51 protein-coding genes, 6 tRNA genes and 1 pseudogene (1 of these 58 only partly in view) are annotated in these 56,031 nt (G+C 66.7%); 35 read left to right on the forward strand and 23 right to left on the reverse strand.

All coding sequences use genetic code 11. The annotated features are described in order from the left end of the window. From AC5YGJ_RS08975 to AC5YGJ_RS09005, 7 genes are all read left to right on the forward strand, one after another. A partial coding sequence (locus AC5YGJ_RS08975) for a hypothetical protein (protein ID WP_496186310.1) occupies positions 1-445 on the forward strand: 445 nt, incomplete at its 5' end. Then, the gene (locus AC5YGJ_RS08980; protein WP_496186311.1) at positions 442-954 is read left to right on the forward strand and encodes a hypothetical protein; all 513 of its coding nucleotides are present in this window, start codon (positions 442-444) and stop codon (positions 952-954) included. The genes AC5YGJ_RS08975 and AC5YGJ_RS08980, both read left to right, overlap by 4 nt. Before the next feature lie 11 nt (positions 955-965). Beyond that, positions 966-2,849: a TIGR02594 family protein gene (locus tag AC5YGJ_RS08985; protein ID WP_496186312.1), complete on the forward strand. Its 1,884-nt coding sequence runs from the start codon at positions 966-968 to the stop codon at positions 2,847-2,849. A gap of 16 nt (positions 2,850-2,865) precedes the next feature. Further along, positions 2,866-3,567 carry a M949_RS01915 family surface polysaccharide biosynthesis protein gene (locus tag AC5YGJ_RS08990; RefSeq protein ID WP_496186313.1) on the forward strand — a complete coding sequence of 234 codons (702 nt, stop codon included), beginning with the start codon at positions 2,866-2,868 and terminating at the stop codon, positions 3,565-3,567. After that, positions 3,564-4,133 carry a hypothetical protein gene (locus AC5YGJ_RS08995; protein ID WP_496186314.1) on the forward strand — a complete coding sequence of 190 codons (570 nt, stop codon included), beginning with the start codon at positions 3,564-3,566 and terminating at the stop codon, positions 4,131-4,133. Before AC5YGJ_RS08990 ends, AC5YGJ_RS08995 begins: the two co-directional genes overlap by 4 nt. Positions 4,134-4,223: 90 nt before the next feature. Continuing rightward, a complete protein-coding gene (locus AC5YGJ_RS09000; protein WP_496186315.1) occupies positions 4,224-4,805 on the forward strand; it encodes a hypothetical protein in 582 nt (193 codons plus the stop codon). Between the two features lie 172 nt (positions 4,806-4,977). After that, complete coding sequence (locus AC5YGJ_RS09005) at positions 4,978-5,283, forward strand: hypothetical protein (RefSeq protein ID WP_496186316.1); 306 nt, start codon at positions 4,978-4,980, stop codon at positions 5,281-5,283. 94 nt (positions 5,284-5,377) lie between these two features. Here the strand turns inward: AC5YGJ_RS09005 and AC5YGJ_RS09010 are convergent, their stop codons facing one another. From AC5YGJ_RS09010 to AC5YGJ_RS09045, 8 genes are all read right to left on the reverse strand, one after another. After that, positions 5,378-6,247, reverse strand: a complete 870-nt coding sequence (locus AC5YGJ_RS09010; protein WP_496186317.1) for a hypothetical protein — start codon at positions 6,245-6,247, stop codon at positions 5,378-5,380. Between the two features lie 123 nt (positions 6,248-6,370). Next, entirely contained in the window at positions 6,371-8,071 is a 1,701-nt protein-coding gene (gene dld / locus AC5YGJ_RS09015) for a D-lactate dehydrogenase (RefSeq protein WP_496186318.1), read from the reverse strand. Then, positions 8,068-9,207 (reverse strand): FMN-dependent L-lactate dehydrogenase LldD, encoded by a 1,140-nt coding sequence (gene lldD / locus AC5YGJ_RS09020; RefSeq protein ID WP_496186319.1) that lies wholly within the window; start codon positions 9,205-9,207, stop codon positions 8,068-8,070. The genes dld and lldD overlap by 4 nt, the downstream gene beginning before the upstream one ends. A 4-nt stretch (positions 9,208-9,211) precedes the next feature. Then, positions 9,212-9,976 (reverse strand): transcriptional regulator LldR, encoded by a 765-nt coding sequence (gene lldR, locus AC5YGJ_RS09025; RefSeq protein WP_496186320.1) that lies wholly within the window; start codon positions 9,974-9,976, stop codon positions 9,212-9,214. A gap of 53 nt (positions 9,977-10,029) precedes the next feature. Continuing rightward, entirely contained in the window at positions 10,030-11,688 is a 1,659-nt protein-coding gene (lldP, locus tag AC5YGJ_RS09030) for an L-lactate permease (protein ID WP_249843703.1), read from the reverse strand. Between the two features lie 224 nt (positions 11,689-11,912). Next, on the reverse strand, positions 11,913-12,365 hold the full coding sequence (locus tag AC5YGJ_RS09035; RefSeq protein ID WP_249843702.1) for an MgtC/SapB family protein: 453 nt from the start codon (positions 12,363-12,365) through the stop codon (positions 11,913-11,915). Between the two features lie 121 nt (positions 12,366-12,486). Continuing rightward, positions 12,487-13,245 carry an SDR family NAD(P)-dependent oxidoreductase gene (locus AC5YGJ_RS09040; protein WP_309339787.1) on the reverse strand — a complete coding sequence of 253 codons (759 nt, stop codon included), beginning with the start codon at positions 13,243-13,245 and terminating at the stop codon, positions 12,487-12,489. 57 nt (positions 13,246-13,302) lie between these two features. Then, complete coding sequence (locus AC5YGJ_RS09045) at positions 13,303-13,599, reverse strand: hypothetical protein (RefSeq protein ID WP_496186321.1); 297 nt, start codon at positions 13,597-13,599, stop codon at positions 13,303-13,305. 83 nt (positions 13,600-13,682) lie between these two features. On the opposite strand from AC5YGJ_RS09045, the gene AC5YGJ_RS09050 reads away from it, so the two are divergent. Further along, a complete protein-coding gene (locus AC5YGJ_RS09050; RefSeq protein WP_496186322.1) occupies positions 13,683-14,636 on the forward strand; it encodes a helix-turn-helix transcriptional regulator in 954 nt (317 codons plus the stop codon). Positions 14,637-14,784: 148 nt separating this feature from the next. On the opposite strand, the gene AC5YGJ_RS09055 is transcribed toward AC5YGJ_RS09050, so the two are convergent. The 3 genes from AC5YGJ_RS09055 to AC5YGJ_RS09065 form a co-directional block, all read right to left on the reverse strand. Beyond that, on the reverse strand, positions 14,785-16,695 hold the full coding sequence (locus tag AC5YGJ_RS09055; RefSeq protein WP_309339785.1) for a CocE/NonD family hydrolase: 1,911 nt from the start codon (positions 16,693-16,695) through the stop codon (positions 14,785-14,787). A 214-nt stretch (positions 16,696-16,909) separates the two neighbouring features. Beyond that, positions 16,910-17,296 carry a DUF4440 domain-containing protein gene (locus tag AC5YGJ_RS09060; protein WP_309339784.1) on the reverse strand — a complete coding sequence of 129 codons (387 nt, stop codon included), beginning with the start codon at positions 17,294-17,296 and terminating at the stop codon, positions 16,910-16,912. Continuing rightward, entirely contained in the window at positions 17,296-18,654 is a 1,359-nt protein-coding gene (locus AC5YGJ_RS09065) for an MFS transporter (RefSeq protein WP_496186323.1), read from the reverse strand. Before AC5YGJ_RS09065 ends, AC5YGJ_RS09060 begins: the two co-directional genes overlap by 1 nt. 106 nt (positions 18,655-18,760) lie before the next feature. Between AC5YGJ_RS09065 and AC5YGJ_RS09070 the strand changes: the two genes are divergently transcribed. Further along, a complete protein-coding gene (locus AC5YGJ_RS09070; protein WP_249843695.1) occupies positions 18,761-19,666 on the forward strand; it encodes a LysR family transcriptional regulator in 906 nt (301 codons plus the stop codon). Between the two features lie 86 nt (positions 19,667-19,752). On the opposite strand, the gene AC5YGJ_RS09075 is transcribed toward AC5YGJ_RS09070, so the two are convergent. Next, complete coding sequence (locus AC5YGJ_RS09075) at positions 19,753-22,548, reverse strand: beta-glucosidase family protein (RefSeq protein ID WP_496186324.1); 2,796 nt, start codon at positions 22,546-22,548, stop codon at positions 19,753-19,755. Between the two features lie 337 nt (positions 22,549-22,885). Between AC5YGJ_RS09075 and AC5YGJ_RS09080 the strand changes: the two genes are divergently transcribed. Both AC5YGJ_RS09080 and AC5YGJ_RS09085 read left to right on the forward strand, forming a co-directional pair. Continuing rightward, positions 22,886-23,320 (forward strand): VOC family protein, encoded by a 435-nt coding sequence (locus AC5YGJ_RS09080; RefSeq protein ID WP_496186325.1) that lies wholly within the window; start codon positions 22,886-22,888, stop codon positions 23,318-23,320. Between the two features lie 286 nt (positions 23,321-23,606). Beyond that, positions 23,607-24,311: a helix-turn-helix domain-containing protein gene (locus tag AC5YGJ_RS09085; RefSeq protein ID WP_496186326.1), complete on the forward strand. Its 705-nt coding sequence runs from the start codon at positions 23,607-23,609 to the stop codon at positions 24,309-24,311. A 9-nt stretch (positions 24,312-24,320) separates the two neighbouring features. Here AC5YGJ_RS09085 and AC5YGJ_RS09090 read toward each other — a convergent pair whose 3' ends face one another. Continuing rightward, positions 24,321-25,199: a sterol desaturase family protein gene (locus AC5YGJ_RS09090; RefSeq protein ID WP_249843691.1), complete on the reverse strand. Its 879-nt coding sequence runs from the start codon at positions 25,197-25,199 to the stop codon at positions 24,321-24,323. A 141-nt stretch (positions 25,200-25,340) separates the two neighbouring features. Between AC5YGJ_RS09090 and AC5YGJ_RS09095 the strand changes: the two genes are divergently transcribed. From AC5YGJ_RS09095 to AC5YGJ_RS09125, 7 genes are all read left to right on the forward strand, one after another. Continuing rightward, positions 25,341-26,291 (forward strand): LysR family transcriptional regulator, encoded by a 951-nt coding sequence (locus AC5YGJ_RS09095; RefSeq protein WP_409460160.1) that lies wholly within the window; start codon positions 25,341-25,343, stop codon positions 26,289-26,291. Between the two features lie 92 nt (positions 26,292-26,383). After that, positions 26,384-27,034 carry a DsbA family oxidoreductase gene (locus AC5YGJ_RS09100; RefSeq protein ID WP_249843689.1) on the forward strand — a complete coding sequence of 217 codons (651 nt, stop codon included), beginning with the start codon at positions 26,384-26,386 and terminating at the stop codon, positions 27,032-27,034. A 35-nt stretch (positions 27,035-27,069) separates the two neighbouring features. Then, positions 27,070-28,077 carry a cyclase family protein gene (locus AC5YGJ_RS09105; RefSeq protein WP_409460162.1) on the forward strand — a complete coding sequence of 336 codons (1,008 nt, stop codon included), beginning with the start codon at positions 27,070-27,072 and terminating at the stop codon, positions 28,075-28,077. A 218-nt stretch (positions 28,078-28,295) separates the two neighbouring features. After that, positions 28,296-28,910, forward strand: a complete 615-nt coding sequence (gene imuA / locus AC5YGJ_RS09110) for a translesion DNA synthesis-associated protein ImuA (protein ID WP_249843687.1) — start codon at positions 28,296-28,298, stop codon at positions 28,908-28,910. Positions 28,911-28,919: 9 nt separating this feature from the next. Then, a complete protein-coding gene (locus tag AC5YGJ_RS09115; protein WP_496186327.1) occupies positions 28,920-30,329 on the forward strand; it encodes a Y-family DNA polymerase in 1,410 nt (469 codons plus the stop codon). A gap of 6 nt (positions 30,330-30,335) precedes the next feature. Further along, on the forward strand, positions 30,336-33,446 hold the full coding sequence (locus AC5YGJ_RS09120; protein WP_409460164.1) for an error-prone DNA polymerase: 3,111 nt from the start codon (positions 30,336-30,338) through the stop codon (positions 33,444-33,446). Positions 33,447-33,545: 99 nt separating this feature from the next. Next, positions 33,546-34,052: a hypothetical protein gene (locus AC5YGJ_RS09125; protein ID WP_309339765.1), complete on the forward strand. Its 507-nt coding sequence runs from the start codon at positions 33,546-33,548 to the stop codon at positions 34,050-34,052. A gap of 135 nt (positions 34,053-34,187) precedes the next feature. Here the strand turns inward: AC5YGJ_RS09125 and ptsJ are convergent, their stop codons facing one another. Further along, positions 34,188-35,474 (reverse strand): MocR-like B6 salvage transcription factor PtsJ, encoded by a 1,287-nt coding sequence (gene ptsJ, locus AC5YGJ_RS09130; RefSeq protein ID WP_496186328.1) that lies wholly within the window; start codon positions 35,472-35,474, stop codon positions 34,188-34,190. A gap of 74 nt (positions 35,475-35,548) precedes the next feature. Here ptsJ and AC5YGJ_RS09135 point away from each other — a divergent pair, with 74 nt between their 5' ends. From AC5YGJ_RS09135 to AC5YGJ_RS09175, 9 genes are all read left to right on the forward strand, one after another. Continuing rightward, positions 35,549-36,322: a YggS family pyridoxal phosphate-dependent enzyme gene (locus AC5YGJ_RS09135; RefSeq protein WP_249843683.1), complete on the forward strand. Its 774-nt coding sequence runs from the start codon at positions 35,549-35,551 to the stop codon at positions 36,320-36,322. Further along, a complete protein-coding gene (locus AC5YGJ_RS09140) occupies positions 36,319-37,020 on the forward strand; it encodes a glutamine amidotransferase (RefSeq protein WP_409460167.1) in 702 nt (233 codons plus the stop codon). The genes AC5YGJ_RS09135 and AC5YGJ_RS09140 overlap by 4 nt, the downstream gene beginning before the upstream one ends. Further along, complete coding sequence (locus tag AC5YGJ_RS09145) at positions 37,017-37,241, forward strand: hypothetical protein (RefSeq protein WP_249843681.1); 225 nt, start codon at positions 37,017-37,019, stop codon at positions 37,239-37,241. Before AC5YGJ_RS09140 ends, AC5YGJ_RS09145 begins: the two co-directional genes overlap by 4 nt. 86 nt (positions 37,242-37,327) lie before the next feature. Then, a complete protein-coding gene (locus AC5YGJ_RS09150) occupies positions 37,328-37,582 on the forward strand; it encodes a hypothetical protein (RefSeq protein WP_496186329.1) in 255 nt (84 codons plus the stop codon). A gap of 85 nt (positions 37,583-37,667) precedes the next feature. Then, complete coding sequence (locus AC5YGJ_RS09155) at positions 37,668-38,177, forward strand: RNA polymerase sigma factor (protein WP_496186330.1); 510 nt, start codon at positions 37,668-37,670, stop codon at positions 38,175-38,177. Beyond that, the gene (locus tag AC5YGJ_RS09160) at positions 38,174-39,100 is read left to right on the forward strand and encodes a FecR family protein (RefSeq protein WP_496186331.1); all 927 of its coding nucleotides are present in this window, start codon (positions 38,174-38,176) and stop codon (positions 39,098-39,100) included. Before AC5YGJ_RS09155 ends, AC5YGJ_RS09160 begins: the two co-directional genes overlap by 4 nt. A gap of 64 nt (positions 39,101-39,164) precedes the next feature. Continuing rightward, positions 39,165-41,636, forward strand: coding sequence for a TonB-dependent receptor (locus tag AC5YGJ_RS09165; protein WP_496186332.1), 2,472 nt, complete (start codon positions 39,165-39,167; stop codon positions 41,634-41,636). Then, positions 41,623-42,423 carry a ChaN family lipoprotein gene (locus tag AC5YGJ_RS09170; RefSeq protein ID WP_496186333.1) on the forward strand — a complete coding sequence of 267 codons (801 nt, stop codon included), beginning with the start codon at positions 41,623-41,625 and terminating at the stop codon, positions 42,421-42,423. The genes AC5YGJ_RS09165 and AC5YGJ_RS09170 overlap by 14 nt, the downstream gene beginning before the upstream one ends. Beyond that, on the forward strand, positions 42,416-43,129 hold the full coding sequence (locus tag AC5YGJ_RS09175; RefSeq protein WP_496186334.1) for an energy transducer TonB family protein: 714 nt from the start codon (positions 42,416-42,418) through the stop codon (positions 43,127-43,129). Before AC5YGJ_RS09170 ends, AC5YGJ_RS09175 begins: the two co-directional genes overlap by 8 nt. A gap of 211 nt (positions 43,130-43,340) precedes the next feature. On the opposite strand, the gene AC5YGJ_RS09180 is transcribed toward AC5YGJ_RS09175, so the two are convergent. The 7 genes and pseudogenes from AC5YGJ_RS09180 to AC5YGJ_RS09210 all read right to left on the reverse strand — a co-directional run bounded on the left by AC5YGJ_RS09180 (position 43,341) and on the right by AC5YGJ_RS09210 (position 52,785). Next, positions 43,341-44,243 (reverse strand): cation diffusion facilitator family transporter, encoded by a 903-nt coding sequence (locus tag AC5YGJ_RS09180; protein WP_249843674.1) that lies wholly within the window; start codon positions 44,241-44,243, stop codon positions 43,341-43,343. A gap of 28 nt (positions 44,244-44,271) precedes the next feature. Next, complete coding sequence (locus AC5YGJ_RS09185) at positions 44,272-46,560, reverse strand: Orn/Lys/Arg family decarboxylase (protein ID WP_496186335.1); 2,289 nt, start codon at positions 46,558-46,560, stop codon at positions 44,272-44,274. 20 nt (positions 46,561-46,580) lie between these two features. Beyond that, positions 46,581-47,933: an arginine/agmatine antiporter gene (adiC, locus tag AC5YGJ_RS09190; RefSeq protein WP_107233177.1), complete on the reverse strand. Its 1,353-nt coding sequence runs from the start codon at positions 47,931-47,933 to the stop codon at positions 46,581-46,583. A gap of 77 nt (positions 47,934-48,010) precedes the next feature. After that, positions 48,011-49,440, reverse strand: a pseudogene (locus tag AC5YGJ_RS09195) (DcaP family trimeric outer membrane transporter). A 513-nt stretch (positions 49,441-49,953) separates the two neighbouring features. Next, positions 49,954-50,796: a thiol:disulfide interchange protein DsbG gene (dsbG, locus tag AC5YGJ_RS09200; protein WP_249843671.1), complete on the reverse strand. Its 843-nt coding sequence runs from the start codon at positions 50,794-50,796 to the stop codon at positions 49,954-49,956. Positions 50,797-50,826: 30 nt separating this feature from the next. Next, positions 50,827-51,630: a redoxin family protein gene (locus AC5YGJ_RS09205; RefSeq protein ID WP_496186336.1), complete on the reverse strand. Its 804-nt coding sequence runs from the start codon at positions 51,628-51,630 to the stop codon at positions 50,827-50,829. A gap of 87 nt (positions 51,631-51,717) precedes the next feature. Then, positions 51,718-52,785, reverse strand: coding sequence for a GlxA family transcriptional regulator (locus AC5YGJ_RS09210; protein ID WP_249843669.1), 1,068 nt, complete (start codon positions 52,783-52,785; stop codon positions 51,718-51,720). 185 nt (positions 52,786-52,970) lie between these two features. Here AC5YGJ_RS09210 and AC5YGJ_RS09215 point away from each other — a divergent pair, with 185 nt between their 5' ends. The 7 genes from AC5YGJ_RS09215 (at position 52,971) to AC5YGJ_RS09245 (ending at position 54,306) form a co-directional block, all read left to right on the forward strand. After that, positions 52,971-53,369, forward strand: a complete 399-nt coding sequence (locus AC5YGJ_RS09215) for a heavy metal-responsive transcriptional regulator (RefSeq protein WP_249843668.1) — start codon at positions 52,971-52,973, stop codon at positions 53,367-53,369. Between the two features lie 103 nt (positions 53,370-53,472). Further along, positions 53,473-53,548 (forward strand) — tRNA-Ala (locus AC5YGJ_RS09220). Positions 53,549-53,601: 53 nt separating this feature from the next. Continuing rightward, a tRNA-Glu gene (locus tag AC5YGJ_RS09225) sits at positions 53,602-53,677 on the forward strand. A gap of 184 nt (positions 53,678-53,861) precedes the next feature. Further along, a tRNA-Ala gene (locus AC5YGJ_RS09230) sits at positions 53,862-53,937 on the forward strand. 49 nt (positions 53,938-53,986) lie between these two features. Further along, a tRNA-Glu gene (locus tag AC5YGJ_RS09235) sits at positions 53,987-54,062 on the forward strand. A 46-nt stretch (positions 54,063-54,108) separates the two neighbouring features. After that, positions 54,109-54,184 (forward strand) — tRNA-Ala (locus AC5YGJ_RS09240). Positions 54,185-54,230: 46 nt separating this feature from the next. Continuing rightward, positions 54,231-54,306: transfer RNA gene (locus tag AC5YGJ_RS09245), tRNA-Glu, on the forward strand. 70 nt (positions 54,307-54,376) lie between these two features. On the opposite strand, the gene AC5YGJ_RS09250 is transcribed toward AC5YGJ_RS09245, so the two are convergent. Continuing rightward, entirely contained in the window at positions 54,377-54,793 is a 417-nt protein-coding gene (locus AC5YGJ_RS09250; RefSeq protein ID WP_249843667.1) for a GNAT family N-acetyltransferase, read from the reverse strand. Between the two features lie 76 nt (positions 54,794-54,869). Here AC5YGJ_RS09250 and AC5YGJ_RS09255 point away from each other — a divergent pair, with 76 nt between their 5' ends. Beyond that, positions 54,870-55,826: an SOS response-associated peptidase family protein gene (locus tag AC5YGJ_RS09255; protein ID WP_309339747.1), complete on the forward strand. Its 957-nt coding sequence runs from the start codon at positions 54,870-54,872 to the stop codon at positions 55,824-55,826. Between the two features lie 45 nt (positions 55,827-55,871). Here the strand turns inward: AC5YGJ_RS09255 and AC5YGJ_RS09260 are convergent, their stop codons facing one another. After that, on the reverse strand, positions 55,872-56,031 hold the 3' portion of the coding sequence (locus tag AC5YGJ_RS09260; protein ID WP_010484956.1) for a hypothetical protein. It continues 38 nt past the right edge of the window; 160 of the gene's 198 nt are visible here — the last part of the coding sequence; its start codon lies beyond the right edge, outside the window — the gene reads right to left on this strand; it ends in the stop codon at positions 55,872-55,874.

Below are 56,031 nucleotides of genomic sequence, written 5' to 3' on the forward strand. Positions count from 1 at the left end.
GGGTGAGCATCCGTTCATGGGGGGCGGCAGTGATGCACCGGCCATGCCAGTACTTCCCAGTGGGCTGTTCTCGTTCAAGGAAAGCCTTCGCTTCGCACTGGAAGGCGCCGATGTGCTGACCACCGAAATGGGATGGAAGGACAAGGCCTACCGCATTTTCAACAACGAAGGTGCACAGGTCGCCAGCGGAACCATCGGTGAGGACGGTCGCTTGCCGCGCGTCATGGCCGATGGCCTGGGCCGGCCGCTGACCTTGGAGGTGGGCGACGACACCTGGGAAATGCTGGTATCGGCGCCGGGCAACCCACCCGAGAATGACGGCGACACGCCCGACAGCGACGGCAACGACCCCTTCCTCGGGAGCCTGGACGCGGCCGATGCGACCGGCGCCCTGACGTCCGAACAGATCCTGGAACTGCTCAACGAACCCCCGTCATCAACATGATCATCCGATACTTCCTGCTGCTGCTCGCATTGTGCATAGCCTCCTTCGCCAATGCGCAGCAGTATTCGACCGGCAGCACTGACATCAACACCGCGCAAGGTACGTTGCGCGTGAATTCTGGGTATGTCAGTCATTTCAATGCCCACAGCTTCCATGTTTACACCTTCCAGTACCGCCCGAATGCCAACGGAGCCGTGTGGAACCAGCTTCCGCTGCTTCCACGCAACGATGCGCCGCCGGTGGATTTCTTGGTGAGGGCGACAGCTACGGCTGACTTCCCGCTCCGCGACGCGCGTGTGCGGCTCGAAGCGGGCAAGGTAGTCCTCTACATCGCTGAGTTGTCCTTCAAGGACACACCATACGACGACGACGCCGCCGTCGAGATGAAACGCTACCTGCTCAAGCAGCAGCCCGACGAGGAGCGCTGGGTACTGGTGCTCGATTCCACCCGCCGTCTGCCCCAGGGAGTTGATGTCGCACAGGCCCTGAGCACTCTGACGCCCCGATAGGACGACACGGAATGCCTACCTACATCAGCGCGGTTTTCAACAAGGATACGCGTACTGCGGAGTTCACCGCCGACAACGGTGACAAGCTCATCCGCAGTGGCGGCTCGCTGGCTTGGCTGCTCAACAACCCCGGCAACCTGCGTCCAGGCGGAAAGTACGCCAAGATGATCGGCCAGGCCGATACGAAGAGCGGCAAGTTCGCCATTTTTCCTACGGCTGAGGATGGCCGCGCCGAGAAGCGCGCACTGCTGCGCCGCAAGTACAACGACATGACGTTGTACAACGCCATGCATACCTATGCGCCGGAATCGGAAAACGACACAGCGGCCTATCTGGCATACGTGCGCAAGCGATCTGGTGCCAGCGACCAGACGGTCATCAAGGACATGACCGATGAGCAGTTCAACGGCATGATCGCTGCGATGGAGCAATATGAGGGCTTCAATGCAAAGCCTGAGACACGCAGGGAACGGATCGTGCACGCCACGCAGGTTACCTTGTCTGACGGCGCCCGACCGATGCCGGCAACGCCCGTGATCGTGCGTAGCAGCAACACGGGCGAGAAGAAGGTCACCACCAATGAGCACGGCGCGCTGCCGACATTCATCACGCGCCAGCCAGGAGAAGTGATAGAGCTCTTCCTTGAGGAATCAGGCAAGATTGGAAGCCGAATCGGCCAGTTTGCGCTTCAGCAGGCCTCAGCGTCCCTGGTATTTGCGCGCAACATGATGACGGTCGGTGGGAATTCGCAACCACACACTCCAACGCAACCCAGCAAGGAGAAACGCACACCGCTGCGCTACGTGGTGCAGCCGGGCGACACTCTCGCCTCGATCGCCAGCAGGTTCAAGACCTCGGTTGACGATCTGGTGAGCAACAACCATATCCGCAACCGCAACCGCATCTATCCCGGTCATGTGGTTTGGATCTACGGAAAGGCGCCGGCTGACTCAGCCAACGACGGCGCCCCGGCGACTCCGACAAGGTCACGTCAAGCCAGCTACAGCGTTCGCTCCGGCGACACACTGAGCCGAATTGCAGACCGCCATCACACCAGCGTCGATGCGCTGATGGCCGCCAATCCGTCGATCAGCAATGCCAATCGAATCAGCCCTGGCCAGAGAATCACGCTGCCCGTTGGGGTCGAAGCCGTGCGTCCGTCGGCGGCCGGGTCTTCCGGGCCAGCGGGCAACAGCGGAAACCCGCATACGTCTGGTCGGCCCTCGCTGGTGAAGCCTTCGCCGGAAACACCTGCTGCTGCCGTGCGGCCGCCGGCGTCAGTACAGGCACGGGATACCCGAAGTCGCGAGGGCGAAGGCCACCCAATCGCAATCATTCCCTTTTCGCAGAAGCGCGCACCTTGGGTGGAGCACGCCTATGCACAGGCGCGCAAATGGGCAGGCAAGAAAGAGGCTGAGATCAGCCGCACCATCAACTTCCATTCCGAACTCGGCTACGGGAAGCAGTTCACTACGCTGGCCGGAAGCTCCAACGCTTGGTGCGCATCGTTCGTGAACTGGTGCCTTCGCGCAGCAGGATACGCTATATCATCTCCACACCCGTACCGCGCGCGTTCGTTCGCCGCCGACACCACGCGCTTCAGCCAGATCGACGAACCGGTGTTCGGCGCGGTAGCCCTGGTCGGTACGTCGCACGTAGGGTTCGTCTATGCCATGGATCGCGGTCGGCCTGTGCTGCTGGGTGGCAACCAGAGCGACCAGATCAATTTTGTCCGCTTCAACCCTGCAACGCTGCGTTACTACGTGCCGAAAAGCTATCTGCCATTCGCGCAGAAGGAACTCAAGGAAACCAAACTCGATGAACTGGCAGCCACGGACCTCAACGCGGCACTCGGCATTGTCGTGGCCAAAAAGGCTGGCGACAATACGCGCTGATCAGCTGCGATTTGCCGTGCTGGCCGCGCTTGCACTCGGTGCAGTCGGCTGCGGTGCGCCGTCCTCACCCGTTGCAGATGCAGCAGACGATGCCGCAACGAATGCACACGCACTTCCCGGGCAGATTGAGGCCGAGCCCGCTGGTCGACTGAAGGTGTTGCCCGCCCTGGCAGATGCGGAACTGAAAGACCTCTACTCGGGCACGCTACTGAAGCAAGTGGTGTTCAATGACATCGACGGGCCGGGCCTGCTGCTTCTTTCGCGCAGCGAGCAGACAGTGCCGGCGCAGGGCGATGAAGAGGCGATGGATCAGATCACGTTGCGTGCGGAGCTGTTCCGGCGCGCCGGACAAGCGGCCCCTTGGGCCTCGCGATGGAGCGTGGAAGATCCGGTTCAATGCGAAGGTCTGGATCTCGAGGCCGGCTACTTCCTGGACCAAGTGACTGCAACGGACCTGGACAAGAATGGCCGCGCCGAGTTGACGCTGGCCAGCCACAGCTTCTGCGGCGGCGGCGTCGATCCGCAGCAGCTGCGCATTGGGCTTCGCCAGGGTGAGCAGTATTACGAAGTACGTGGTGAATCGCTGGTAGAGGTGGAAGGCGATGAACCCTTCGGCGGCGACCGGCAGGACGATCCTGCGCTGGCTTCGGCTGCGCCAGTGCTGCGTGCACACGTAGACAAGGTATGGGAGACGATCAAGCGCGGAAGTTCACCGTGACGTCGTCACGATGCCAGCGCCCGCATCAGGCTCTCCTGCTGCTGGTGCTCTCGGCGGCAGCGGACGCCGCCATCGCGCGGACTCCGCTGCCCAGCCCACTGCAACGCGCATGCGCAACCGCCATCGACGACAGAATCGAACTGTTGCCTGTGGAGGGAAAGCGCGTCAGCGCATGTCCACCGGGGAATGACGAGGGCTGCCCATACAGCGGCCAGGAGGGAAAGACCTCCTTGGATGACACGCCTGATCTCAACAACGACGGGCGCGAGGACGCGATCCTCACCTACTTCGGAAGCAGCCATGGCGATATCGATGTCACCGATAAACTGATCCTTGCCCAGTGTGCGGATGGAACCTATATCCGCCTATTGGAAGGCAGCTTCACGACATTGACGGCGCCTGTCGCACCGCATGCTGCCTGGCCAGCACTGGACGCGACACGGGACTGCCCGACTGGGCAGAATGGCACTGTCCGTACCAGGAGGATCCAGCTGCAGTTCGACCCGGCGACGATGCGCTATCGCGGTCCAGCTGGCATTGACCTGATCCAGGCCTGCAGTGAATAGCGACAGATGCGACGCGGATCCGATAGGCCGCATGCCAGGACAATGCTGGTTTGACTCGCAACGTGCAGACGATGCCTGTGCGGATACGCCATGATGCTCTCACGCTATCTGCCTTTCTCTCTTCTCGCCATGGTGAGTTCTCCTGTCACCGCGCATACCGGATTGGCTGTTCATGCTCCTCATGGAATAACGGTCACAGCCGATAGCGGGATTGCTGCCCGCTATTCGCGGACCCGGTGCTTGAATTTCCAGAAGCAGCGGAGAAGATTGGGGTTTATCTGTTCATCTTACAGCCCGCAATTCGTCGCCGATTTCGGAATATCGACCATACCTGCCACGCCGGGCGCTCCGCAGAAGTATCGGGTTGCAACAGGCATGTCCAGCTATGAAATGAAGCCCACCGCGATCAACGGGCGCACGCTCTTCACTGCTGAAGTGGATTGCGACAACGGAGACGCAGCACAGTACCGTGCCACGTCCACATGCCATATCGCGTTCATGCCATTGGCCGACGCGCACTTCTACTACAGCAGCTCCCTCCTCAGGAACGAGGTCACTTCCACATCAGGCATTGATCCGGCGACGGTCCTGCGTCTTTACACACAGGTTACTCAGGCCCCTCCTGCGCCACCATACCCGGATAAACATATACTGAAAGCCGCTGGCGACTGAACTGCTCCGCCTGCCAGGTACGGGGACGCCATCACGGAAAAGGGGTCACGGCCAGGACGCGCCAACCTCGTCAGTGGCTGTGCTCCCGAGCCCCCCTCCTTTGATCCAACGCATGCCGTCGCCACAGGCAGGGTGCTATGGTGGCGCCATCCTGTTCCCTGGAGCCGCTCCGATGACCCGATTCTCCTCTGCCCGTCTGGCCATTGGCGCCCTCGCCACGCCCCTGCTGCTGGCGGCCTGCGTCAGCACGCCAGGCCCAGAAGTGAAGGGTACCGGCCGCTGCGACGCCAGCCAGCTGGGCTGGGCGATCGGCCAGCCGGCCAACGAACCCAACATCCGCCGTCTCTCCAGTGAGAGTGGTGCCGGCCTGGTCAACCCGATCGGCCCCAGCACCATCACCACCAAGGACATCCGCCAGGACCGTCTGCGGGTGTACGTGGACAAGGACAACATCATCACCGCCACCCGCTGTGAGTAATCACCGCCGTGGGCTTCTGTAGAGCCGAGCACACGCTCGGCTGCTCTCCGGTCAGTCGCACGGAATGCCAGTCGAGCAAGCTCGACTCTACATCTCAGGGTTCGGTGTATCCGGCGCAATCCGGCAGCGCCAGGTCGGCGCGGAACATCCCATCGCTGAAGCGGAAAAGACGCGTATAACTGCACGCCGGGTCCTGCTCGGTGCGCAGGTCCTTTTTCTTCAGCGGGCCCTTCGCCAGCGAATCCTCGAAGCGTGAGACGCCAGCCGGAAACCGTGTTGCGACGGTCTGATAGCGCAGCACCGGCATGCCCTCTGCGGCCACGTCCAACCCCAGCTTGGCCGAGAAGCCATACTCATCGTGGCAGGCCCCTGCGCGCTGCTTGATGTCCTGCTCGCTGAAGCAGGCACGGATCATCGCGTTGCCCAGCCACGGTACGGTCAGCACGTCATCATCGACTTGGATGCCGTCCTGAAGGTGGCGCACCCGTGCCAACTGCAGGGTGGACGCATCGGCGCCACCGCCGGAGTACATGGTGCTGAATTTGACGATGCCACCGACCAGCACGTTCTGCCGTGCGCGCTGCTGTGGATCCTGCACGAGCGCATCGGCACCCACCCCAGGCGCCAGCCGCACGATCCAGGGCCACAGCGACAGCTCGCTCTCCGCTGGCACCTCGATGCTCACGTGGTAGACGGGCAGCGACGGCTGGCCCGGCACCCGCTCCTGCACCTCAAGCGTCGTGGGCCGGTCACCATCGTTGGCCACCGGCTGCACGCGCACGCACCATACGCCGTCGCTGGTGCAGCTGCGCATGCCGGTGGCATCGAGCACCTGGCCCAGTGGCTCCATCACGTTGCCGGCGGCATCGCGCTGCTGCGGCAGGATCGAAGCCTGGGCCAGCGCCAGCAGCGGAGTAGCCAGCAGAACCGCGCACAAGGCCGTGCGGGCGACAGCGATGGGCATCAGAGGGCTCCTGCATGTGGAACCCCGATGGTAACCGCTCCCCGTAGAGTCGAGCTTGCTCGACTGCATGCAATCCAGCAAACGAGGCCGTCGAGCAAGCTCGACGCTACCCGGATCGGTTGTCTAGCTGCAGTCGCAGCCACCCCACCCCTTCTCCTTCGATGTCTGGCCAATGCCAGGGTTGAAGGTATTGCTCGGGTCCAGCTGCTTGTAAAACCCCGCCAGCGCCGGCTTGGCCGGATACAGGTGGCCGACGTTGTGCTCGGCCGGATACTCTGCGCCGCGCTGGTCCAGCAAGGCCCACATCGCGTGCTCGATGGCCATCGGGTCTTCACCCTTGCGCGCGATGTAGTCCTGGTGGAACACGTGACACAGGAAATGGCCGTAGTACAGCTTGTGCAGCAGGCGGTTGTCGATGTCGTCCGGCAGCTGCTCGAACCAGTCGGCATCATCGCGGCGCAGCGCGATGTCCAGTGCCACGATGTCCTGCACCTGCTCGCGGTGCACCTCGCGGTAGCGCACGGCGGCACCGGCCACGGCGAAGCGATGCAGGAACGCCTTGCGGCCCTCCTCCGGCGTGCAGTGGAAATAGCCACCTTCATGGCCTGCGAAGAACTCGCGCAACCAGGCCTCGGTCTGCGCTGCGTCCTGCGCGGACACCTTCAGCAGCAGGTGATGTTCATAGCGCTGACGGAACTCGCTCATGCGCACGGGCAGGTGCGAGGGCAGCAGGCCCGTCAGCCCCTGCATCACCCGGTCGGTCACGCCACGCTGGCCCAGCCGTTCGAACCAGCCATCGACGCGGCTCTTCAGCGCGAACGCGGCCGGCACACGCGCGGTGCCGAGGTGATTGATCAGCAGGAAGCTGTCCTTGCCGTAGCGTTCGCCGATGTCATACGCATCGCGGTGGATGTATTCGCCGGCAATCGGCAGGCGCTCGAAGCCGGTCAGCAGCTGGCGACGGATCGCGGTCAGGCTGTCGGTACGGTTGCTGCCAATGTAGAAGACTTCGGCGGCCTCCTTCTCGAAAGTGTCCAGGCGCACCGCGAACACCGCCAGTTTGCCGGCCGAACCGGCGGCTTCGAAGTGACGGCTGGGGTCGGCGTTGAATCGTGCCGGGGTATCGGCATCGACCCGACGCACTTCCTCGGCGTAGCGCGGATCGGAGGCGGCCCGGCCGTCGCCGTCACCCACGTCCATCGCCGTGTAGTCGCCGGCCTGCAGCCGCTGCAGGATCTGTTCGGGCGTATCGCCCAGGGCGATGCCCAGGTGGTTCACCAGCTGCAGTGTGCCCTGCGCATCGACCTGCGCGTACAGTGCCAGCTCGGTGTACGCCGGACCACGGCGCACCAGCGCGCCACCGGAGTTGTTGCAGATACCGCCCAGCACCGACGCACCGATGCACGACGAACCGATCACCGAATGCGGCTCGCGGCCGAGCGGTGCCAGTGTCTGCTCCAGCCGGTCCAGCGTCGCGCCGGGCAGGCACAGCACCTGGCGCCCTTCGTTCAACAGCTGGATGCCGGTCAGGCGCAACGTGCTGACCAGCACGATCGGACGGCCATAGTCGTTGCCATCCGGGGTCGAGCCGCCGGTCAGTCCGGTGTTGGCCGCCTGCAGGATGATCGCCGCCCCACCCTGCACCGCGGCCTGCAGGACGTGCCACAGTTCCAGCAACGTTCCCGGCCGCACCACCGCCAGTACTGGACCGTCGCCGAAGCGGTAGCCACGGCGGAAACGGCGGGTGGCCTTGTCACCGGTCAGTACATGGCGGCGGCCGACAGCATCGCGCAACCGCGCCAGCACGGTCTGCGGGTCGCTCACGGCAGGTTGACCAGCGAGTCGCGGCCGATGTCGGCGATGCGGCGGGCACCGGTCAGCGTCATCGCCACCCGCATTTCCTTGGCGATCAGGTCCAGCAGATTGGCCACGCCGGCCTCGCCCTGTGCGGCGAGCGCGTAGACGAAGGCACGGCCCAGCAGCACGGTGTCGGCGCCCAACGCCAGCATGCGCACTACGTCCAGACCGGTGCGGATACCGGAGTCGGCCAGGATCTTCAGGTCGCCCTGCACCGCATCGGCGATCGCCGGAAGTGCGCGCGCGGTGGACAGCACGCCATCGAGCTGGCGACCGCCATGGTTGGAGACCACGATGCCATCGGCACCGAACTTGACCGCATCACGTGCATCATCCGGGTCGAGGATGCCCTTGATCACCATCGGGCCCTTCCAGAACTCGCGGATCCACTCCAGGTCCTTCCACGAAATGGACGGATCGAAGTTGCTGCCCAGCCAGCCGATGTAGTCCGCCAGCCCGGTCGGGTTGCCACGGTAGGTGGAGATGTTGCCGAGGTCGTGCGGGCGACCCAGCAGGCCGACATCCCAGGCCCAGCACGGATGGGTGATGGCCTGGCCGATGCGGCGCAGCGCTGCGTTCGGGCCACTCATGCCGGAATGCGCGTCACGATAGCGCGCGCCCGGCACCGGCATGTCCACGGTGAACACCAGCGTGGTCACGCCGGCGGCCTGCGCGCGCTCCAGCGCGTTGCGCATGAAGCCGCGGTCACGCAGCACGTACAGCTGGAACCACATCGGCCGCTGGATCGCCGGCGCCACCTCCTCGATCGGGCACACCGACACGGTGGACAGGGTGAACGGAATGCCACGGCTGTCGGCCGCGCGCGCCGCCTGCACCTCGCCGCGCCGGGCGTACATGCCGGTCAGGCCGACCGGTGCCAACGCCACCGGCATCGCCAGTTTTTCGCCGAACAGTTCGGTTTCCAGGCTCAGGTCGGACATGTTGCGCAGGACGCGCTGGCGCAGCGCGATGTCGGACAGGTCGGAAACGTTGCGCTTCAGCGTGTGCTCGGCATATGCGCCGCCATCGATGTAGTGGAACAGGAACGGCGGCAGCCGGCGTTGCGCGGCAGCACGGTAATCGGTGGAGGCGGAGATGATCATGGGGTCAACCGTGTGGGGAAGGTAGACGCGAGGCCCGCGCACGCCGGGCTTCGTTGTCATCGAGGGTGCGCAGCGTGGTGTGCACGAACTCGAGGTGGGCATGCGCGGCGGCGCGCGCGCGTTCGGGGTCGCCGGCCAGCACCGCATCCATCATCTCGCGGTGCTGGTCGGACAGCGGCGAGAAGGTCCTGGCCGAGGTATAGAGCTTCTCGCGGCTCTGCGAAATGTTGGTCTGCAGCAACTCGAACAGGCCACGCATCACCTGCAGCAGCACCAGGTTGTGCGAGGCTTCGGCGATGGACAGGTGGAAGGCCGCGTCAGCCTCGGCCTCGCCGGAGGGATCGTCCTTGCCATGCGCATCCATCATGGTCTGGAAGGCCTGTGCGATGCGCGTGCGATCCTCGTCGGTAGCACGCAGCGCCGCGTGCCAGGCGGTGGCGCCTTCCAGCGCATGGCGGATCTCCAGCACATCGAAGCGGTATTCCGGATCACCCTGGAACAGCGGCAGGTACGGCGCCAGCGGTTCGTCCAGCGCCTGCCGTGCCCGCGCCGCCGGTTCGGCCACATAGGTGCCGCCGCCCACGCGCGCGCTCAGCAGGCCCTGGCTGGCCAGCTGCGCGATGGCCTCGCGCAGCGCGGTGCGCGAGACCCCCAGCTTCACCGCCAGGGTGCGCTCGGCCGGCAACCGGTCGCCCGGCTGCAGCCGTTGTTCCTGCACCAGGCCGCGCAGCTGCGCGGCCACCTTGTCCGAAATGCGTTGCGTGCTCATGGCGCCATTGTGGCCTGAAGCGAGCGATGAGGGGTCAGACAGCCGGGCATGGCTCAGGGGATCATCCAGGTCAGCCAGTAGGCCTGGGCCAGGGTGATCAGGCCGACCATCGTAGTGAAAATCAGGCTGTGCTTGACCGTGAAGCGGAACAGGTCCGACTCCTTGCCGGCCAGGCCGACCGCAGCGCAAGCGATGGCGATCGACTGCGGCGAGATCATCTTGCCGGTCACCCCGCCGGTGGTATTGGCCGCCACCAGCAGCACATCGGACACGCCGATCTGCTGCGCGGTGGTGGCCTGCAGCGCCGAGAACAGCGCATTGGACGAGGTGTCCGAGCCGGTCAGGAACACGCCCAGCCAGCCCAGGAACGGCGAGAAGAACGGGAACGCATCGCCGGTGTGCGCCAGCGCCAGGGCCAGTGTGGCCGACAGCCCCGAGTAATTGGCGATGAAGGCGAACGCCAGCACCATGCCGATCGAATAGATCGGCATGCGCAGCTCGCGCACGGTCTCGCCGAAGGTCTGCAGCGCCGAGCGGGCCGGCATGCGCAGGGCGATGATGGCGATCACCGCAGCCAGGATGATCGAGGTACCGGTGGCCGAGAACCAGTCGAACTTGTAGATGGCTTCATAGCTCAGCGGCGCCGGCACGATCGGCGGCATCTTCTGCACCATCTGGTCCAGGCCGGGCACAGGGATCTTCAGCACCCAGCCTTCCAGCGGGCCGCCAGCCGCGAACAGCGTCTTGAACGGCTTGATGCTCCACAGGGTGACCATCGCGGTGAGAATCAGGAACGGCGACCACGCCTTGGCGATCTGTCCGACGCTGTAGCGCGGCGCTTCCAATGCCTGTGCGGCCGCTTCGGCACTGGTTCCGGTGTCGAAGCGGAAGATCCGCACCGGCTTCCAGCGGCGCAGGAACAGCGTCAGGCACACCAGCGACGCCAGCGAGGCGGTGATATCCGGCAGTTCCGGGCCGATGAAATTAGAGGTCAGGTACTGGGCGATGGCGAACGAGCCACCGGCCACCAGCACCGCCGGCCAGGTCTCCTTGATGCCGCGCCAGCCATCCATGATCGCCATGATCCAGAACAGCACGATGATCGTAAGGAACGGCAGCTGGCGGCCGGCCATCTGCCCGATCTCGAACGCATCCAGGCCCGTGACCTGCCCGGCCACGATGATCGGAATGCCCATCGCACCAAAGGCCACGGGCGCGGTGTTGACGATCAGGCACAGGCCGGCCGCATACAGCGGCTTGAAGCCCAGCCCGACCAGCAGTGCCGCGGTGATCGCCACCGGTGCGCCGAAACCGGCCGCACCTTCCAGGAAGGCACCGAAGGCAAAGCCGACCATCAGCATCTGCAGGCGCTGATCTTCGGTGACCGACAGGATCGAGGCGCGGATGATGTCGAACTGCCCGGTCTTGACCGAGACCTTGTACAGGAACACCGCGCCGATGATGATCCAGGCGATCGGCCACAGCCCGTAGACGAAACCGAAGCCGGCCGCGCCCAGCGCCTGGGTCAGCGGCATGCGGTAGAACAGCAGCGCCACGCCGAGGGCGATGGCCACGGTGATCGTGCCGGCCAGCCAGCCCTTCATGCGCAGCACGGCCAGGGCGACAAAGAAGAAGGCGATCGGCAGCAGCGCGATCAGGCTCGACAACCACAGGTTGCCGGCGGGGTCGTACAGGTGTTGCCAGGGCTGCATGAAGGCTCTCGACTGGGGGCGGGATGTGTTCCACCCCGAAGGGAGGATCGCCGCGGCCCGTCATAATTGGTATTACCATTAATGACGATGATCGGACCGCTTGCAGCGAATTGAACCGCCATTCTGACGGAGCGCCTATTAGACCATAGCGCTAGATGCCATATTGGTCTGACCATTAAGGCCGCCATGGTAGTGCCGGCCGCTGGCCGGCAACTCGAGATTCCTTACGAGATCCGTTTCTCCACCCGCCGCATCACCGCCAGCACCAGCACGCACAGCACACTGACGCCAATCGCAATCACGTACTTGCCGATGCCCACGGCGATGCCGATGGCCGCGGCCATGATCAGCGAACTGGCGGTGGTCAGCCCGCTGACCTGGTCTTCGCGTGAGCCGCGCAGGATGGTGCCGGCCGCAACGAAGCCGACACAGGCCACTACCGCCTCGATCAGGCGTACCGGGTCGACCTGCAGCAGGTCGCGGTAGCGCTCCTGCTGGAAGTGCTCGGCCACCGAATCGCCCAGCCCGACGATCAGCGCCGCGGCACCGGCGATCAGCATGTGCGTGCGCAGGCCGGCAGCGTGCTTGCCCATCTCGCGTTCGATGCCGAGCACGCCGCCGAACAGCATCGCCGTTGCCACGCGCAGCAGGATCGAGAAGTCCTGGGACAGTTCCATGCGACCTCCGGAAGTTTCCGGAAGACTTGCGCGATCGGCGTCGGACGGTGGTGAAGATGGCACCACGGTCCGTTCACCCGGTAGCGCCGGGTCATCGCCGACGCCACCGCAGCTCAACGCATCACTGCGCCAGGTAGCCACCATCGATGGCGTAGTAGGTTCCGGTCGCGAAGGAGGCCTCGTCGCTGGCCAGCCAGGCCACCAGTGCCGCCACCTCCTCGGCAGTGCCCAGCCGCTTCAGCGCGTGGCGCGCCTCCAGCGTTGCGCGCACCTTCGCGTCCATCTTCTCCAACAGCGGCGTACTGATGAAGCCCGGACCGACCGCGTTGACCCGGATACCGTCGGCCGCGTGCTCCCACGCCGCGGTCTGGGTCAGGCCGACCACCCCGTGCTTGGCCGCCACGTAGGCGGTGGAACCGGCATAGCCGACCTGGCCCAGGATCGAGGCCATGTTGATGATGCTGCCGCCACTGCCGGCCGTGCGCATCGCCTGGATCTGCGCCCGCTGGCACAGGAACACGCTGGTCAGGTTCACATCGATCACCCGCTGCCAGCCATCCACCGGGTAGTCGCCGCTGCTGGCGGCCGGCCCACTGATGCCGGCGTTGTTGACCGCAATATGCACACCGCCGAGTTCCTTCACCGTGCGCTGCACGGCGGCCTCCACCGCCGCATCATCGGTGACGTCCAGCGCCACACCGATCGCCTGTGTGCCGCGCGCCTGCAGCTGCGCGACGGTGGCGTCCACTGCGTCCTGTTTCAGGTCCCAGACCGAAATGCGGGCGCCGGACGCGGCCAGCGTATGCGCCACCGCCAGGCCGATACCGGATACACCGCCGGTCACGATCGCGGTCTTGCCACCGAGCTGGTAATCGATCATCTACGTTCTCCATCGTTGGGGGATAGCGATGCGGCGCGCAGCCGCCAATCCACCACGCTACGCCGGCCGCTGTGACGAGCCAGCTGACATCGTGTCCGCATCCGATCGTTCCAGCCGTGCAACCTCAACCTGGGTTGATGTATGGATATACGTACGGATATGCAGGCAAAACGCCTGCGTATGCTCAACGGCGAATTCACTTTGGCCGTAATCATCAATCGGTTTGACCATATTGGAATCAAAAGCGCGCAAATCACGGCGACAATGGGAAACGTTTCCAGTTTCTTCGACACACACTTCCCCTCTGGCGCTTTCCCAGCCCTCCACAGTGCCGTCGCCGCCGCGCGGCTGCACGCACAAGCACCGGCGCAGCACCCGCAGTGCAGCGCCCCGGGCAAGGCACCGCCAGTGTCCACCTCCAGAGCACGTGCCGAGCGATGTCCCGATACTTCACCTTTGCCGATTACCGCCGTTTCGGCCAACGCCACGGCTTCGACTACCGCGCCGACCCTGAACACCTGCGCGATGACCAGTGGGCCGGTCGCGGCGAGGTCAACGAACAGTTCCTGCGCGGTGGCATGAGCCTTATCGCGTCGGACGTCCATAACCGGTTCCCGTATGTGGCTACCGCGCAGCAGAGCCCGGGGCTGGTGATCCGCGTGATGCTGCAGGGCCAGGTCGACGTGCGTGTCCCACAACGCGCAGGATTCACCCTGCGCGCTGGCACCGCGATGACCGCACACCATCGCGAGCAGATCGAGATGACCGGTGCGCATCCGGGTGAAACGCGCATGCGCGGGGTCAGCGTGATGGTGCCCAACCAGCTCGATCCGGACCTGTTCCAGCTGCCGCAGCTGGAGAGTGCGCTCAACGCGCATCTGGAATGCCGCCACTGGGCCATTCCGCACACCTTGCTACCCGTGCTGGGACAGCTGTTCGACAGCCCGTGGCAGGACGGCATCGACGCACTGTGGCGCGAAGGCGTGGCGCTGCAGCTGCTTGCAGTCGGGCTGCAGGCCGAGGATCTGCAGACCGAGCAGGTACGTACGCTGCGTGCCGGGCAGCGCGAGCGCCTGGAGCGCGTACGCGCCTACCTGCACGATGACCCCAGCCATGCCCACAGCCTGGTCGAACTGGCGCGGCTGGCGTGCATGAGCCCGAGTTCGCTGCGCCGCCACTTCGCGCAGCAGTATGGAAGCTCGGTGTTCGATTACCTGCACGAGCAGCGCATGCGCCATGCCGAGCAGGGCCTGCGCGAAGATGGCTGGACCGTCGAGCAGGCGGCCGCGGCCAGTGGCTACCGCCATCCCAGCAATTTCGCCGCCGCCTTCCGCAAGCGCTTCGGGCTGGTGCCCAGCCGCTGGCGCACTGGTCCTTCGAAGGTCGGGTAAAGCGATATCCCTATGGGTGGGTGTCGACTTTGGTGGACACGCTTTCGCCGCTGACGGCCAGCGGCCGGCACTACCGCCCCCTCCGGCGTTACCGGCGTCGCGATATCACCGGTAGCGCCGGGCCATGCCCGGCGTCACCGTAGGCCCCTCAATACACCGGCAGATCGATGTAACTGGCCTGCGCCGCGCTGTGCCAGACCCGCTGCATGGCCTTCTGGTAATCGCCCGGCTTGGCCAGGTAGATGTTCGGCACATAGGTCTGCGGGTTGCGGTCGTACAGCGGGAACAGGCTGGACTGCACCTGCACCATCACCCGGTGCCCCTTCTGGAAGGTGTGGTTGGCGTTGGGCAGGTCGAAGCGGTACGGCAGCACCTGGTTGGCGGCCAGCGGCTTGGGATCACTGAAGCTCTCGCGGTAGCGGCCGCGGAAGATCGCCAGCGACACCGGCAGCTCATAGCCACCCATCTCCGGTGTGGATGCTTCCTGGTCCGGATACACGTCGATCAGCTTCACCACCCAATCGCTGTCGGTGCCACTGGTCGAGGCCTGCAGGTGCACCACCGGCGCGCCACCGATGCGCAGTGGCGCGGTCAACGGTTCGGTGATGAAGGTCAGCACGTCAGGTCGGCCATCGACGAAGCGCTGATCCTTGACCAGCCAGGTCGTCCACATGTCACGGTCGCCAAAACGCACCGGGCGCGGCACGAACGGCACCGGCTTGGCCGGGTCGGACACGTATTCATCGAAGTCGTCCTCGCCCGCTGCCGGCGCCTGGAACGCCAACTTGCCGCCGGCACGCAGGTACAGCGGTTTGCTGCTGGCCGCACAGCCCTTGTCGCAGCTGCGCGGCCAACCCTTCAAGCGGTCCCAGTGGTTTTCGCCGGTGTTGTAGATCAGCACCGGCGGCGTATCGGCCTTCGGCGCACCGTCCACCAGGTACTGGTCGAAGAACGGCTTGAGCACATCACGACGGAACTGCAGCGCGGTATCGCCATCGAACTTGAGCGCGCCCAGTTCACTGGCACTGTAGTTCACCTGGCTGTGCCGCCACGGGCCCATCACCAGGTAATTGCGGTTGTTGCCACTGTCGCGCCCTTCCATCGCCTGGTAGGCGTGGTTGGCACCCCACATGTCCTCCTGGTCCCACAGGCCCTGCAGCCACAGGGTCGGCACCTTCAGCGGCGTCTTCGCCATCACTGCATCCAGCGCCTGGCCCTGCCAGAAGGCGTCGTATGCAGGGTGCTCGACCAGCTTCTTCCACCAGGTCAGCTGGTCCACGCCGGTAAAGCGCGCATAGTCGCCGGCCGACCCGATGCGCAGGAAGGTGCTGTAGTCGTCGTAGCCGAGGCTGGGCAGCGGCGTGCCCTTACCGCGCTTCTCGGTCTGCATCGCGAAGTAATTGAAGTTGACCTGGCGGAACGCACCGTAGTTGAGCCAGTCGTCACCCATCCAGCCGTCGACCATCGGGCTCTGCGGCGCGGCCACCTTCAGCGCCGGATGCGGATCGGTCAGCGCCATCACCACGGTGAAGCCTTCATACGACGAACCGAGCATGCCGACCTTGCCGTTGCTCTCCGGCACGTGCTTCACCAGCCAGTCGATGGTGTCCCAGGCGTCGGTGGAATGGTCGACCGGGGTGTTGTTCAATGGCCCGCGCAGGGGCCGGGTCATCACGTAATCGCCCTCGGAGCCGTACTTGCCACGAATGTCCTGGAACACGCGGATGTAGCCGCCATCGACGAACACTTCATCGCCCTGCGGCAGCAGGTCGCGCATGCGCGGCGAGTCGCTGCGGTTGGCACGGCCGGCAGCGTCGTAGGGCGTACGGGTCAGCAGGATCGGAGCGTTGCGGGCGCCCTTGGGCACCACGATCACCGTGTACAGCTTGGTGCCATCACGCATGGGCACCATCACCACGCGCTTGTCATAGTCGCGGCCGACATCGGGGGCGACGAAGGGCTTGCCGCTGACGTCCGGGGTCATCGGCGGTGTATCGGCGGCCAGCACGGTGCTGGACAGGCAAAGGGCGATGGCTAGAGCAACGGCACGCACACGCATGGACAACCCCTTCCGGCAGGAAAGGCCCCAGCGTACTCCTGCACTGGGCCGTGAAGTGTGTGCGGGCTTTGCATTCTGCGGTGGATGCAGGCAGGACTGATGGCACATGTGCTGCCCGCTGCCGCTGCGGAAACCGGTAACCGAATGCCGGCCAGCGGACGGCACTACCGACCGGTGCTCCCCGCGCAGCGCCGGGCCACCTCCGGCGGATCCGTCAGGCCGTTTGAACCTCATGCAGCGCCAGCCAGCACCAGCGCCCCTGTTCCTGACGCAGTACCGCCAGCGACTCCCGCCATGTGCGGTTGCCGCCATCGATCAAATGGCCTTCGCGATAGCGCAGCACCGCCAACGTTGATGGCGCCTCCACTGCCTGCACGGCCTCGATGGCAATCTGCAACCCCGGTCGCGCGCCATGGGCACCGGCGAACAATGCCTGCACCGCATCTCGGTCCAGCCGACGGCCGGCGATGCCGACCATGCTGAAGTCCGCACAGAAGTGCGTCATCAGATCATCGAGCGCATCGGAGCCGACGTCGGCACGGAACCAGGCCTGCAGTTTGTCGTGCAGGTGGTGGATTTCATGTTCTGCAGTGGTATCCATCAGGTGTTCTCGGGTTGCGAAAAGGGGACAGAATGCGGGCGGCGCAGCAGCGCCATCGGCAGCAGCGTCAATGCGGCGGCCAGACCCAGCGCCACGCGGGTGGCGCGTGCCGGCAACCACTGCATGGCCAGCGCCAGCAGCAGCGCGATGGCCGCAGTGCCAAGGCAGAAGCTGAGCTGGCGGTTGAGGTTCCACAACGCACTGGCGTCGCCCAGTGCCTCACCCTCGACACCCTGGAACGCCAGTGTCTGTGCGGTGCTGCTGCACAAGCTGCCGCCGGCGCCCATCAATGCGAACAACAGTGCAGCCAAGGCGAAGGCCGGCTGTGGCAGCAGCGCCATCAACAGCAGGCCGCTGGCCTGAAGCAGCATGCCGGCGCGCAGTACCGTGGCCGGGCCGAAGCGGGACAACAGGTGCTTGCTGGCCGTGATCGCGATGGCCGAGGCCATCGCCCACGGCAGCATCAGCGCGCCGATGCGTGCGGCACTGTATCCGGCCTGGTGCAACTGCAGGGTGCTGGCCAGCTGGCTGCCGATGAACACGCCGGGCACCGCCAGATACACCAGCATCGCCAGTCGCAGCTCGTGATGGGACAGCAGCGACCAGCGCAGCAACGGATGCGCCTGCCGCCGGGCATGCCGCAGGTGAACCGCCGCCAGCAGCAGTGCGATCAGCAGCAGCACGGCACCGGCGCCCCGATGGTCGCGCTCGCCCAACCAGGTGAGTGCCAGCAGCAGCGCGCCCAGCGCCAGCATTGCGGTGGACAGCGCATAGGCCTGCAGGCGCGGAGCACTGCGCTCACCATCGGCCGGCATCCAGGCCAGCACCAGACCCATGGCCATCACCGCCAACGGCAGGCTGGCCCAAAGTACGCCGCGCCAGGACAGCCACTGCACCAGCAGGCCACCCAGTGCCGGCGCCAGGGCTGGCACCAGCAGTGCCACCAGCAGGATGCGTCGGGTCAGCGCGCCACGTTGCTCGGGCGTGCAGTGTCGATAGGCGGTGGCCTGTGCAACCGGAATCAGCAGGCCACCGGCCAGCCCCTGCAGCAAGCGCCAACCCAGCAGCCAGCCAATGCCCGGCGCAGCGCCGGCCAGCATGGCGGCGACGGCGAACACCAGCAGCGCCACCAGCAGCAGGCGCCGCTCGCCGCAGCGTGCGGCCAGCCAGGGCGCCAGTGGAATCACCACGCTCAGGCCGAGCATGTAGGCGGTGCCGACCCACGCCAGGCAGCCGATGTCGGCGTGCAGTTCAGCGGCCAGCGCCGGATAGGCCACCGTGGCGATGAACATGTTGACCAGATCCAGGGCAAACACCAGCAGGAAGATCGCCTCATGGCGCAGGCGGGGGGACGGCATCGGCGGCGCTCCATCAGGGAAGCGCCCAGCATGCCGGCCGGGCCTTGTTGAAAAAACACGACGACGGCTGCAACACTGTCAAATCTTATTTGACAATTAATCGCCCATGGTCAGCCTCGATCGCTTCGATACCTTCCGCGCCGTGGTCGAGGCCGGCAGCTTGACCGCAGCCGCCGATCGCCTGGGCCTGAGCCGCGCGGTGGTCAGCTTCAACCTCAAGCGGCTGGAGCAGGAGCTGGGCGTGACCCTGCTGCTGCGCAGTACCCGCCACTTGGCGCTGACCGAGGCCGGCGAGCAGTTCCTGCAGCACTGTGTGCAGGCGCTGGACGCTGCACAGGCCGCCATCGATGCCGCGCGCCGCGACCAGCATCAGCTGCAGGGCGTGCTGCGCCTGACCACCACGCCGGAGTACGCGCAGCTGCGCCTGATTCCGGCACTGGAGGCGTTTCGCATGCGGCATCCGGCATTGCAGCTGCACCTGTCGACCTCGCCGGCGCCGGCCGACCTGATACCCGAGCGCTTCGACCTGGCGATCCGTCTCGGCCGCCTGCCCGACTCGGCGCTGCACGCCATCGAACTGGAAAGGCATCCGTTGTGTGCGGTGGCCGCGCCCGTGCTGCTGGCCCGGCTGCCCACCGCGGATGCGGCCGATGACCCGGTGCAGCTGGGCACCCTGCCCCGCCTGGGCTATCCGCGACTGGCCGATGTGCCGGTGGTTGCCCCCGATGGCAGCGACGCGCTGTTCGCCACCAATCCGGGCAATGCAGTGGTGCGCGTGGACGGCGCCAGCAGCCTGCGTGCTTTCGCCGTGGCCGGCGCCGGCGTCACCGTGCTGCCGCGCTGGCTGATCGAGGACGACCTTGCCCAGGACCGATTGCGAGCGGTGCTGCGCCAGCACCGCTTCCCGCAGCAAAGCGTCTACGCGGTGTACCCGCACAGCACGCAGCCGTCACCGAAGGTTCGCCAGCTGATCGATTTCCTGCGCGGGTGGTTTGGCAGCGCGCCGGTGTGAATTCCGCGCTCGCCGGGCATGGCCCGGCGAGCGCGGCGGCCCCCCACATACAAACACGGCCCCTTGCGGGGCCGTGTCTTCATGCATCAGCGCAGCACCTGCTCCACCAGCTGTACGTCCACCGTCTGCAACGGTTCGGCAGCATTGCGCGACAGCTGCACCTGATAGGTGCCGCCGTCGATCCTCCACTGGCGGGCCTGTGCATCGTAGTGAGCCAGGGTCTTCGGCTCGGCTTCGATACGGATGCGGCGCTGTTCGCCCGGCTGCAGGTTCACCTTGTCGTAGCCGATCAGGCGGATCGGCGTGGTGCTGCCGGCCGGCAGCTTCAGGTACAGCTGGGCCACGTCGGCACCGGCGCGCTTGCCGGTGTTGCGGATGTCCACGCTGGCGACCAGGCGCGAGCCTTCCACGCTCACCCTGAGGTTTTCATAGGCGAACGAGGTGTAGGACAGGCCGTGACCGAACGCGAACGTCGGGGTCAGGCCCTTGGCCGCCATCCACTTGTAGCCGACGTTGGCACCTTCGATATCGAAATCGAACACATCACCGAACGGCTTGGCCGGCTTGAAGCCAAGGCCGTCGATGTGCGGGCGCGGCAGCTGCGATTCGTCCGCCACCCAGGTCACCGGCAGGCGGCCGGATGGGTTCACCTGACCGGTCAGCAGCGCGGCAATGCCTTCGCCACCACGGATGCCCGGGTACCACGCCTGCAGCATCGCCGGCACCTGCGCCAGCCACGGCGTGCGCACCGGGCCGTTGGTTTCCAGTACCAGCACGGTCTTCGGGTTGGCCTTGGCCACCGCCCAGATCAGCGCATCCTGGTTGTCCGGCAGCTGCATGTCCGGCAGATCCACCGATTCGGCAGCCCACTGGGTGGCGAACACGATGGCCACGTCGGCCTGCGCGGCGGCCTTGGCCGCGGCGGCGGCGTTGGTGCCGTCCACATACGTGATGGTCGCATCCGGACGCGCCGCACGCAGTGATTCCAGCGGCGAGGACGGGTGGAAGATCACCGGGCCCGGCCAGGTGGTCGGCAGCACGCCCGGCACCGCATTGGTGCCCTTGGCGGTCACGCCCACCATCGACGAACCACCGCCACCGATCACGCCCTTGTCGGCGTGGCCACCGATGATGACGATGCGCTTCACCGTGTCGGCCAGTGGCAACAGGTTGCCTTCATTGCGCAGCAGCACGCTGCCTTCTTCCACCGTGCGCTGGGCGACGGCGAAACCAGCCTCGGCATCGACCTTCTGGTGCTGCGGCGGGTTGTCGAAGTTGCCGTGCAGGAACATCGTGCGCAGGATGCGCGCCACCATGTCGTTCAGGCGCGCCTGCGGCACCACGCCACCGTGCACGGCCAGGCGCAGCGGCTCATCGAAGAACACCGCCGCATCGAACACTTCACCGGCCGACTGCTGGTCCAAGCCGGCCAGCGCCGCCTTCGAACCACTGTGCACGCCACCCCAGTCTGACATCACGAAACCGGGGAACTTCCATTCCTGCTTCAGCACCTGGTTCATCAGGTAGCCGTTCTCGCAGCCGTAGGTGCCGTTGATCTTGTTGTACGAGCACATCGCCACGCCCGGGCGGCCGGCTTCGAGCGCGATCTCGAAGGCCAGCAGGTCCGACTCGTGCATGGCCTGTTCGCCGATGCGCACGTCGTGGAAGTTGCGGCGGGTCTCCATGTCGTTCAGCGCGAAGTGCTTCATTGAGGAGATCACGTGCTGGCTCTGCACGCCCTGGATCAACGCGCCCACCATCGAGCCGGCCAGCAGCGGATCTTCACCGGCGTACTCGAAATTGCGGCCATTGCGCGGGTCGCGCTGCAGGTTCACGCTGCCCGACAACAGGATGTTGAAGCGCTGCTGCCACGCCTCGCGGCCCATGGTCGCGCCACCGGCGAAGGCGACTTCGCGGTTCCAGCTGGAGGCGGTGGACGGTCCCGACGGCATCGCGGTAGCGAAGTCACCCGGGCGGATGCCACCGGGATTGGTCACGCCGACGCCTGCATCGGCTGACTGCTGCGACGGAATGCCCAGGCGCGCCACGCCCGGCACGAAACCGGCCGAACCCACCGCGCCTTCCGGCAGCGGGCCACCGTCCTTGCCCAGCCCGAAGTAGCTGTGCAGCATCTGGAATTTTTCGTCCTCGGTCATCGCCTTCAGCAGCAGCGCGGCGCGCGCGTCGGCGTTGAGGGTGGTGTCCATCCACGGTGCGTCGCCGTGCCTGTCGGCAGCGTAGGCCAGGGTCAGCAGGGTGGCATGCAGGCTGCTGCCTTCCACCTTGAACGGTGCGCTGCTGGCAGCCTGGAAGCCATCGCTGAAGTAGCTGGCATCGGCTTCCAGTGCCACCCGCGCCGGATCGAAGCCTGCGGCCTTTGCCGAGTCACCGGCCACCGCGCCGAGCAGCACCGCCGGTGCACCCAGCCGCGAACGGGTGACCAGCGCCGGCAGCTGCGCGGCACCTGCGCCGGCGTCGGTATAGACCGCGACGGTGTGGCGGCCATCGTCCAGGCGCAGATAGTTCAGGCCCGGTTGGTCGGGGCCGGATTCAGCGGCGATCGGCAGCCGCGTCAGCACGGCCTGGCCGCGCTGGGTCTGGCCATCGTCCTTGCCGGCGGCGATGAAGCGGTATTCATAGCCCAGGCCATCGGCCAGCACCTGCAGCGGATCGACCTGGCCGATGCCGCGCTGCACCTGACGCACGCTCACCGCGTCCACCTTCAGGCGCTTCAGCTGCGCGGCCAGGGCCGGCATCGCCTCGGCGTTGGGCGCCTGTTCCAGGGTCAGCACGGTGAACGCGGCAGGGTCGGCCCAGGCCGGAGCGGCCAGTGCAGCAGACAGGGCCAGGGACAGTGCAAGCGGCTTTGTAAACGTTTTCATCGGCAGGCGTAATTCCGTTGCCAAGGCAATCGGTCCAGGGAAAGTGCCGCCGAAGGGTGCAGCGTTCATGCCGCGCAGGGGTTGCCAGGCAACGTCCCGCAGGCCGAAGGGCGGGCCGGTCTGCGCGCGGGACCCTCCTCCCGGCGTGACAACCTGCCTGCCCGGGCCGCGCAGGGCGACCCAATCATGTGAAGATTGTGCGAGGGCGTTCACACCTGTCAACAGGACCTAAGTCACAGGGGCAACCGGGCCGGTGGTTATCAGGCCATCACCGGCGGTCATCAGCAGGCCTCGCAGGGCTGCTGATAATGGAGATCCCTGGCCACGAACCGAGCCCATGACCGTCCACCGCGACTTCGACCATCTCTGGCGCGACCGCTGCGATACGTCCAGCCAGCGCGCGCCGCGCGTGCTGATCCGGGTGTTCGTGGCCCCCGGTGAGCTGGAGCGCAGCGTGGCCTTCTACGAACAGTTGCAGGGCCTGGTGGCCGACGCTGGATTCCCGTTTCCCGACGCCGGGCTGCGCCTGGCGATGGTCGGTGCGTTCCTGCTGATCGAAGGCAGCGCGGCGGCGCTGGCACCGTTCACCTCGACCACCGGCACACTGCTGGTCGACGATGTTCGGCCCTATCACGACAAGCTGGTCGCGGCCGGCGCCGAAATCATCTTCCCGCTGCAGGTAGTGCCGACCGGCGCGGCGTTCAACGCCGTGCACCCGGATGGCACGGTGGTCGAATACGTGCATCACCGGCCGGATCCGCACGGGCGGTGAGGTGACGGCCGGGCGGCGCCCGGCACCCGCAGAGGCAACGGCCAAAGCAACAGCAGAAGCAAAAGCTGGGCTCCTGTGGGTAGGCGGGGTGGGTCCGGTTGCGGGGGACGCCGTAAATCCATCCATGGAGGCTCGGTCGCGCCATCCATGGCGCTCACGCCCCCGCAACCGGACCCACCCCGCCTTCGACAATTCCCCGCACGGCCTGCTGTAGAGCCGAGCCCATGCTCGGCTGCTTTTCGTTCAACTCTCGGAATATTCGATTTCGATGGAGATTCATCCACGCATGGCGTGGATCTACAATCCCGCCATGTCCTCCCCCGCCCTGCCCTGGAATGGCACGCTGCTGCTGGATGCCCACGTGGCCGTGTTGCAGGGTCATGCCGGCGGCAGCGCTGCACATGCGCACTACGCCCATCAACTGCTGTTGAGTGAGGACGCGCCCTGGCAGGTCGAAATCGACGGTGTGCGTCAGCAGGGCCAGCGGCTGTGGCTGCCCTCGTTCCAGCCGCACGCGATCCTGTCGGCGCCGCAAACGGGTTGCACAGTGTTTCTCGAACCGGCGCATGCCGACCTTGAACAGATCCAGCAGCATCTGCACACGCTGCCCGGTACCGCGGCGCAACTGCACGACTGGTTGCCGGGACTGAGCCGCGCACAGCCACTCGACCGCCGGGTGCAGGCGGCGCTTGCCCGCATCAGCCAGCACCTGCCGGGCCCGGTGCCGGCCGCCGATATCGCCGAGGCGGCGCATCTGTCGACCAGCCAGCTGCACCGGCGTTTCCAGTCCGATCTGGCGGTGACCCTGCGCGGCTGGGTGCTGTGGCAGCGCCTGCGCATCGCGCTGGCACATCACCTGCGCGGGCACAGCCTCACCGACAGTGCGCATGCGGCCGGCTTCGCCGACCTGGCCCATCTGTCGCGCAGCCTGCGCCGCATGTTCGGCATCGGTGCGGCACAGCTGCAGGGCCTGCAGCTGCACGCGGCCTGACACGCTCGATCACTCCCGCCTGTGCAGGCCTTCGGGTAGTTCCGGCACGTCACCCTGCGGCAGCTCGCGGAACGGCGCCAGCAGCTGCCCCGGATAATCGCGCGGGTAGTCCGGCTGGCTGCCGATGCCGAGGTCCTGCTGCCGCAGCCGATAGCCCGGCGCATCGAAGGCGGTCCCCAGCAGATGATCCCAGACGGTCAGGAACAGGCCGAAATTGACGTCGCCAGCAGTGCCGTAGCGCATGTGGTGGAAGCGATGCAGTGGCGCCCACGCCATCACCCGGCCCAGCACGCCGGGGCGCATATCCACGTTGGAGTGCTGCAGCAACAGCTGGATGGCGATGGCAAACGCCAGCACTGCCGCCACCGGCATCGGCAGGCCCAGCACCAGCAATGGCAGCACGCCTCCCACCGCCTCGGCCGCCTGATGCAGCGGGTGCTTCATCAGGCCGTTGAAGCCGTACATGCGGGTGACGCTGTGATGCACGGCATGCAGCCGCCACAACCAGCCGATGCGATGGCTGGCGTAGTGCACCAAGGTGATGCCGAGATCGGCGGCGATGATGGCAACCAGTACCTGCAACGCGAACGGCCACTGTACCGGCCACACCTGCCACGGAATGACCGCCGCCAGCAACGGCACCGCGGCGATCGACAGCAGGTTCAGCCCTTCATTGACCAGTGCATGCAGGGTGTCGCGCACGCTGTCCCCATGATCGTGGTTGAACGCCGGATCATACGGCCAGGCCCGTTCGGCGCCGAACGAGAGCGCGATGGCCAGCGCCAGCAGGGCCAGCAGCCATAGCGGGTCGCCGTGATGGTGGCCGACCCAGGCAATGGCAACGGCGACGAAACCAAGCAGGAACAACGGGGCATACAGGCGGAGCATCCAGTGCTTCATGGGCAACCCGGAAAGTGAGGGGCCTGCATGCTGGCCTGGCGTGTGGCTTGCTGGCTTGAACAAACGGCGCAAGCGCGTGCCGCAGGTGGATGCGGAGATTGGTCAGCACCGTGTTTCCTGCATCCACGCATGGCGTGGATCTACAATGAAGCCCTCATCGCGTCCGGGGCCGGCATGGATTCCTTCAACCTGATGCGCGCCTTCCGCCGCATCGTCGAACGTGGCGGACTCGCCCGCGCCGCCGAAGACCTGGGCCTTTCGCCAGCCGGGCTGAGCAAGCAGCTGCGTACGCTGGAAAGCCACCTGGGTGTAGTGCTGCTGCAGCGGACCACGCGGCGCATGAGCCTGACCGAAACCGGCCACGCCTATTACCGCGAATGCTGCCGCCTGCTCGACGAGCTGGACGCGCTGGAACGCGGCATCGCCGAACAGCGCGGCGAGGTCGGCGGGCGCCTGCGGGTGAACGCGCCGCAGTCGTTCGCGCTGAGCACGTTGTCGCCGCTGCTGCCGCGCTTCCTGCAGCAGCATCCGCAGCTGTCACTGGATCTGCTGATGGAAGACCGATTGATCGATGCCGTCGGTGAAGGCTTCGATGTCTCCCTGCGCATCCGTGCCGAACTGGACGATTCGCGGCTGGTGGCACGCCGCCTGGCGTCGCTGCAGCAGGTGCTGTGCGCGGCACCGTCCTACCTGCAGCAGCACCCCGCGCCGCACACGGTGGATGATCTGCAGGCGCACAGCGTGCTGGCCTACAGCCTGTCCGACTCGCCCGGCAGCTGGCCACTGCTCGGCCCCGATGGCCAGGTCTCGATCACCCTGCCGGCGCGCGTCACCGTCAACAACAGCCTGCTGCTGCGCGACCTGCTGGTGGCCGGCATGGGCATCGGCGCCCTGCCCTCGTTCCTGGCCGCACCGGCGCTGGCCCGCGGCGAACTGCAGCAGGTGCTGCCCGACCATCGCTATCCGCCACGCTTCGTGCATGCGGTCTACCCCACCTCGCGCCACCTGCAGCCCAAGGTGCGCGCCTTCATCGATTTCCTGCACGCCGAGCTGCCCGGCTGCGCCGGCCTGGATTCGTAACTCCCAGCGAAAACTGAGCTGCCCGTGGCGTGCTGTTTCGGCCACGCCGCACTGCCTAATCTGCCGCCTCCTCCTTCACCGATGGCAGGCAGATGTCTTCCGCTCCTTCCCCCGCCACCGCAGCGCCGGTGGTCGATTTCTTCCACGACGTGGTCTGCGGCTGGTGCTTCGTGCTGGCCCCGCGCCTGCAGCATGTCTCGGCCGAACTCGGCATCCAGGTGCGCCACCGCAGCTTCGTGCTGCAGGACTCGCGCGCCCGGATGATCGAGGTGTTCGGCTCGATGGCGCGTGCCAAGGCGACCATCCTGCGCCACTGGACCGACTGCGCCGCACATGAAGACACCGCGCGCATCGATATCGAAGGCATGCGCGCACAGGACTTCGAGTATCCCTCCGGCTGGCTGGGCGCACTGGCCTGCCAGGCCGCCGGGCTGATCGGCGGCAACGATGCCCATGGCGCGATGTTCGACGCGGTGCAGTGGGCGCACCTGCACCAGCACCGCAACATCGGCGATGCCGACGTGCTGCTGGACATCGCCGAATCGCTGGGCCATCGGCGCGGCACCTTCGCCGATGCGATGGGCAGCGACGCCGTACGCCAGCGCGTGCAGGCCGATCGTGCCGAAGCCGCGGCCCTCGGCATCCACTCCATTCCCACCGTGATCGGCGGCAACGGCCTGCGCCTGCAGACCCTGCCACTGCCACACCTGCGCCAGGCCCTGGCGCACCTGGTCGCGGCCTGAGCCGCACCGCCCCCCACCCCACAAGGAGATTCCCCATGACCCCACGTACCCTGGCCACCGCACTGGCCCTGCTGCTGGCCGGCACCGCCGCTTCCACCACGGTGTCCGCGCACGAACGCGTTCCCTCCGGCCAGCAGGTCGGCACCAGCCCCTGGGGGCCGAAGGACGAGATCGGCCGCCTCAACCTGATCACCGACGCCTCGCGCGCGGCCATCCTGTCGCGGGTCAGCGGCGGCAAGGCCTATGACCTGGCCACCGAGTACTACGTCGGCATGCCCAGCTGGCAGGACGCCGGCGATCCGCACTACCAGTTCTGGATGACCCACACCCCGCGCGGCACGGTGATGGATGATCCGATGGGCGTGGGCCAGACCATGAACCTCACCCGCAGCTACACCGGTACCGCGTTCTCGATGTACAGCCACACCGGCACCCACATCGATGCGTTGAACCACTTCGGCATCCACGGGAAGATCTGGAACGGCTTCGAGGCCGACAAGCATCTGGGCGACCGTGGCTGGAAGGTCACCGGCATCGAGAAATTCCCGCCGCTGATCGCCCGTGGCGTGCTGATCGACGTGGCCGGCGCCAAGGGCGTGGACATGCTGCCGGACAGCTACCGCGTCACCCGCCAGGACCTGAAGGATGCGCTGGCACGGCAGAAGGTGACGCTGCAGCAGGGCGACGTGGTGCTGATCCGCACCGGCCGCATGCGCCTGTTCGAGCAGCCCAAAGCGTACATGGCCAACCCGCCGGGCATGGGCCTGGACGCGGCGCGCTTCCTGGTCGAAGACAGCGGCGCGATGATCGTCGGCGCCGACAACCTCAGCTTCGAGACCTTCCCGTCGGAGGTATCCGATGACTATGTGCCGCTGCACACCTACCTGCTGGCCCAGCAGGGTGCGCCGATCATCGAACTGGTGGCGCTGGACGAACTGGCCCGTGACAAGGTCTACGAATTCGCCTTCATCGGCGGCCCGTTGAAGATCCGCGGCGGCGATGCCGCACCGTTGCGACCGGTGGCGTTGCCGGTGCGCCCGTAACCGGGGCCTGTGGGTGCCGACCTTGGTCGGCACTCCTTTACCCCTTCAGCAACCTGAAACCCACCCCGCCGATTCCATTAGTAATTCTACTTACAACCGAGTAGCATGTCCGGTCTCAGCCCCTGATACGCGCCTGTCGATACTCGCTCCATGCCCGCCGTTTCCGCCCATCTCTGCCGCTTCCAGCCTGCCCGGCGCCTCCCCTGGAGGACCGGCTGATGGGCGCCGTCGTCGCCCTCGACCGGCTGCTGGATGGCCGCCAGCTGTGGCGTGGCCCGGCCCGCCACGGGCCGGCCAGCGACCATCTGGCCAGCGGCCACCCGGCCCTGGACGCGCGCCTGCCCGGTGGCGGCTGGCCGGCCAGCGGGCTGTGCGAGGTGCTGCAGGCCGCGCCCGGCGTGGGCGAACTGGCTCTGGTCTGGCCGGCGCTGGCAAAGCTGAGCCAGCGCGACCGCCCGATCGTGCTGATCGCCCCGCCCTATCGCCCGCATGCGCCGGCCTGGGCCGCCGCCGGGCTGGAGCTGGCCCAGCTGCAGATCATCCAGGCCACACCGAAGCAGGCGCTGTGGGCGGCCGAACAATGCCTGCGCTCTGCCGCCTGTGCGGCGGTGCTGTGCTGGCCGCAGCAGGCCGACGACCGCGCCCTGCGCCGCCTGCAGGTGGCCGCCGACAGCGGCCAGTGCCTGGGCTTCGTGTTCCGCGAAGCACGTGCGGCGCGCAACCCCTCCCCGGCCAGCCTGCGCCTGCAGCTCGAACATGGCCAGGTGCGGGTGCTGAAGTGTCGCGGCGGATTGCCGCCGGCACAGCCACTGCCGCTGGCCATCGCGCACTGAGGCCGCGCCATGCACTGGGCCTGCCTGTTGTTGCCGCAGCTGGCGCTGGACAGCGTGCTGCGCCTGCAGCCGGACCCGCAGCGGCCGCTGGTGCTGCTGCAGGGGCCGGCCCAGCGCCGCGTGCTGCGCGCGGTCAGTCCGGCCGCGCGCGCGGTGGGCCTGCGCCCGGGCATGCTGCTCTCGGCCGCGCAGGTGCTGGTGCAGGACCTGCATCTGCACGATTACGACCCCAACGCCGAACAGCACACCCGGCAGCTGCTGGCCAGCTGGGCCTACGCTTACAGTTCGCAGGTCAGCCTCGATTTCCCGCATGCGCTGGTACTGGAGATCGGTGCCAGCCGCGCCCTGTTCGGCGACTGGCCCGCCATCGAACAGCGCCTGCGCAACGAACTGCATGAACTCGGCTTCCGCCATCGCCTGGTGGCCGCGCCCAACCCGCATGCCGCGCGCGTGCTGGCCAATGTGCATGACGGCCTTGGCATCAATGCACAACAGTTGCCGGCAGTACTGGCGCAGCTGCCGCTGCCACGCTGCGGTCTGCCCGGCGATGCGGTGACCGTGCTCGGCCGCTCCGGCTTGCGCACGCTGGGGGCGGTGCTCGACCTGCCACGCGACAGCCTGGCCCGGCGCTTCGCCCCCGAGGTACTGCAGCAGCTGGACGCATTGCGGGGCCTGCCCACCGCGCCGCTGCGCTACTACCAGCCACCGGACCGTTTCGATGCACGCATCGAATTCGAATACGAGATCGAATCCAGCCAGGCCCTGCTGTTCCCGCTGCGCCGCCTTCTGCTGGACCTGGCTGCCTTCCTGTGCTCGCGCGATGGCGGCGTGCAACGCTTCGACCTGCATTTCGAGCACGACCTGCTGCCGGCCAGTGTGCTGACCATCGGCCTGCTGGCACCCGAGCGCGATGCTGCGCTGCTGTTCGAGATCGCGCGCAACCGCATGGAAGCCTTCACCTTGCCGGCGGGCAGCCGCGCGCTGCGCCTGCAGGCCGAGCAGTTGCCGCCCTTCGTACCGGCCTCACGCGATCTGTTTGACACCCGGCCAGCGCAGGCGATGCCCTGGAACCAGCTGCGCGAACGCCTGCGCGCACGGCTGGGCGATGATGCAGTGCAGCCGCTGGCGGTACAGGCCGACCATCGACCCGAGCGCGCCAGTGGGACCCAGCCACCGGTCAAGCCGCCCGCGTGTTGGCCGCTGCGCCCCGGTTGGCTGCTGGAGACGCCGCAGCCCCTGCGCGACCCACGCCTGCGCATCGTCGCCGGGCCGGAGCGGATCGAGTCGGGCTGGTGGGACCAGGCCGATGCACGGCGCGACTACTACGTGGTGGAAACCGCGCACGGCCAGCGCGGCTGGGCGTTCCGTATGCGTAACGATCCACATGCACCGTGGATGCTGCACGGCTGGTTCGGCTGAGCCGCGATGCACAGCGGACTGCCCGGCTACGCCGAACTGCACTGCCTGTCGGCCTTCAGTTTCCAGCGTGGCGCCTCGATCGCCGAAGAGCTGTTCGCACGCGCGGCCGGCCAGGGCTACCGCGCCCTGGCGATCACCGACGAGTGCTCGCTGGCCGGCATCGTGCGCGCCTGGCAGGCGGCGAAGACGCATGGCGTGGCATTGATCGTCGGTGCCGAGTTCCAGCTCGAGGACGGGCCGAAGCTGGCCCTGCTGTGCACCGACCAGGCCGCCTATGCCGGGCTGTGCCAGTTGATCACCACCTGCCGGCGGCGGGCCGGCAAAGGTGAATACCGCTGCCTGCGTGACGACCTGCATGGCCTGCCCGACGGCCTGCTATGCCTGTGGCTGGACCGGCACCCGGCCGTCACCGACCTGGAGCTGCTGCGCAATGCCTTCAACAATCGCCTGTGGCTGGCGGTGGAGCTGCACCACGAGCACGACGATGCGCGCCGCCTGCAGCAACTGCAGGCGTTCGGTGAACGCCATCGCCTGCCGCTGGTGGCCAGTGGCGATGTGCACATGCATGTACGCCGCCGCCGCGCCCTGCAGGACACGCTGACCGCGATCCGCCACCGTTGCAGCGTGGCCGAAGCCGGCTGGCGCCTGTTCCCCAACGGCGAGCGCCACCTGCGTCCACGCACAGCGCTGGCCCAGTTGTACCCGCCCGAACTGCTGGCCGAGACCCTGCGCATCGCCGAGCGGTGCCACTTCACGCTGGAGCAGCTGCAGTACACCTATCCGCGTGAGCTGGTGCCCGAAGGGCATGATCCGGACAGCTGGCTGCGGGTGCTGGTCGAGCGCGGCATCCCGTGGCGCTGGAAAGACGGCATCAAACCGGCACAACGTACGCAGATCGAGCACGAACTGGCGCTGATCAAGCAGAAGAACTACGCCTCCTACTTCCTCACCGTGCAGGACATCGTGCGTTTCGCGCGCAGCCAGGACATCCTCTGCCAGGGCCGTGGTTCGGCGGCCAACTCGGCGGTGTGCTTCGTGCTGGGCGTGACCGAGATCGACCCAGCGCGCAGCAACCTGTTGTTCGAGCGTTTCATTTCCGCCGAGCGCGACGAGCCGCCGGATATCGACATCGATTTCGAGCACGAGCGCCGCGAAGAAGTGCTGCAGTACGTGTTCAAGCGCTATGGCCGTGAACGCGCCGCATTGACGGCGGTGGCGATCAGCTACCGTGGCCGCAGCGCGATCCGCGACGTGGCCCGTGCGCTCGGCCTGCCGATGGACCAGGTCAACGAACTGGGCGCGGCGATGGACCACTGGGGTGGCCATGTACCGCTGCCGGAGACCCTGCGCGAGCGCGGCTTCGATCCGGATACGCCGTTGATGCAGCGCCTGCTGGCACTGACGGCCGAGCTGATCGACTTCCCACGCCACCTGTCACAGCACCCGGGCGGCTTCGTGATTTCCGAGCATCCGCTGTCGACCCTGGTGCCAGTCGAGAACGCGGCGATGGCCGACCGCACCGTCATCCAGTGGGACAAGGATGACCTGGATGCCACCGGCCTGATGAAGGTCGACTGCCTGGCACTGGGCATGCTCACCGCCATCCGCAAATGCCTGGCGATGCTGCAGCAGCACGGCCTGCACAGCGGTCGCATGGATGCGATCCCGGACGATGACACCCCGACCTACGACATGATCAGTGCCGCCGATACCATCGGTGTGTTCCAGATCGAGTCGCGTGCGCAGATGGCGATGCTGCCACGCATGCAGCCGCGTACCTTCTACGACCTGGTGATCGAAGTGGCGATCGTGCGCCCCGGCCCGATCCAGGGCGACATGGTGCATCCCTATCTGGAGCGGCGCCGGCTGCTGCGCGAGCAGGGCCCGCAGGCGCTGGACAACCTGGAGGAGCCCTTGTATCCGCCGCAGCTGGAACGCGTGTTCGCGCGTACCCTGGGCGTGCCGCTGTTCCAGGAACAGGTGATGCAGCTGGCGGTGGATGCGGCCGGCTACACCCCCGGCGAGGCCGATGCACTACGCCGCTCGATGGCGGCCTGGAAGCGCCGCGGCGGGTTGGAGCCGCATCGCGAGAAGTTGCTGGCCGGCATGTTGAGCAACGGCTTCAGCCGCGAATACGGCGAGCATCTGTTTGAACAGATCAAGGGCTTCGGCGATTACGGCTTCCCGGAAAGCCACGCCGCCAGTTTTGCCCTGCTCACCTATGCCAGCTGCTGGCTGAAGTGCCATCACCCGGCCGCGTTCACCGCCAGCCTGATCAACAGCCAGCCGTTGGGGTTCTACAGCCCCGATCAACTGCTGCAGGACGCGCGCCGGCATGGCATCGGCGTGCTGCCGGTGGACGTGCGCCACAGCGACTGGGATTGCACCCTGGACTTCAGCAAGGGCGCGGCGGCGATCCGGCTCGGGCTGCGCCTGATTGACGGCTGCAGCGAACCGGCCGTGCAGGCCATCGTGCGCGAGCGCGCGCGACGTCCATTCGACGATGTCGGCGACCTGTGCCAGCGCACCGCACTGGACCGCCGCCAGCAGGGCCTGCTGGCCGATGCTGGTGCGCTGCGCGGGCTCAGTGGCCATCGCCATCGTGCGCGCTGGGACATCTCCGGCGTGGAGAACCGGCTGCCGCTGTTCGACCAGGCCCGTGCCACGGCCGAAGCCCGTGTGCCGCTGCCACTGCCCAGCGCCTGGGAGGACATGCAGGCCGATTACCGCAGCACCGGCACCACGCTGGGTCGCCATCCGATCTCGTTCCTGCGTGCGCAGCTGCGCAGCCGTGGCTGCCTGGATGCCGCGCAGCTGGCCGGGCACGGCCACGGCCGCCGCGTGCGCATTGCCGGCCTGGTGCGCATGCGCCAGCGCCCGCAGACCGCCAGCGGCGTCACCTTCCTCACCCTTGAGGACGAGACCGGCATGGTCAACGCCGTGGTCTGGCGGCACCTGGCCGATCGCCAGCACCGGGTGCTGGTCGATACCCAGCTGATGCAGATCGACGGCCGCCTGGAGCGTGTTGATGGCGTGCAGCATGTCATCGTGCAGCGCATGCACTGCCTGGATGAACTGCTGCAGGGCCTGCGCAGCCACAGCCGCGATTTCCACTGAATCGAACAGCAGTCGACTCACAGTCGACTCTACCCGGCCGGCTCTACCCATCGCCTTTTGCATCCGCTATCGTCGGCACATCCAAGGAAGGACGACCCGATGCCCCGTGCGCTGCTGCTGACCACCCTGGGGTTCTCGACCCTTGCCCTGCTCGTTTCCGGCTGGACTGCCTGGAACCTGCACCGCAGCCAATCACCACAGCGCATCATCGAGGCACGCGGCCTGGTCATCCACGATGGCAACGGCCAACCGCGCGTGATCCTCGGTGCACCGGTTCCCGATCCGCTCAGCCAGGGGCGCCCACAAGGGCCGCGCGCCACGGCGCTCTCCGGGCTGATCCTGCTCGGCCCGGATGGCTCCGAGCGCGGTGGCTACGGCACCAGCGACCGCGGCGGCGAAGCCGTGTTGACCCTGGACGATGCCAGCGGCACCACCGAAGTCTTCAAGGTCGTCGCCAATCCGGACCGGGGCGCCAGCCTGATGGTCAAGCACCAGAACAACACCGGCGCCATGCTCACCTCCTGGCAGGGCAAGCCGGAGCTGATGTTCGTCGATGACAGCGGCCAGTCCTACTACGTCCGCCCCGGTGCCAACGCCGCGCCCTGATCACCGCACGCCGTAGCGTCGAGCTTGCTCGACGTTGCTTCACCTTTGTAGAGCCGAGCCATGGCCGGCTGCTGTTGGTGGAAGCCGTCGAGCATGGCTCGACGCTACATGACGGGCCGTCGAGCAAGCTCGACGCTACGAACCGCACACCGCCGCCAGATCATCGGCCAGCTGCCGCAGCTGCGTCGCGCCCAGTGCTGCGCAGGTAATGCGCAGGCCATGCCCCGGCGCAGCCACTGCGAACACCTCGCCCGCGCGCACATGCCAGCCACGCGAGGCCAGCGCCAGTACCTGCCGATGGCTGTCGGCCGGCAACGGTAGCCACAGGTTCAAGCCTTCCATCGGCTGCGGCGTCGCCACGCCGCGTGCCCGCAGCAGCTCCTGCAGCAACTGCAGGCGTTGCTGATAGCGCTCACCCGCAGAAACGATCCTGGCCCGCTGTGCGGGAGAGGCCAGTACCGAGATGGCCGCGTCCTGCAGCAGATGACTGACCCAACCGGTGCCGGACGCCAACCGCAACCGCAACCGCATCGCGGTCTCGTCATCACAGGCCAGCCAGGCCAGCCGCAGGTCCGGGCCCAGTGGTTTGGACAGCGAGCGCAGCAATGCCCAACGGCGGCCATCCAGTGGCAGCACCGAGTGATAGGCCTGCTGCGAGAGCAGTGCGTAATGATCGTCGATCAACACCGCCACCTGCGGGTAGGCCGCCAGCACCTGGCGCAGCGCCCGTGCCCGTTTCGCATCCAGGCTGGCCCCGGTCGGGTTGTGCGCACGCGGGGTCAGCAGCACCGCACGCGCGCCGGCCTCCAGTGCCTGGCGCAGCGACTCCACCTGCATGCCGTTCGCATCCACCGCCACCGGCAACGGCGCATGCCCGGCAGCGTTGAACACGTTGAGACTGCCGAGGAAGCAGGGATCCTCCACCGCGATCCGGTCGCACGGCAGCAGCCACGCCGCCAGCAGGCGCTCGATGCCATCGACCGCACCATGGGTCAGTTCCAGCGCATAGCCGCCGGGGCAGTCCGCATCCAGCGAGGCCCGCGCCAGCGACTGCAGCCGTGGGTCGACTGTACCCACGCCATACAGCCGCGGCGCAGCCGGAGCCAGCCGCAGAGGCGGCAGCAGGCGTGGATCCGGATTGCCACCGGCCAGGTCATGCAGGGCCAATCCCGGTGGGGTGCCCTCGCGCGCCATCGTCGGCGGCAGGCCGCGCACCACCGTGCCGCGGCGGCCACCGGTGCTGGCCAGACCGGCCGCATCCAGCCGCTTGTAGGCGGCGGCCACGGTGTTGCGGTTCACCCCCAGCTGTTCGGCCAGCTCGCGCACCGGTGGCAGCACGCTGCCAGCAGGCAACCGGCCCTTGCCGATGCCATCTCGGATGCTGTCGAAGATCGACTCGGCGCTATGCCCAGTGATTTTCATTTTGTCCTATGCCAAAATAATTCTTGTCCTGTGCCAGTGTATCCCACCCTGGCCCCTGCATTGGAGGTGCCCACATGCCCCTTGCCGCCGCAGACTGGCCCGTCGCCCAGTCTGTCGAACAGATCGCCGCCAACCTGGTCACGGTGCGCCAACGCATCGCCGATGCCTGCGCCCGCGTCGGCCGCGACCCGGCCGGCGTCCGCCTGCTGCCGGTCAGCAAGACCGTCGATGACGCCCGTATCCGCATGGCGGTGGCCGCCGGCTGCCACGAACTGGGCGAGAACAAGGTGCAGGAGGCACAGCGCAAGGCCGAGGCCATGGCCGACCTCGGCGTGCACTGGTCGGTGATCGGCCACCTGCAGACCAACAAGGCGCGCTACGTGGCACGCTTCGCCAGCGAATTCCAGGCCCTGGACAGCCTGCGTGTAGCCGAGGCGCTGCAACAGCGCCTGCAGCTGGAGGATCGCACGCTGGATGTGTTCGTACAGGTCAATACCTCGGCCGAACCGAGCAAGTACGGCCTGGAGCCCGCTGCTGTCGAGGCATTCGTGCAGCAGCTGCCGAGCTTCGACCGCCTGCGAGTACGTGGCCTGATGACCCTGGCCATCTTCAGCCCCGACGTCGAGCGCGTGCGCGCCTGCTTCGTGCGCCTGCGCGAACTGCGCGACCAAGTGCAGCGCACCACGCCTGCCGGCCTCGACCTGTCGCAGCTGTCGATGGGCATGTCCGGTGACTTCGAAGTGGCCATCGAGGAAGGCGCGACCGTGGTCCGTGTCGGCCAGGCCATCTTCGGCGCCCGCGCTACCCCGGACAGCTTCTACTGGCCGAACAACGGAGCCGAGGCATGAAGCACGCGGTCGTCCTGCAACACGTTGCCTTCGAGGATCTTGGCACCCTGCAACCGCTGCTGTTGGCACAGGGCTGGCAGCTGCAGGTGCTGCAGGCTGGTGTAGATGCACTCGATCCAGCCGAAGCGGCTGACCTGCTGGTGGTGCTGGGGGGGCCGATCAGCGTCAACGATGTTGATCTTTACCCGTTCCTCGACGACAGCATCGCGCTGCTGCAACGACGGCTGCTACAGCAGCGGCCGACCCTGGGCATCTGCCTGGGTGCGCAGCTGATGGCACGCGCGCTGGGCGCACAGGTTGCACCCAGCGGCGGCAAGGAAATCGGCTTTTCGCCGCTGCTGCTCACCGATGAGGGTCAGCGTTCACCACTGCTGGCGCTACAGGGCATTCCGGTACTGCATTGGCATGGCGAGGTATTCGAGCTTCCGGCAGGTGCGCGCCGGTTGGCCAGCACGCCGGCCTGCCGCCACCAGGCCTTTGCCATCGGTCACCATGCCCTGGCCCTGCAGTGCCATCCCGAACTGGACGCGCGCCAGTTCGAGCGCTGGTTGATCGGGCACACCCTGGAGCTGGCCCAGGCCGGCATCGACCCCAACGACCTGCGCGCACAGGCACGCCGCTATGGCGCGCCGCTGGCGGCAGCGGCCACCGCGATGTTCAGCCAATGGTTGCAGGAACTATCGGAGACAGCCCGATGAACTACCGATTGCAGATCCACCGCAATGGCGCCTACTGGGGCCACTTCGACTGCAGCGGCCCCGATGCCCAGCAGCACATGGACAGCATCGCCGCACAGCTGCCCGCCGATCAGGGCTACCAGCTGCAACGGCAGAAAGGCATCGGCGAAGAGCGCATCCTGTCCAGCAACGCCGACGGCCTGCGCGTGCTGGCGGTGCAGATCCAGTACCGCAATCTCTGACCCGATGGCGGTCGTGCCGGCCGCTGGCCGGCAACGCTGCGCTCCCCTATCGCATCTAAGCCGACGGCGTGCGTCTGGAACGCCTGGTGTCTTCCCTGCAGGGCGATCACCGCCTGCTGTGCCTGTGCCTGGCCACCCGGCATCCCGATGGTTTCCTGCGACAACGTGCGGTCGAGGCAACGGGGCAGGCGTCAGCACCGTGGGTGCTGGCGTTCCATCTGGCGCTGCTCAACGAGTATGTCGAGGAGATCGCTCTGGCAATCAACCATCATGCCCGCCAGATCGGCCTGACCGCTTACGCGCGCATTGACCGACGCCGCAGCGCACCGGCGCCATCATAGATGCAAATGATTCTCTTTTGCTGTAAGGTGCAGCCGCTGCCCTTGCCGCCGCGGGCTGTTTCCCCTCCCAGTTGTTGCCCGCCCCGTGTCCACGCCTGTCGAACAGACGGATGTCGCGCAGCTGTGCGCGGCCCATTACCGGCCGCTGCATGCCCATGTCCGCCACAAACTCCCGCAACGCTGCGACGCCGATGACGTCGTCCAGGAAACCTGGCTGCGCTTCCTGAAGGTCGCTGCCAGCGGTCTGCTGGGCAATGGCCGCGCCTACCTGTATCGCGTTGCCCACAATCTGATTGCCGACCATTACCGCCAACGGCAGCGTCGCCGAGAAGCACCGCTGGAGGATGCGCACATGCTGGCCCTGGTCGATCCGGCACCGCAGCCCGAACAGCACCTGCTCGACACCGAACAGTTGCGCCACCTCGATGCGATCATCGCCGCGCTGCCACCACGCTCGCGCCAGGTGTTCCTGCTGGCCCGGGTGGAACAGCTGGGGCTGGCTGAAATCGGCCGCCAGCTCGGCATCAGCCGGCAGACCGCACACGGTCATCTGCTGCGTGCGCTGGTCACCCTGCAGCGGGTGCCCGGTGCATGAACCAGGAGACGATCGCACGCGAAGCCGCGCGCTGGTGGCTGGATGGCCACGACGGGGCCCGCGACGAACCCGCGTTCGAGCAGTGGCTGCAGGCCGATCCACGCCACGCCGCGCAGTATCTGCACCTGCAGCAGCTGTGGCAGGCCGGCGCAGCCCTGCCCAGCCTGCAACGCCAGCAACAGCGCCATCAGCGCCGCCGTCTGCGCGAGGCCGGCATCGCAGTCCTGCTGCTGTGCACACTCGGGCTGTACAGCCGCCATGCCTCGCCACCGCCTGCACAGGTGCTGCGTACCGCCGCCGGTGAGATCCGTGACGAACGGCTGCCAGATGGCACGCGGGTCTGGTTGTCGCCGGGCAGCGAAGTGCATGTCCGCATCGATGCGCAGCGCCGGCAGCTGCAGCTGCAACACGGCCAGGCCGGCTTCGAGGTAGCTGCCGATGCGGCCCGCCCATTCCAGGTGCACACGCCGCAGGGCACGGTGACCGCACTGGGGACCGCGTTCGACCTGGCCGTGCTGGACAACAGCAGCCGGGTCACGGTCACCGAGCATCGCGTCCGCGTGGACAGTGGCAACGGCCACACCGTGGTTGCCGAGGGAGAACAACTGCGCTTCGACAGGGTCGATCAGGGCATGACCGTGCCCGCCGATCCGGGTGCATTGGCCTGGCGCGGGCGGCGCCTGCACTGGGTCTCCACACCGCTGGACGAGGTCGTCCAGGACCTTGATCGCTGGCATGGAGGCCACACCTGGATCGTCGGCGCGCGCCTGCGTCAGCAGCCGGTCACGCTGCTTGGCAGCACCGCAGGCGCCGCCCACAGCCGCGACCAGCTGGCGGCGCAGCTGCATGTGCGCGTGCTGCGCCTTGGCGGCAATCTGCAGGTCTGGCTGCCCCCGCGCACGGGGCGACGCGATGCACCCTGACATCGGCTCTGCTCACGCGTCTACCCGGGATGACGACGCTCTGCGTCAACCCCTGGAGCCCCCGATGCTGTGCCACCGCCCCCTTGTCCTCGCCCTGTCGCTGGCCTGCGCCAGCGCGTTCCCGACGCTGCCCGCCCACGCGCAGGCACAGACAGAATCGCGTCATTACGATGTCCCCGCCCAGCCGCTGGCCAGCGCGCTGGACGCTTACAGCCGGTTGAGCGGCGTCGACCTGGTGATTGGCGCGGCGCTGCCTGCCGGCCACACCGCACCCGCACTGCAAGGCGACTTCGACGATGCCCAGGCATTGTCGCGCCTGCTGCACGGCAGTGGCCTGCGCCCGCGTTTCATCGATGCACGCCGCGCCACGCTGGAGCCGGCACCGGCCGAATCCGATGACGGCAGCCGTCGCACCGGCCCGCTGCGTGTGCAGGGCAACGACGCGCTCGGCTATGTTCCCGGCGCCGGTGCCAGCCAGTACGTCCCTGCCACCGACGATGGTTTCGCACCGATTGTCGGCAGCGAACGCGTGGCCATGGCCGAACGCCAGGAGGGCAACAGCCTGCTGCGCTCGATGCCCGGCACGCACAGCTTCCATTCGCGCAGCCAGCCTGGGCTGCAGGTCAACATCCGGGGCATGACCGGCGCGGGTCGGGTCAACACCATGATCGATGGGGTCACCCAGACCTTCCGCAACAACGCCGGGCATGGCTCCGGTGGTCCGTTCGCCTATGTCGATCCGTTCCTGCTCGCCGGTGTGGACGTGCAGCGTGGTGCGGTTGCCGGCGGTGATGGCGCCGGTACGCTGGCCGGCAGTGCAAACTTCCGCACGCTGGACATCGACGATCTGCTCGGCGAGGGCCGTGACTGGGGCCTGCGCGCCGGCTACCGCCAGGGCAACAATGGCTACGGCAATGGCCGCACCTTCGCCGGTGCCTGGCGCCACAGCGAAGAAGGTGGCGATCGCCAGTTCGGCCTGCTGGCTGCCGCAAGCAGCAGCCGCAGCAGCGAATACGCCACCGCCCATGGACAGAAGAACAACGCCGATCCGGGCAGCCAGCAGCCCAGCAGCTGGTTGCTGAAAGCGCGCCTGCAACCCAGCGACCAGCATCGGCTCGACCTGAGCCACATGCGCTACGCAAACGACTTCTACCACAACTATCCGTGGCAGATTTCCGCTCGCAACCAGCGCGCCAGTTACCACTACACACCCTACACGCCGTGGATCGACCTGCGTGCGACCTTCGCCAGCAACAAGACCCGGCTGTTCTATCCGCCAGTGGAGGATTCAAACTACATCGGCCGCCGCACCCACAGCAGCCTCAGCAGCTGGACGCTCGACAACACCAGCCGCTTCGATATCGGCGACCTGCAGGCGCGCTGGAACACCGGCATCAAGCACCAGTCGGACATCTACGTGGCCGACACCCCTATCCTGCGCGGCGCCAACCCACAGGGCCGCAGCCAGCTGGACAGCGTGTTCAGCACCCTGGAACTGCAGTACGACATCTACGCGCTGACCGCTGGCCTGCGCCAGGATCGCTATCGCATCGGCGGCCATATTCCGGTGTGTTCCGATGTGCCGGGCCAATGCACGCAGATCAATGGCGGCGGCATCGACGTGCGCCGCAGCGAGCGCGCACTCAGCCCCAGCCTGGCGCTCTCACTGCAGGCCACCGACTGGCTGCAGTTGTTCGCTGAAGTCTCGCGCACCTCACGGCCGCCGCGCGTGCAGGAGATGTTCTTCGAGAAGATCCCGCTGGAGGACGCCAGCGTCGCCGACGGTATCGGTGCCAATCCGTTCCTGCGCCGCGAGCGCTCACGCAACCTGCAGTTCGGTGCCAACCTCAGCACCGGTTCGCTGCTGGTCGATGGTGACCTGGCGCAGCTGCGCATCACCCGCTTCGACAACCGCATCCGCGACTACATCAAGCCGCAGTACCTGTTGATCGTGCATCCGCCTGAAGTGGAGCCGTTGGTGGTGCCGATCGACAGCGATCCGCAGCTCAATGCCTGGACCGATGTGCTGGATGCGGACGACTTCACTGCCACGACCCGCTGGATGAACCATTCCGGTGTGGTGCGCATGCACGGCGTCGAGCTGGAAGCGCACTACGCCAGCGAGCACTACCACGCCACCCTCAGCTGGACCCGCTCGCGCACCAGCGCGCCAGCCATCGAATTCGTCAACCTGGAAGACATCACTGCCCTGCCCGACCGCTACTGGACCCTGGACGTGGGCGGTCGCTGGTGGCAGCAGCGCGTGCAGGCCAGCCTGCGCGCCGAGTACTCCGGCCCGACCGAAGAAGGCTACGACTTCTTCCAGACCCGCAAAACCGGCGGCACCGGTGTGCTGCTGGACTTCTACGCCAGCTTCAAGCCGCAGGCCAATACCACGCTGTGGCTGAACATCGAAAACCTGCAGAACAAGTCCTATGACAACAATGCCTCGATCGACAGCATCTTCAGCCCAATCCTGGATCGCGGCAACGGCCGTGGCCGCACCGTCTCGATGGGCGTCAATGTGGCGTTCTAGCCGTCGCTGGCTGCCGCTGTGCCTGCTCGCGCTGACCGCCCTGGCCAGCGCGCAGCCGATGCCTGGCACGGTGATCGATCTGGCCAGCGGCCAGCCCCTGGACGAAGCCACGTTCGTGCAGCGCGCCGCCGGCGCGCAGCGCCTGCTGCTGGGCGAGCGTCACGACATGGCGGGCGATCACGCCGCCCAGCGCTGGCTGCTGTTGGCACTGCAGCGCGAGCGCGCACAGGGCGCGCTGGTGATGGAGATGATCGCCAGCGAGCGTCAGCCACGCCTGCAACGCGTGCAGCGCTGGCTGGGCAAGGGCAACCAGGCCGACAGCGCGCGATTGCAGGAACTGCTGGACTGGGATCCGCGCTGGCCGTGGAGCGCCTACGGCGCCGTGGTGGAGGCCGCGACCCATGCAGGAACTGCGCTGCATGGCGCCAACCTGTCACGCGGAGAGGTCAACACGCTGCTGGCCTCCCCCGGAGCCGTGCAGTTCCCGGGGGCCACCGCAAGACAACGCCTGTCCGCCGTGGTGCTGGCCCAGCACGCGGACGCAGCTCCGATGCTGGACGGCATGCTGGCCGTTCAGCACGCGCGGGATACACGCATGGCGCAGGTACTGGCCAGCGCACCGGCACCGGCGCTGCTGATTGCCGGCCGCTGGCATGTGCTGCGCGGTACCGGAGTGCCAGGCTACCTGCCGCCGGCCGTCCCCGCCCTGGTGATTGCCCTCGCCTCGCCCGGTGAAGTGATCGATGCCGCTGACGCCGATCTGCTGTGGGTGACCGGCGATGAGTGAGCGCGGTCAACACTGGCAGGCCATGGCGATCACCATCGGCCTGCACCTGCTGCCCTTGTTGCTGCTGGTGCACTGGGTAACGGCGCCTCCGGCGCTGCCGCCACCGGAGCAGGATGTACGCATCAGCCTGCGTCTGCTGGCACCGTCCACGCCGCCGCAGCCGGTGGAAGAGCGCCAGGCCGATACGCCCAGCCAGGCGCAGCAGGCGCGCGCGTCGCAGCCGACGAAATCGCCTCCGCCGCCCACGCCCACCGCCGCGCGCGAGGGTGAACTGGCGGCCAGCGAAACCGGTGGCCGTGGCAGGCAGCCGCTGCCGATCGCCCCGCCAGCGGCCGTGACCGATGCAAGTCCCGCACCGGCATCGATCACGGCCGCGCCGCCCGCTCCAGACGCGCCACCGGCGGACCTCCAGGCCGGCGCCGCCAGCGACCAGTGGGAAGCCCGCCTGATGGCGCGGCTGGAGCGTTATCGCTACTATCCCGCCGCCGCACGCTCGCGACGCCAGCAGGGCACTGCCTGGGTCAGGGCCAGCATCGACCGCGAAGGTCGCCTGCTGGCACTGCGGCTGGAGCAGCCCAGTGGCCAGCCGATGCTGGATGACGCAGCGTTGCAGACCTTCCGCCGCGCGCAGCCGCTGCCGCCCATTCCCGCCGAGCTGAAGGCACCGCAGGAACTGGTGGTACCCGTGGAGTACTACCTGCGCTAGGCGGTCTGGAACTGCGGGGCAGTCTGTGACCTCAACCCGGGTTGAGGTCAAATACATCCGGCGCAACAGAGCAGTACGCAATGCGCAACGATCGCCCCGTCCGTAGCGCCGAGCTTGCTCGGCTGCTCCATGGGATCGGCAGCCGAGCGTGGGCTCGGCTCTACAGGCAGGCAGAAGGCAACCACGCGGGTGCCGTCGAGCAAGCTCGACGCTACGTCCACGCCGGGTCGGCAGTGAAATCGATGGTCAGCCAGAACGTGCTGCCACGGGCATCCAGGCGTACCGCGATCTCATCGCGCATCGCATCAACCTCGCCCACCGAACCCAGTGGCGTCGCCGGGTCGGCCAACACGTGGATCTCGATGAACCGCATGCGCCCCATCTTCGCCACATGGCTGGTGAAGCCGGCGTAGCCGCGTTCGGCCACGAATGCCTGCATCACCTGCTGCACGCGCCGGTCCAGATCGTCGGGCGCCACCTGCAGCACCTCGCGCATCGCCTTCCAGGCACTGCGCGCCGGCACCGGCAGCACCGCCAGGCTGATCAGCGCCAGCACGATCGAATCCAGGTATGGCACCCAGTGGTGCCAGTCGCCACCGTGCAGGGCCAGCGCCAGCACGAACGCCAGCACCACCGCCAGGCTCATCAGGCCACCCAGCAGCCAGCCACGCACGTCCAGCCACAACAGCGCCGAGCGCAGGCGCCGGGCACGCTGCGCGACGAACGCAGCCATCGCCAGGTTGCTGGCACTCAGCAGTGCCGCCCACCACAGTGCGGGCCCGAATTTCACCTCGTGCCCGCCAGTGGTCAAACCAATTACCGCGTTGGCCAGCGCATACACGCAGGCCAGCGACAGGATCACGCCGCCCAGCGCCTCCACCATCGGCTCCAGATGCCAGTAGCCGTACTGGAAGCGCGGGCTCTGCTCCCGCGCCACCAGCCGCAGCACCGACAACGACACCAGGGTCAGCGCCACGTCGACCAGGCTGTACACGCCATCGAACAGGATGGCCTGCGATCCCACCAGCAGGCCACCGCTGAAGCCGACCGCGCTGACCGCGATGGTGACCCCGATGGAGAACTTCAGGATGCGTTGCTCGCGCGCGGTCTCCATCGTCCGCCGAAGGGCCGACCGTTGCCGGTCAGGCCTTCAGCACCTCCACCCGGTACGAGGTCACATCGCCGTCCTGCTCGATGATCAGCCCGTGCACGTCCGATTCGAAGCCTGGGAAGCGCGCGTTCTGCTCGCGGGCGATGCGCAGCGACTGGATGATCGGTTCGTCGCTGTCGCCGAACCGCTCACCCGGCATGATGGTCGGGATGCCCGGCGGGTACGGCACCAGCATGGTCGCCGCCACGCGGCCGCTGAGCTGCTCGATGTCGACCCGTTCGATCTCGCCCTTCACCAGGTGGTTGTACGCATCGGCCGGGGTCATCACCGGTGTCGGCAGGTCCACGTACATCTCGCGCATCACCTTGGCCACCGAGAATTCCTGGTTGAACGCATGCAGTGCGTCGCACAGGTCGCGCAGGCCCCAGCCGGCGTAGGCGTTCGGATACTCGGCCGCCAGCGACGGCAGTGCCTGGCTCAGCGGTGCGTTGCGATCGTACAGTTCCTTGAAGGCCATCAGCTCGGTCACCAGGGTGCTCCACTTGCCCTTGGTGATGCCCATCGAGAACAGGAACAGCACCGAGTACAGGTTGGTCTTCTCCACGGTGATGCCACGGCCCCACAGGAACTTGCTCAGCACCGCCGCCGGAATGCCCAGCTTGCCCATGCTGCCGTCCATCGACAGGCCTGGGGTCAGCAGGGTCACCTTGATCGGGTCGATCAGCACATAGTCGTCCACCAGCCCATCGAAGCCGTGCCAGTGTGCATCCGGCTGCAGGTACCATTCCTCGCGCTTGGCCACCAGCGGTGCCGGCGTATCACCCTTGTCCAGGCTGCGCTCGACCTTTGTGGGCTGCCACACGCTGAACCACCAGTCATCGCGCCCCAGGTCATCGCGCACGTGCAGCATCGCGCGACGGAAGGCGATCGCCTCGTCATGCATTTCCTGCACCAGCGAACGGCCGGCCTCGCCTTCCATCATCTTCGAGGCCACGTCGCAGGCGGCGATCACGCCGTAATGCGGGCTGGTGGAGGTGTGCATCATGAACGATTCGTTGAAACGCTCGGCATCCAGGTTGCGCTGCGCCGAGTTGCGCACGTGGATCATCGAGGCCTGCGAGAAGGCGGCCAGCAGCTTGTGTGTGGAATGGGTGGTGAAGATGATCGCATCCTGCTCACGCGGCTTGCCCTTGGCCATGCCGTAGTGGTTCTCGTAGAACGGATGGAACGCGGCGTAGGCGTACCATGCTTCGTCGAAATGCAGGAAATCGACTGCGCTGCCGATCTCGTCGGCGATCTTCTCGGCGTTGTAGCACAGCCCGTCGTAGGTCGAGTTGGTGACCACTGCAATGCGCGGCTTGGAGCCGGCCTGATAGGCCTTGCTGGCCAGCGGGTTGGCAGCGATGCGCTGCTGCAGCGACTCCGGCGTGAACTGGTCCAGGCTGATCGGGCCGATGATACCGTGCGCATTGCGGCTAGGGGTGAAGTACACCGGCACTGCACCGGTCATGATCAGCGCATGCAGCAGCGACTTGTGGCAGTTGCGGTCGACGAACACCACGTCGCCACGCGCCACCGTGCCATGCCAGACGATCTTGTTGGCGGTGGAGGTGCCGTTGGTGACGAAGAAGGTATGGTCAGCGCCGAAGTTGCGCGCCGCCTCTTCCTCGGCGTCCTTGATCGGGCCGGTGTGATCCAGCAGCGACCCCAGCTCCGGCACCGAGATCGACAGATCGCTGCGCAGCGTGTTCTCACCATAGAACTGGTGGAACGCGCGGCCCACTGGCGACTTGGTGAACGCCACGCCGCCGGCGTGCCCCGGCGTGTGCCAGGAATAGTTCGACTCGGCCGCATGATGGATCAGCGCCTTGAAGAACGGCGGCAGCAGGTTCTTCATGTAGTCTTCGGCCGCACGCATCACCTGCCGCGAGATGAAGCTCTTGGTGTCTTCGAACAGGAAGATGAAGCCGTGGATGTACTTGAGCAGCTTGCTCGGCACCTTCTCGATGGTACGGCGTTCACCGTACAGGAACACCGGCAGGTTGGCGCGGCGTGCGCTCTGCTCGCGCAGGAAGGCGGTCAGGCGCTGGAACTCGCCGTCCACCTCTTCGCTGCCATCGATCGAGATCAGCACCGCCGAGGCCGCTACGTAGGTACGGGCACCGGCGCGAGCATCATCCAGATTCAGGCCGCACAGTACGCGCTGATCGTTGCTGCGCAGCTCCTCCACCAGGGCACGGATCAGGATGCCACCGATGCGCGGTGACTCGTAGTCGTTGTCGATGACAATGACCGGATAGTCCAGGGACTTGAAATACACGTTGATTCTCCTTGTCTAACTCAGGAACGCTGGGCACTGGCGGTGATGGCCGAGGCCTCGCGGGCGCGCTGCCGCTGCTGGCGGCGCTCCTCGCTGAAGAAGGGATAGAACACGGTGATGAACAGCACGAACAGGAAGGCGTACTGCACGATGGTTCCCGACGAGCCGTAGATCGCCCACAGGCAGTACACGACGGTCAGGCTGGTCAGCGTCCAGAACGCGCCGGTATGGATGATGGTGTGCGAGCGTTCGACCACGAAGTAGCAGGCCACGCACGAGTAGATGTACGGCAGCAGGGTCAGCACCACCGCTGCCGAGGTGATCACGTCGAACTGCGCCGACGCGGTTTCCGAGGTGGAGGTGACCAGCACGGCAAGGGTCATCAGCACCGCCACGATCAGCACGCCCTTGACCGGCACGTCGTCCTTGTTGGTCTTGCTGAAGATGCTCGGGAACAGGCCGTCGTCGGAGGCGGCCTTGGCGCTCTGTGCGGTCAGCAGGATCCAGCCACCCAGCGAGCCGGCCGCACCGATGAAGGCACACAGGCTGACCAGCGCCCCGCCCCAGCCACCCACCGCCTTGGCTGCGGCCAGCGCGAAAGGCGCATCAGAGGTCTGCAGTTCGCCGTTGGGTACCATGCCCATGATCACCGACGAGCTGGCGATGTAGGCCACCGCCGCCAGGAACACACCGGCCAGCGTCGCGCGGGCCACGTTCTTTTCCGGGTTCTCGACCACACCGGCGGTCACCGAGGCTGATTCAACGCCGATGAACGCCCACAGGGTCAGCGCCGCCGCGCTGGAAATCGCCCCGAAGTTGGACTCACCGGACACGTTGTAGGCGCCCTTGAAGATGTCGGCGTCGAAGAAGAACCAGCCGAAGATGGCGATGCCCAGGATCGGCACCAGCGCGAAACTGGTGGTGACCGTCTGCACGCGGCTGACGAAGGCTGGGCCGATCATGTTGGCAAAGCTCAGCGCCCACACCAGCACCAGCACCGCGATGCAGCGCACCAGCGGCTCGGACAGGATCGGGAAGAAGTAACTGAAGTAGCCCACCGCTGCGATCGGAATGGCAACGTTGCCGATCCAGTTGGCGAACCAGTAGATGGTATTGGTCTGGAAGCCCATGTACGGCCCGAACCAGTCACGCGCATAGGCATAGGGGCCGCCTGCCTTGGGTGCCAGCTTGCCGAGCTTGGCAAACACGAAGGCCAGCAGCAGTGCTCCGGCGGTGGTGATCAGCCAGCCCCAGATCGAGGCGGTACCGATCTTGGCCAGGCTGGACGGCAACAGGAACACACCGGAACCCATCATGTTGCCGGCGACGAGGAAGGTGGCTCCGACCACCCCGATTTTCTTTGCTTCTGCCATGACAATCTCCTGTACTGGCATGAGCCCGGTACGGCCGGGCGTGGGGACGGGTTGCGCTGGCGTGCAGCCGCTGGCGCCTACTTGATGAAGTTGTATTGCAGGCTGCCCTGCACCCGGACGGTGTCGCCGCGCGCGCCGCCCTGCTGTTCCAGCCGCCCGTACAGCAGTTCCATGCCCATGGTCCACGAGGGGGCCGGGCTCCAGATCAGGTTGAACACCCCGTAGCGGCTCTGCCGGAAGGCGTCGGCGGCCAGCGCCGCGTTACGTTCCAGGGTCAGCTGGCCGACGATCAGGTTCGAGCGCCACAGTGGCGACCAGTAGTGGGTGTAGCCGACAAAGCCCCCGTGCAGGTCCAGGGCATCCAGACGGCCCTCGGCATCCACCACGGCATCCAGGCCCGACCCGGTGAGGTCGGCGGTGTATCGGCTGAGGCCGCGGCCACCCAGCGCACCGAACAGCAGCAGATCACGTTCGCCCACCGAGGCCGAGCCGCTCAGCTGCAGGCCTCCGGCCATGCGCCGGTCACGCTCGCCCTCACCGTCGTAGGCCAGGCTGCGCGCCACCGCGCCCAGCTGCAGGTGGCCCCAGTCGCGCTCCATGCGCGCGGTTACCGTGACATCGGGCAGGCGGTTCACCGCGGTGCGTTCATCACTGGCACCGGCCAGTTCGGTCTCCGGGTCTTCGGCGGCGATAGTCAGGGTGTTGCCCTTGCCCATCGTGAAACTGTGATGGATGCCGGCCACCAACAGGTAGCCAGCGCCACCGGGGCCGGCGAAGTCGAGGGTATCGGGCAGGCTGTCGGCATCCATGAAGCTGGAATAGCCATAGCCGGCATAGGTGTTGCCGAGCTGCCCATAGGCATGGCGCAGGCGGAACTGGTAGCCATCACTGCTGCCGAAGAAGTCGTTCTCCAGGTAGAAGCGCAGGTTGCCATGTGTGGTCGGGCGCCGCGCCTCGAAGCTGAAGCGGGTCTGCTTGGCGTGGATGTTGAAGTTGGAGACATCGCGGTGGCTGCCACCCACCGGCATCGAAGAGGGAATGAACTGGTCTTCGTCACCAGCCGCGCGCGAATCGACAATCGCATCCAGCTTGGCGTAGCCGCCGATACGGATCACGGTATCGGTGCCCGGAATCGCGAAGAACCCCTTCAGGTCCGGATCGGTCGGACCAGCGGCGCTGTCCGGTCGCGATGCCGCGGTGGACGGATCGGCCACCGAGTCGCGTTGCGGCAGCACCGGCTGCGCCACGCCCGGCACCTGGGTGCGATGGATGGCATCGGAGGGGCGGCAGTGGCCACGGGCGTCGCCGCCGGTGGCGCAGCCTGCGCTGGTGCAGCATCGCGCTGTTCAAGCCGGTCCAGTCGTTGCTGCATGCCTTCCAGCGCCTGCCGCATGGCAGCGATCTCACGGCGCAACGCCTGTGCATCTTCCGGTTCCCCCTGCTGTGCATACGCTGGCGTGATCGCCAGTGCCGTCAGGCAGGCCAGACTCAGTACCGCCAAGCGCATTGCTTCCTCCCCGGGCGAACAATTGAATCGCGCTGCCCGGCCGCACACAGGTGCCGCCCCGGCCACACGTTGCCGTTGCTGGAAATGCGGGTACTGCGTTGACGGCACCGGCGAGCCTGCCCCTCGCAGGCAACAGGACGATGACACTGCCCCATCTCCACCCATGCCATCACCATCAAGGCCGCGCTGCCAGAGAGGTGGCGACCGCAGCGGTCTGGGTAACAAGCAGAGGGTGAGAGTGTCGTGAATGGCTGTACCGTTGCGCCCGGATGAGGGCGGCCGCGGCGCGGCATGCAGGGCGCGTTGACGCTGTATTCCATGCGTCAAAGGCTAGTGCAGCTGTCGTTTTTGGCCTTGATTGGAATCAAGGCGTAATGCTTGATCTCAGTCACGATTCAGACGTGACCCGCAACAGATTGTGCGCAGGCGGTTGTGTCCGTCAGCCGCACCAAACGCAACGGGCCCGCATGTCGCCATGCGGGCCCGCACTTCAGAGGAAAGCGATGGCGCTGCTCAGCGCGGTCCCAGCACCGTCTGCAGATCGCTCCCCTGTGGCAGGCCGGAGCGACGCTGCACCTGACCCTGGGCATCCTGGAACAGGATGCCAGGCGTTCCCTGGAAGCCCATCTCGATCATCAACACCTGGTTGGCATCGAGCTTGCCGGCGATCTCACGACTGATGCTCGGCAGCGCCTTGATGCCACCCCGGTCGAACTGGCGTTCGTTCTCCAGCAACGCCGCGCTCGGGTCGCGTGCGGCGAGGATGGCAGCCGCCTTGGCAGGGCTGTCTTCGCGGATCACCCCCACCATGATGTGGCGCAGCTGCACCTTGCCGGCATCGACCCACGGTCGCGCTGCTTCCCAGAACTTGTGGCAGTACGGGCAGTTGGCATCACTGAAGGTATAGACCACACGCGGGGCGTCGGCCTTGCCGTCACGCACCCAGGCACTGGCTTCCAGCTTGGTCCAGATCTTGGCCGACATCGGCGCAGCGACCAGTTTCTCCACCGCCTCGGCCGCCACGTCATTGCCCTCGGCATCGAACAGGCTGCCGACCAGCACATTCTTGCCGTCGGCGGTGACATAGGCCGCAGCGGGCTGCTGCCCGCCCACCACGCCGGCGAAGCCGCGCAGCCCGCCCGGTGCATCGAACTCGGCAACGACTTCGAAACCGTGTTTCTCGATGCCCTTCAGCACCGCAGGGCGGTCGCCCTTGGCGGTGGTGGCCGGCGCACCCGCCGCCGGTGCCGCCGCCGTCTTGCCTGGCGGGGTCTGGGCCTGGCTGCAGGCGGCCAACGCCAGCAGAACCGGCAGCAACAGCACCGCCGGTGCGGTACGCAGGGAAGTGGACAACATGGGAACTCCGTAGTGAGATGCTCGCGCAGGCTACCGCAGCCGGCGCAGTTTGTGTTCAAGACCGGCCGCGGTCAGTTCGCCCAGGTGCAGCTCGCGCAGGCGCCCATCCTTGTCGAAGAACAGCGTGGAAGGATAAGCCTGCACCCCCAGCGCGGTGGATGCCGAAGCGGAGTCGTCCAGCAGCAGGTTGCCCAGCGCCAGCCGCTCTGCGGCGATGAATTCCCGGACCTCGTCCGCGGTTTCACCCTGGTTGAGAAACACGAACTGCACGCCTGCGTGAGCCTGCTGCGCTGCGGCCAGCACCGGCATCTCGCGCCTGCAGGGCCCGCACCAGCTGGCCCACAGATTGAGCACCACCGGTGCGCCCCGGAACTGCTGCAGATCGATCGACCGCCCCTGCAGGTCCACCACCTGCACCGCAGGGAGTGGCATCCGCTGTTGCTGCCAGACCGCCAACAGATGGCTGCCACCTGCCCAGAACGCCACCCCCAGCAACGCACCGGCCAGCACCGGAACACGCAGAACACGCCATGGACGCAGCCGCCAGAGGCCCCACAGAAGGCCCGCGGCCAATACCACGACAAGATGATAGCCACCGTCGGCGATCTGCAGGATGCTCCACGGCGCCTGGCGATAGAGCCCGAAATTCAGTACGACGAAACTGATCCGCCCGCACAGCAGGCCGATCAGCAGCATGTCCAGCACCATGCTTGCCGCCGAAGGCGGCGTCGCTTCGCCCTTGCGGCGCGGCCATAGATGCGCCACCACCATGGCCAGCAATGCACCCAGCAGTATCACCACCACCGGCATCGGTACCGGTCCAATACTCGACATCTGCCACCTGTTCACTCGTGTGCTGACTGCATCGTCGAAGCGCCGTGCCCAGGTTGCAAGTGCAGCGTCCGCTCCACGCCTTCCGCATCAGGCCGCACTGCGTCGCATCTGCGCGCCGGCCGCAGGTTGCAGTCCGCGCAGGCTGCCGGCCACCGAGGGCATCAGCGGACGCTCGCGCCGCTTGTGGTTGACCAGGCGGCGATAGTTGGCCGGTGTCATGCCTACGATGCGAAGGAACAGTCGTCGGAATGCACTCTGATCGGCATACCCCACACCCCACGCCACTTCATCGATGCCCGCCCCCTGCTGCAGCAGCGTCTGCGCCTTGGCGATGCGCAGGCGTTGGCAGTACTCGATGGGGCGCAGACCGGTGGCCCTGAGGAAGCGCCGCTGCAACGTACGTGGCTCCAGCCCTGACACTTCGCAGATCGCACTCAACGTGGCCCCGCGCGCGGCGGTGGTATGCAGCCAACGCTGCGCCTTCAGCACATCGCGATCGCCATGGGCGAAATTGGCACTGAAGCGCTCCAGGTCCTGCTGGATCCCCGCCGGAACGGTAACCCCCAGCTGCTGGGCCACGGCATTGGCCACCCCCTGGCCGTGCAGACGATAGAGCAGGCGCAGGCCAAGGAACCGCCAGGCCTGACTGCCCGCGACGGTCAGCAGATCGCCATCGTCGACCAGTGCACGCTCGCTCGGCACCCAGCTGGCCGCCTGCCCCTGCAGACCGGCGTGACGGCCGCAATCCAGCGCACAGATGGTGCGGCCGGCCAGCAGCCCGGCGCGCGCCAGCACGCTGACGCCATCGCCTGCGGCGGCCAGCAGGCTGCCGCCGTCGTAATGCGCGCGCAGCCAGTCCAGCAGGATCTCGTCGGCGCGCAGGCAGACCCCCTGGCTGATCTGGCCCGGTACAGCGACCACGCCAGGAATGTCCGCATCGAGGATCTCCGCGCCGGCGATGCGATGCACCCCGGTCTGGCTGGCCGGCACGATCCAGCGCGTCACCACGACGCGCTTGAACGGTCGCCGCTGCTGGTGGGCAAGCCGGTTGGCCACATGGGCCATCTCAGTCAGCACCGAGGCCGCAGATGGGTCTCCTCCGGGATACTCCACCACCCCCACCTCGACGAATCCTTCGTTCCTGAATCCTTCCACAGCCCCCCCTCCTCGCTTCGTTGCAGGCCATCGCGCGGCCAGTTCAGGCGCAGGGTAGGAACTGCTCCAGCAGCGGGGCTATGAAGAAAGTTGCAAAGTAGGCTGAATGCGGCGCAGGGACGTCCCTTGACCCTGGAGCGGACTCAAGACTCCACAATGGGCGTCAGCATCCGCAGGAATCCGCCATGAACATTGGTCAACTGGCACGCCAGGCCGGCGTACCGATCGATACGGTGCGCTATTACGAGCGCCAGCAGCTGCTGCCCCCGGCAGCACGCTCAGCCGGGGGCTATCGCATCTTCGGCGAGCCTGACCTGCGTCGCCTGCGCTTCATCCGCCGCGCCAAGGCGCTGGGCTTCAGCCTGGAGGAGATTGGCGAACTGCTGGCCCTCAGCGACCAGCACCGGCATGACATGGGCAGCGTGCGCGACACGGCGCAGGCACGCCTGCGCGACATCGCACAACGGATGGCGGAACTGCAACGCATGCATGCGGCCCTGTCGCAGCTGGTTGAGGCCTGCCCCGGTCATGGCACGCTGGATCAATGCCCGATCCTGGCTGCCCTGACCGATGGCAACGCATGAGCGCAGAGGCATGACATCGCCTTCGCGATCGACGTGAAGAAAAGTGCAACAAATGCTTGCCAACCCCCTGGGGCAAGGCTATTATTTCGCTCCTCAGCGACGTGGGGCCATAGCTCAGCTGGGAGAGCGCCTGCATGGCATGCAGGAGGTCAGCGGTTCGATCCCGCTTGGCTCCACCAAACTTTCGGCATTAGGCCGTCGAAAGGTCGCAAAGAACATTGATGAGATCTGCGTCCCCATCGTCTAGAGGCCTAGGACATCACCCTTTCACGGTGGCGACCGGGGTTCGAATCCCCGTGGGGACGCCACTCATCACGAACAACGAGGACCCGGCCGATAACCGGGTCTTTTTTGTTCACCGCCTACCGGCATTCAGGTTGTGGCGTTGCGGTTCCCCTGCCCTCGTGGCCGCGGTTGAACCGGAACGAAAAAAGTTCAAAAAAAGCTTCCACAAACGTGAACACGCAGGTATGATAGGCGGCTCGGTAACACGGGGCCATAGCTCAGCTGGGAGAGCGCCTGCATGGCATGCAGGAGGTCAGCGGTTCGATCCCGCTTGGCTCCACCACTTTCGACATTAGGCCGTCGAAAGTTCTACAACTTGAAGTTTTTCGTGCGTCCCCATCGTCTAGAGGCCTAGGACATCACCCTTTCACGGTGGCGACCGGGGTTCGAATCCCCGTGGGGACGCCAGTTTCAAAACGGACTCTGCTCCCGGCAGATCATCCGTAGTTTCATCGGGGCCATAGCTCAGCTGGGAGAGCGCCTGCATGGCATGCAGGAGGTCAGCGGTTCGATCCCGCTTGGCTCCACCACTTCGACATTAGGCCGTCGAGGTTCTACAACTTGAAGTTTTCGTGCGTCCCCATCGTCTAGAGGCCTAGGACATCACCCTTTCACGGTGGCGACCGGGGTTCGAATCCCCGTGGGGACGCCAATTCTTGAAAACCCCGGTTTCGACCGGGGTTTTTCTTTGTCTGCGATTCATGGGAAGGCGCCATCACGCCTCAGAACCGGCGATACATCCCGATCGAGGCCGGCGCGGTCGGCGCGAAACCAAACTGCGCATACAGCCGGTGCGCCTCACCGTCGGCCAGGAGACTGACGTACGCCGACGGCGGCAGGTTCGCCTGCATCCATGCATCGAGCCGTCGCATCACGTCCTTGCCCAGGCCCTGCCCCTGCAACCGCGGCAGCACCGCGATATCGCAGACCTGCAGATGGCAGCCGCCATCGCCGACGATGCGCCCCATCGCCACCAGTTCACTCCCTTGATAGGCACACACACCGAACAGGGTATTGGGCAGCGCGCGCTCGGCCGCTTCCCGGCTCTTGGCACTGAGGCCGGCAAGCACACGCAGCTGGCAGTAGTCTTCGACCGTGGGCACGGCCTCGCGGAACTGGCAGGCGACAGAATCGTTCATGCACTCTCTCCAAAGGGTCAGGCTATCCTGCCGCATCCGCGTCGCAGCCGCTGCGACCCACACCGGCAGAGTCCCCATGTGCTATTCCGCCCTGATCCGCGCCGACTACGCCAAGCTGGTGCGTGAATTCGGCGCCGTCCTCTCGCTGGAGGAATTTGCCGAACTGTACGCACATGATCCCGGCAAGAAGCGCCCGAAGACCCCCAAAGCCATGGACGATGGCTTTGCCGGCGCACGCACCGAGCAGGGCCGCGACATCCTCGCCAAGATCCAGCAATGGCATGCGCAGGAGCGACAGCAACTGGAGACCGAGCTGGCCCGCCAGCGCGAGCGCCGCGACATCGCCCATGCCACCCTTGCCACGCGCCCCACCCAGAAGGCGCGCAACGACCTGCGCGTGGCCGGCAATCGCATCGAGCGCGCGCAGGCAAGGCTCGAAGACCTGCACCGGGTGCAGCTGCTGCCGCGCGACAACCGCATCTTTCCCGGCACCTACGCGCCGGTGATGGTCTGCGAGCACGGCCAGCGGGTGATCAAGCCGATGCGCTATCAATGCCGGCTCCCGGACAAGCCCGCGCGCAACGACGTGCTCTATCCCGGCACCTACAACGCCCGCCGCGACAGCCTGGAAGGCTACTGGCGCGGCGCCTTCGGCCTGCGCCACGGTGTCGTGGTGGTCAGCGCGTTCTATGAGCACGTGCCCCGCCACGCGATGGCCGGGCGCACACTGGGCACGGACGAGAAAGAGCAGGATGTGGTGCTGGAGTTCCGTCCCGATCCACCGCGCGACCTGCTGCTGGCCTGCCTGTGGGCGGAATGGGACGGCCCGGAGGGACGCCTGCTCTCATTTGCCACGATCACCGATGCGCCGCCCAGCGATGTCGCCGCTGCCGGACATGATCGCGGCGTCGTGCCGATCCGCAGGGAACACCTGGATGCCTGGCTCAATCCCGACCCGGATGACCTTACGCGCCAGTACCGCATCCTCGACGACCGCGAGGAGATCCACTACGTCTACGAGGAAGCGGGCTGAGCGCCGCGCAAAGATGAAAAACCCCGCCTGGGCGGGGTTCCTGGATCACGGGTTGCCGCCGCACATCGCCTCTTCGCAGAACGCCTGTTCCTGCAGGCACTGCTCGACCTCACCGCCCCGTGCGATGCAGCTCTTGTAGAGCTGGAAACAGGGCTGGCCACACCACGCGGCCGACGCCGTACCACCAAAGACCGCCATCGAAAGG

This window comes from Stenotrophomonas sp. CS3K5 (genome assembly GCF_059515225.1).

What these genes read in the sequence shown, in the direction of transcription:
- AC5YGJ_RS09115 (WP_496186327.1), top strand. Translation starts at nt 28,920, where the DNA reads ATGCACTGGGCCTGCCTGTTGTTGCCGCAGCTGGCGCTGGACAGCGTG.
- imuA (WP_249843687.1), top strand. Translation starts at nt 28,296, where the DNA reads ATGGGCGCCGTCGTCGCCCTCGACCGGCTGCTGGATGGCCGCCAGCTG.
- adiC (WP_107233177.1), bottom strand. Translation starts at nt 47,933, where the DNA reads ATGGCAGAAGCAAAGAAAATCGGGGTGGTCGGAGCCACCTTCCTCGTC.
- AC5YGJ_RS09100 (WP_249843689.1), top strand. Translation starts at nt 26,384, where the DNA reads ATGTCTTCCGCTCCTTCCCCCGCCACCGCAGCGCCGGTGGTCGATTTC.
- AC5YGJ_RS09170 (WP_496186333.1), top strand. Translation starts at nt 41,623, where the DNA reads ATGTGGCGTTCTAGCCGTCGCTGGCTGCCGCTGTGCCTGCTCGCGCTG.
- AC5YGJ_RS09035 (WP_249843702.1), bottom strand. Translation starts at nt 12,365, where the DNA reads ATGGAACTGTCCCAGGACTTCTCGATCCTGCTGCGCGTGGCAACGGCG.
- AC5YGJ_RS09010 (WP_496186317.1), bottom strand. Translation starts at nt 6,247, where the DNA reads ATGCCCATCGCTGTCGCCCGCACGGCCTTGTGCGCGGTTCTGCTGGCT.
- AC5YGJ_RS09060 (WP_309339784.1), bottom strand. Translation starts at nt 17,296, where the DNA reads ATGGATACCACTGCAGAACATGAAATCCACCACCTGCACGACAAACTG.
- AC5YGJ_RS09085 (WP_496186326.1), top strand. Translation starts at nt 23,607, where the DNA reads ATGGCGTGGATCTACAATCCCGCCATGTCCTCCCCCGCCCTGCCCTGG.
- AC5YGJ_RS09065 (WP_496186323.1), bottom strand. Translation starts at nt 18,654, where the DNA reads ATGCCGTCCCCCCGCCTGCGCCATGAGGCGATCTTCCTGCTGGTGTTT.
- AC5YGJ_RS09055 (WP_309339785.1), bottom strand. Translation starts at nt 16,695, where the DNA reads ATGCGTGTGCGTGCCGTTGCTCTAGCCATCGCCCTTTGCCTGTCCAGC.
- ptsJ (WP_496186328.1), bottom strand. Translation starts at nt 35,474, where the DNA reads ATGAAAATCACTGGGCATAGCGCCGAGTCGATCTTCGACAGCATCCGA.
- AC5YGJ_RS09095 (WP_409460160.1), top strand. Translation starts at nt 25,341, where the DNA reads ATGGCGTGGATCTACAATGAAGCCCTCATCGCGTCCGGGGCCGGCATG.
- AC5YGJ_RS09005 (WP_496186316.1), top strand. Translation starts at nt 4,978, where the DNA reads ATGACCCGATTCTCCTCTGCCCGTCTGGCCATTGGCGCCCTCGCCACG.
- AC5YGJ_RS09070 (WP_249843695.1), top strand. Translation starts at nt 18,761, where the DNA reads ATGGTCAGCCTCGATCGCTTCGATACCTTCCGCGCCGTGGTCGAGGCC.
- dsbG (WP_249843671.1), bottom strand. Translation starts at nt 50,796, where the DNA reads ATGTTGTCCACTTCCCTGCGTACCGCACCGGCGGTGCTGTTGCTGCCG.
- AC5YGJ_RS09255 (WP_309339747.1), top strand. Translation starts at nt 54,870, where the DNA reads ATGTGCTATTCCGCCCTGATCCGCGCCGACTACGCCAAGCTGGTGCGT.
- AC5YGJ_RS09205 (WP_496186336.1), bottom strand. Translation starts at nt 51,630, where the DNA reads ATGTCGAGTATTGGACCGGTACCGATGCCGGTGGTGGTGATACTGCTG.
- AC5YGJ_RS09090 (WP_249843691.1), bottom strand. Translation starts at nt 25,199, where the DNA reads ATGCTCCGCCTGTATGCCCCGTTGTTCCTGCTTGGTTTCGTCGCCGTT.
- AC5YGJ_RS09145 (WP_249843681.1), top strand. Translation starts at nt 37,017, where the DNA reads ATGAACTACCGATTGCAGATCCACCGCAATGGCGCCTACTGGGGCCAC.
- lldR (WP_496186320.1), bottom strand. Translation starts at nt 9,976, where the DNA reads ATGAGCACGCAACGCATTTCGGACAAGGTGGCCGCGCAGCTGCGCGGC.
- AC5YGJ_RS09075 (WP_496186324.1), bottom strand. Translation starts at nt 22,548, where the DNA reads ATGAAAACGTTTACAAAGCCGCTTGCACTGTCCCTGGCCCTGTCTGCT.
- AC5YGJ_RS08985 (WP_496186312.1), top strand. Translation starts at nt 966, where the DNA reads ATGCCTACCTACATCAGCGCGGTTTTCAACAAGGATACGCGTACTGCG.
- AC5YGJ_RS09160 (WP_496186331.1), top strand. Translation starts at nt 38,174, where the DNA reads ATGAACCAGGAGACGATCGCACGCGAAGCCGCGCGCTGGTGGCTGGAT.
- AC5YGJ_RS09080 (WP_496186325.1), top strand. Translation starts at nt 22,886, where the DNA reads ATGACCGTCCACCGCGACTTCGACCATCTCTGGCGCGACCGCTGCGAT.
- AC5YGJ_RS09175 (WP_496186334.1), top strand. Translation starts at nt 42,416, where the DNA reads ATGAGTGAGCGCGGTCAACACTGGCAGGCCATGGCGATCACCATCGGC.
- AC5YGJ_RS08980 (WP_496186311.1), top strand. Translation starts at nt 442, where the DNA reads ATGATCATCCGATACTTCCTGCTGCTGCTCGCATTGTGCATAGCCTCC.
- AC5YGJ_RS09000 (WP_496186315.1), top strand. Translation starts at nt 4,224, where the DNA reads ATGATGCTCTCACGCTATCTGCCTTTCTCTCTTCTCGCCATGGTGAGT.
- AC5YGJ_RS09215 (WP_249843668.1), top strand. Translation starts at nt 52,971, where the DNA reads ATGAACATTGGTCAACTGGCACGCCAGGCCGGCGTACCGATCGATACG.
- AC5YGJ_RS09140 (WP_409460167.1), top strand. Translation starts at nt 36,319, where the DNA reads ATGAAGCACGCGGTCGTCCTGCAACACGTTGCCTTCGAGGATCTTGGC.
- lldP (WP_249843703.1), bottom strand. Translation starts at nt 11,688, where the DNA reads ATGCAGCCCTGGCAACACCTGTACGACCCCGCCGGCAACCTGTGGTTG.
- AC5YGJ_RS09125 (WP_309339765.1), top strand. Translation starts at nt 33,546, where the DNA reads ATGCCCCGTGCGCTGCTGCTGACCACCCTGGGGTTCTCGACCCTTGCC.
- AC5YGJ_RS09250 (WP_249843667.1), bottom strand. Translation starts at nt 54,793, where the DNA reads ATGAACGATTCTGTCGCCTGCCAGTTCCGCGAGGCCGTGCCCACGGTC.
- AC5YGJ_RS09105 (WP_409460162.1), top strand. Translation starts at nt 27,070, where the DNA reads ATGACCCCACGTACCCTGGCCACCGCACTGGCCCTGCTGCTGGCCGGC.
- AC5YGJ_RS09120 (WP_409460164.1), top strand. Translation starts at nt 30,336, where the DNA reads ATGCACAGCGGACTGCCCGGCTACGCCGAACTGCACTGCCTGTCGGCC.
- lldD (WP_496186319.1), bottom strand. Translation starts at nt 9,207, where the DNA reads ATGATCATCTCCGCCTCCACCGATTACCGTGCTGCCGCGCAACGCCGG.
- AC5YGJ_RS09050 (WP_496186322.1), top strand. Translation starts at nt 13,683, where the DNA reads ATGTCCCGATACTTCACCTTTGCCGATTACCGCCGTTTCGGCCAACGC.
- AC5YGJ_RS09165 (WP_496186332.1), top strand. Translation starts at nt 39,165, where the DNA reads ATGCTGTGCCACCGCCCCCTTGTCCTCGCCCTGTCGCTGGCCTGCGCC.
- AC5YGJ_RS09040 (WP_309339787.1), bottom strand. Translation starts at nt 13,245, where the DNA reads ATGATCGATTACCAGCTCGGTGGCAAGACCGCGATCGTGACCGGCGGT.
- AC5YGJ_RS09180 (WP_249843674.1), bottom strand. Translation starts at nt 44,243, where the DNA reads ATGGAGACCGCGCGCGAGCAACGCATCCTGAAGTTCTCCATCGGGGTC.
- AC5YGJ_RS09135 (WP_249843683.1), top strand. Translation starts at nt 35,549, where the DNA reads ATGCCCCTTGCCGCCGCAGACTGGCCCGTCGCCCAGTCTGTCGAACAG.